This window comes from Nonomuraea wenchangensis, assembly GCF_900111685.1.
Classification (GTDB): domain Bacteria; phylum Actinomycetota; class Actinomycetes; order Streptosporangiales; family Streptosporangiaceae; genus Nonomuraea; species Nonomuraea wenchangensis.
Genome location: NZ_FOHX01000012.1, coordinates 170254 through 226092 on the forward strand (window position 1 = coordinate 170254; position 55839 = coordinate 226092).

The window sequence follows — 55839 nt, forward strand, 5'->3', positions numbered from 1 at the left end:
TCGACCAGCTCCCGGCGCAGGGCGACGGCCTGCTCGGAGACCACGACGGCTTCGGCCCACCGCCCCACCTCCGCCAGCCGGAGGAGGTGGTTGTTCAGCGAGGTGGCCAGCTCGGGCAGGTAGGCGTCCCGGTTGAACCTGGCCAATTCCTCGAACAAGGCGACGGCCTGCTCGGAGATCGGTACGGCTTCGGCCCCCCGCTCCACCCCCGCCAGCAGGAGGGCGTGGTTGCTCAGCGACCTCGCCAGCTCGGGCAGGTGAGCGTCCCGGTTGAGTTCGGCCAGCTCCCGGCACACGGCGACGGCCTGCTCGGAGACCACGACGGCTTCCGCCCGCCGCTCCACCTCCGCCAGCCGGAGGGCGTGATTGTTCAGCGAAGTGGCCAGCTCGGACAGAAAGGCGTCCCGGTTGAGCCCGGCCAACTCCCCGTACAGGGCGACGGCCTGCTCGGAGACCACGACGGCTTCCGCCCACCGCCCCGTCTCCGCCAGCCGCGTCGCGTGATTGGCCAGCGAGGTGGCCAGGTCGGGCAGAAAGGCGTCCCGGTTGAGTTCGACCAGCTCCCGGCACAGGGCGACGGCCTGCTCGGAGATCGGTACGGCTTCGGCCTGCCGCTCCACCCTCGCCAGCAGGAGGGCGTGGTTGCTCAGCGACATCGCGAGGTCGCGCAGAAAGGCGTCGCGGTTGAGCTCGGTCAGCTCCCGGCACAGGGCGACGGCCTCCTCGGAGACTTCGACGGCTTCCGCCCACCGCCGCATCTCCATCAGCCGGTTTGCGTGATTGCTCAGCGACATCGCGAGGTCGCGCAGAAAGGCGTCCCGGTTGAGCCCCGCCAGCTCTCGGTGCAGGGCGACGGCCTCCTCGGAGACTTCGACGGCTTCCGCCCGCCGTCCCACCTTCGCCAGCCAGATGGCGTGGTTGTTCAGCGACATCGCCAGGTCGGGCAGAAAGGCGTCCCTGTTGAGGTCGGCCAACTGGCGGCGCAGGGGGACGGCCTGCTCGGACACCCCGATGGCTTCGGCCCGCCGCCCCATCTCCGCCAGCCGGAGGGCGTGGTTGTGCAGTGACATCACCAGGTCGGGCAGGTAGGCGTGCCGGTTGCGCTCGGCCAGTTCCCCATACAGGGCGACGGCCTGCTCGGACATCTCGACGGCTTCGGCCCGCCGCCCCATCTCCGCCAACCGGGTCGCGTGGTTGTTCAGGGCGGTGGTCAGGTTGGGCAGGTGGGCGTCGCGGTCAAGCCCGGCCAGCTCCCTGTGCAGGGCGACGGCCTGCTCGGACACCTCGATGGCTTCGGCCCGCCGCCCCATCTCCGCCAGCAGGAGGGCGTGATTGGTCAGCGACATCGCCAGGTAGGGCAGGCAAGCGTCACGGTTGAGCCCGGCCAACTCCCGGTACAGGGTGACGGCCTGCCGGCTGGCCTCCAAGGCGGGCCGATGCTGACCCGCGTTTGCCAGGCGCACGGCATGGCCGGAGTGAAGTGCGGCGTGCTCGGCCGGGTCGGTGGTGGTGGCCAGGCGGTGCGCGGTCAACCGGGTGGACAGCGCCGCCGTGCCGATGTCCAGGTCGATGTGCCGGCCGGCCGGCAGGTGGGCTTCGATGTGCTGCAACAGGGTGGGTTCGATGCCGGGCAGGCCGGCCAGACGGGCCAGGGTCGCGCCGCCGGCGTACCGCATCAGCTCGGGCCGGGTGGCGAGCAGCGGGTACAGCTGTGTGGCGGCCACATGCGGCCATCGGCGAGCGGTCTCGATCAGCATGGTCAGGGCCGGGCGGATCCACGGCGGCACCTGCCCCTGGCCGGCTTGCCCGGCCGGGTCGGAGAGCAAGCCGGACAAGGCGTGACCTGCCCAGTCATCACCGGCGAGCCCGCCCACGGCGGGGTCGGGAATCGCCAGGGCGGCGAAGTCCTCCGCGAGCCGGTCCGGATACAGCGGCTCCAGCACGGTGCCCGCCTGGGCCGGCGGATAGCAGTACGCGTGGTCGTCGAGCAGGGTGTTCGCCCGCTCGACAGTCTCGGCCAGATCGGCGTGCCGCAACGCCCGGCGGGCGTCGGGGCGCGCCAGCGGCCGGGTGAACGTGGCGGTGAAGACCGCCCGGCCCATGGTGACCGGGTCACTGACCAGCGGCTCAGGCAGGCGGCGGTGCAGCTCGGCCCAGTGCTCGCGCTCGCGGCGCAGCAGATAGGCCGAGGCGCGGGCCGGGTCGCCGGGTTCCTCCTCACCGTGGCGGTGAGCGTCGACCGCGGCCAGCGCCGCGATGTGCACGGTCAGCACCTGGGCGTACTCGGCGTCGTCGGCCAGGCCGGCGGGCGTCGCGATCGTCGCCGCCCGCTCGGCCGGCAGGGCGAGCGCGGCGGCGAAGTGATCGCGTGCTTCGGCGAACAGCCGCTGCCGCATCGCCGGCTCGGCGACCAGCGGCGGCAACGCCTGGGCGTCGGCGTCGAGGTCCAGCACCCGCTCGGCCCAGGCGGCGATGCTGTCCCACCACACCCCGGCCGGGCGGGCCAGCAGCAGCACCCGCACCCGGCCCGCCCGCAGGACCGGCTCCTGCAGCAGCTCGTACAGGGCCGGCACCGGCCAGCGCTCGGCATAGTCCACCACCAGCAGCAGCCCCGCCCCGCGCGCATCCGCCCCGGCGACGGCACTGGCCCGCACCGCGCCCGGCGGGTTGGTGCCGGCCTGCCACACCCGCCACCCGGCCTGACGCGACAGCTCGGCGAACCGGGCGGCCAGCCGGGTCTTGCCCTGCCCGCCCGGCCCGTGCAACAGCCGCACCCCCAACCCGGGCGCCGCCTCATCGTCTCGCCAGCCGGTCAGCTTCCGCAGATCCTCCTGCCGGCCGGTGAAGGGCACCACCTGAGATCCGGCCCTCAACAGCAGGGACGGCTGCGCCCGTACCCGGGCCGGCCGCACCGGCCGCGGTTCCGCGGGAAAGTCCTCGATCCGGTAGGCGGGCTTCCACTGGTGGACGTTCAGCACGCCGTCCTGTACCGCGTTGACCACCCCGCCCGCACCCGGCGCATTCACCTGCACCTTGCCCTGGGGCACGGCGCCCGCGAGTGACGGCGGCTCGGTCACGACGACGGCTCCTGCCCGCCACCGCCCGGCCGGCCGCCGGGGGCGGCGGGATTGTGGATGTTCAGGGTGCCGCCCTGGACCGCGTTCACCGTCCCGCCCGCGGCCGGCATGTTCAGCTGCGTCTGCGTGCCCGGTGGCGGGTGAAGCCGCACCGGCGGCTCGGTACCCGAGGCGCTCTCGGCCGTGATCCGCCTGCGATCGGATCGCAGCTGCAGCAGCAGCGCGGCGACCGCGATCACCAACCCGGCCGCCCCGATGAACATGCTCACCACGCTGGCCCGCTGGTCGAGGACCTGCAGGACCTCCGGCGGCAGTCGCAGCGGGTCGGCGAAGAAGCCCACCAGCCCGACCACCAGCAAGGCGGCCGTCACCACCAGGGCCGTGACGACCGCCCCGCGCCGCACCCGCGACCTCGACCCGCGTCCGGAATCCGCGCCCGTCTTGGACATGCCTCCAGAGTGCTCCCGGACCGGCGCGAGTGACAGACCCACCGCGCAGCCACCCGCTACGGCTGTCCGCCGAGCGGATCACCTCCCCTAGCGGCGACAGCGGGGCCCTCGCGGGCGGGCGCCGGCTCAGGCGGCGCACTCGAGGCAGACCTGCTGACCGCCCGGCCCCGAGGCGCGCTGGCTACGGTGCATCACCAGGAAGCAGTGCGAGCAGGTGAACTCGTCCGCCCGAGGCGGGATCACCCGCACCGCCAGCTCCTCGCCCGACAGATCCGCGCCGGGCAGTTCGAGCGACTCGGCCAGCTCGGTCTCGTCGACGTCGATGCCGCCGGACGACAGGTCGGGGCGGCGGGTCAGAGTGTCCGTGAAGCCCTCCTGTCCGGAGTCGTCGATCTTGCGCGGGCTGTCGTAGTCGGTCACCATGGCGTTCATCTGTCTCCTCATGTCGTGCCTGCTGGCCGGTGGCCGCCGCTCTTGTGCCCAAATATGGGGAAATAGTCCCCTCCGGGCGAGAGAAAATCGGATCCTTCGCGGGACGGCCGAAGAAGTATGATCCGGGTATGAGCGACGTCAAGAAGCGCATCACCATCACCGTGGACCCCCACCTGGCCGGATACGCCGAGCAACTCGTGCAGGCGGGCAAGGCGGAGTCGGTGTCGGCCGCCTTCAACGAGGCCATGGCGATCAAGCGGCAGCGTGACCAGCACGCCCTGGCCAAGCTCCGCGAACGCGCGGCCCAAGCCGACCCCGCGCGGGTGGAGCGCATGAGAAGGCACATCGACGCCCAGAGCCGCGAGGCGGGCTTCGAGGTGGCCGCGGGTGAGTGACCACGTGCCGGCGCCGTACATCCTCGACGCCGGCGTCCTGGCGGAGATCGCGCGAGGCGACGCCGACCTCATCGGGCTCGTCCTGGACTACGACCGGATCGGCCAGCCCCTGGTCATCTCGGCGCTGACGGCCGCCGGGGCGCTGCTGGACGCCCCCGGGGAGGAGGCGAGCGCGCTGCTGTCCGGTCTGACCGCGTTCGAGCACGTCCAGGTGGCGGCGCTCGACGGCGTGGAACAGGCGGCCCTGCTCGCCCAGATGATCCAGCGGACGGGCGTCGACCCGTGGGACGCGCATGTCGCGGCGCTGGCCCTCATGGCGACCTGCCCGATCCTCACGCTCGACCGCTCCCGCTGGGAGCGGACCGCCGCAGGACTGGACGATCCGCTCTACTTCATCGAGATCGCCGACCCCGGCGAGTGAGGCCGGGAGGCGACGGTTCAGACGGGGGACGGGATCCTGGCCGGCCCGGTCAACGGAGGGTAGCTCTCGGCGCCCGTACGTTCGGCCGCGTCGATGTAGTCGGCGAGCGCCTCGCGGGAGCGGGCGAGCCTGTCCAGCTGATCGTCCAGCCGCCGCAGCCGTGACCGCATCGCGGCCAGCAGCTCGGGACAACCGAGCAGCTCCGGGGCCTCTCCGACGGCACAGGGCAGCAGGTACGCGATGTCCTCCGACGACAGGCCGGCGCCGAGCAGGTGCCGGATCTGCCTCACCCGGAGCACGGCGCTCTCGTCGTACTCGCGGTAACCGTTCGCGCCGCGTTCCGGCTGCAGCAGGCCCTGCGCCTCGTAGTAGCGCAGCTGGTGGGTGTTCACGCCTGTTCTACGACTCAATTCGCCGATCAGCATCCAAGCCTCGCTTGACCTTCATACCGGTATCAACGATGACGATGCTGCCATGAACCGCACAACCGAAACATCTGTGACCGTCATCGGGCTCGGGCTGATGGGCCGGGCGCTCGCCGCCGCGTTCCTGAAGGCCGGGCATGCCACGACCGTGTGGAACCGTACGAGCTCCAAGGCCGGCCCGCTGGTGGCCGAGGGCGCGCGACTGGCGCCGACGGTCGGCGACGCCGTCAAGGCAAGCCCCCTGACGATCATCTGCCTCACCGACTACCCGGCCGTGCGCGAACTGCTCGAACTGCTCGACGCGAGCGAACTGGCCGGCACGACGCTGATCAACCTCACCTCGGGCGACTCCGCGCAGGCCCGCGACACCGCCCGATGGGCCGGGCAGCGCGGCGCCCGCTACCTGGACGGCGCCATCATGGCCGTCCCCCCGGCCATCGGGACCGCCGAGGCGGTGATCCTGCACAGCGGGCCGCGGCCGGACTTCGACGCGCACAAGCCGGTGCTCGACGCGCTCGGCACCGCCACCTACCTCGGCGAGGACCCCGGGCTGGCGTCCCTGTACGACGTGGCCGGCCTCGCCATGATGTGGAGCGTGCTGAACGCCTGGCTCCAGGGCACGGCCCTGGTCGCGACGGCCGGGGTCGACGCCGCGACGTACGCGCCGTTCGCCCGGCAGCTCGCCGCCGGGGTGGCCGAGTGGCTGCCCGGGTACGCCGAGCAGATCGACCGCGGCTCCTTCCCCGCCGAGGTGTCGGCCCTGGAGACCGACGCGCGGGCGATGGAGCACCTGATCGCGGAGAGCGAGGCGGCAGGGGTCAACGCCGAGCTGCCGAAGCTGTTCAAGGCGATGGCCGACCGCGCGATCGCCGCCGGACACGGCGGGGAGCAGTACCCGGTGCTGATCGAGGAGTTCAGCAGGCCCGGCGGCGACTGACCGACGGGGCGCCCGCCGGGCACACGTTCCGCGCCTGGAGCCTGAGCCCGGCGAGTTCGTCATTCAGGATCGCGACGAGTTCGTCCAGGTCAGGGAGACCGGCGGGATCGGCGATGACGGTGACGGCGACCGTGCCGGCGTAGGACAGGATCTCGAAGCTGACCGTCACGTTGCCGTTGTCCGCGACCGCCACCGGGATGATCTCCCGGACGGCCGCGCCCGCGACGGTCAGCGGCCGGTCACGCCGACGGCGTGGGCTGGAGACGTAAGGCTCCGCTGGAAGGGAGGCCGCCATGGACTTGTGCCCGTCCTACTCAGGCGGGGTCCGAGATCTCGATGACGTGCAGCGGCTCGTCGAAGGCGCGGACGGCCGGCGCCCAGTGAGCGCCTTCGAGGGTAAGGACGGGGCAGACCGCGGTGTCGGCCAGTGCGGCGACATGGGCGTCGCCCCAGTCGAGGTGAGTCCGGTTGAGCACCGACGCCAGGATGACGCCGTGGTCGGGCTCGCGAAGACCGGCCACGGTCAGCTGGTCCATGGTGGCCGGTGTCGAGGATGAGCGGCGGCAGCGTCATTGAGCCTCGCCGCTCAGCGCGGCGAGCTGACGGGCGACATGGTCCATCCGGCGCTCCACGAGGCCGTGGTCGGCCCCGGCATGAGCGCGGTCGCAGTGGGCCTGGAGGATCGCTCTGCGGCGCCGGTCCTCGCGGACCTTCGCGGCCAGGGCCTCGTTGACGTAGGCGGACAGTGAGCCGGGCTGGGTCCTGGCGTATTCGACAAGCTCCTGGTCACCGCCATACTCACTGGCCTGGTGGCCGTTCGCTCGCCGCCCAGTCTGGCATCGGACGTGAAGCAACTACCGATGGGCTCGCTCCCTGAACATCGGTCTCGCACGGCCGTCAAAAAAGTGATATCACTTAGATAGCAGAGTGAAAGTCACTGGGAGGGACGGACGATGGCGAACACATCGAGCGGGGCCACACTTGAGGCCGCTGTCGTGGACATGCCCGCACCGCGCACGGGTGAGCACCCGGTGCGGGCGGCCAACGGGTTCGTGATGCTGGGAGTGGCGACGGCGCTCACCCTGGGCGGGATCGCGCTGCTCGTCGTGGGGATCGCCATGCTCGCCTCGGGGGCCGGGCAGGGCGGCATCTGGGTGGGCGTCGCGAGCATCCTGATGATCCTGCTCGGGTTCTTCCTGTACTTCGGCCTCACCGCGGTGGCGCCGGGCGAGGCCAGGGTGGTGCAGCTGCTCGGCCGGTACGTCGGCACTCTGCGCACCCCCGGCTTCCAGTGGGTCAACCCGATCACGGTGCGCCGCCGGGTGTCCACGAGGATCCGCAACCACGAGACGGACGTGACGAAGGTCAACGACGCGGACGGCAACCCGATCCAGATCGCGACCGTGGTCGTCTGGCAGGTGCAGGACACCGCGCAGGCGGTCTTCGAGGTGGACGACTTCGTGGAGTTCGTGGCCATCCAGGCGGAGACGGCCGTACGGCACATCGCGGGCAGCTACCCCTACGACGCGCACGGCGAGCCCAGGCTGTCCCTGCGGGACAACGCCGACGAGATCAACGAGCGGCTGTCCACGGAGATCTCGGCCAGGGTGGCGTCCGCCGGGGTCAAGGTCATCGAGTCCCGCATCATCCACCTGGCGTACGCGCCCGAGATCGCCCACGCCATGCTGCGCCGCCAGCAGGCCGGCGCGGTGGTGGCGGCCCGGCAGCGGATCGTCGACGGGGCGGTCGGCATGGTGGAGATGGCCCTGGCCAAGCTCGCCGAGCACAACGTGGTCGAGCTGGACGAGGAGCGCAAGGCGGCCATGGTGAGCAACCTGCTCGTGGTGCTGGTCGGTGACCGCGACACCCAGCCCGTGGTCAACACGGGCACGCTCTACCAGTAATCACGTGGAGCGGAAGAAGATCCTGCTGCGGCTTGACCCGGTGGTACACGACGCGCTGGCCAGGTGGGCGTCCGACGAGCTGCGCAGCACGAACTCCCAGATCGAGTTCCTGCTGCGCAGGGCCCTTTCCGAGGCCGGGCGCCTGCCTGACGGGGTGGGGCGGATGCGCCCGCGCGGCCGGCCGAGGAAAGTGCCGGAGGACGACGCAGCGGACGACACAGCGGACGACACAGGCCAGGAAGAGGAACGGGAGCGGGCGGATGGAGACGCGAGTGAAGCAGGGTGAGTCACTGACCCGGTCGGCCTTCCTGCTGGCCTTCGACCTGCGCAAGGACAGGCTGACCCAGCGGGGCGAGCTGGGCTACCTGCTGCGCGCCGCCGCCCTCGCCGAGTTGCTGCTGGCGGGCAACCTGGCGGACGAGTCGGGCAAGGCGCGCGCTCTCACCGCCCCGGCCGCCGAGCCGGGTTCCCTGCCGGCCCTGGTCTGGGAGCAGATCGCCGGCTCACCGCCCCGCTCGTGGCGGCGATGGGTGCAGAAGGACCACGGCAAGGCGGTCGGCGTCGTACGCGACGAGCTGGCCGCCGCCCGGTTGATCAGCGTGGAGCGGCGCCGGATCCTGCTGTTCAGGGTCGAACGGATCACGCCGCGCAAGGCGTACCTGTCGCGCAGGCTGGCCGAGCGCGTCGGCGCGGCGGTCCGCGGCGGCCGGCCGGTCGGCCGCCTGGATGACGACGTCCGCGTCCTGGCGGCGCTGGCCGCGGCGGCCCGGCTCAGCACGGTGGTCGCGTCCCGGCGGGAGACGCATCTGCGCCGGGACCGGATCCAGCAGCTGTCCGCGCCCGTCGAGCCGATCGCGACCGCGCTGCGCAAGAGCATCGAGGCGGCCAGGTCGGCGAGCTCGGCCGGCTGACGCGCCTACTAAGACGTCGGGGCCGAGCACAGCGGGCGTCCATGGCGAGCGACCCGTACGATGACCGCGCAGACCCTGGCACCTCGGCCCCCACCAGGCCGTCAGAGCCTGCGAGGGTGTTCCTCGGGGATCCGTCAGGAGGCGGCTGCCGGGTGCGGGTCGCCGAGGTACGGGAATCGGTCCAGGGTGTCGGTGTGCGGCTGCAGGCCGGTGGGCGGAGCCTCGTTCTTGGTGAGGAACGCGACGCGGATGTCGATGACGTCTTCGGTGAACGTCCGGCCGTTGGGGTAGGCGGCCGGTTTGGACGGGTCGAAGCGCAGCACGTCCGGCAGGAGGCCGTGCTCGTCGATCGCGGCGATGGCCTCCTCCTGCGAGTAGCCACCGGTGTGGCCCAGCAGGTGAACGAACTGATCCGTCCACTTGTCGCGGTCGTCGACCGGCTCGCCGGCGTTGTAGTCCTCCTTGGTGTCGTCGGTGTTGAAGAAGCTGCTCATGGACGGGTGTCCGGCCCGGTCGGCGTGGACGAGCTCGCCGTCGCGCAGGACGCTGCACCGGCCCCAGATGTGCAGCGCGGACTTGGGTGCCAGCTCTGCGGTCGGCAGTTCGACGGCCATGGAGAAGACGTTGGCCGTGAGGTTGGAGTCGACGCCGGTCCAGGGGGACTTCCCGCCCAGGTGCGGTGCGGTGAAGTTCCGTTTGCCGCTGGTGTCGAACAGGTTCTTGATGCCGTCGAAGTCGAAGAAGAAGGCGTCACTGCGGCTGCCGGCGGCCACCTTGTAGTCGCCGCTGCCGACCACGTTGGCCTGAGGGCCGAAGGAGACGGCGGCGTCCGACACGATTTCGGTGCCGGCCGCCTCCGGTTTGCGGGCCTCCGCTCCGGTCGCCATGAACACGCTGTAGGTCTGGGAGCCGTCGGACGCCGGTGGGCTGAAGACCCAGCTGAAGGCGACGTCGGTCAGGTAGTCGCCGTCGCTGTCGATGTTCAGCCGGTAGACGGCGTCGGGGTGCAGCGCATCGGCGTTGGGATTGGCGTTGAGAATGAGAACGGTCCTGCTCGGATCCCCGGGTGCCGTGAAGGCGTACAGGTCGCACAGATCGAGGCGCTGGTCCCCGAGTGGTGGCCCGAGGCTGAGGCCGGTGAAGTGGTTGGACATGTCAGGCCCTTTCCCTGCTCGCTCACCGGACAGCCGCCGGAACGCTCCATCTGCGGGTTAAGCACCTTCCGCCGACATCAAGGAGAGGTATTGATGGGCGGGGAGTCGCTCCGCTCGTCCATGCCTTCATCGCCTCGCAGTACGACGTACCAGCGTCTGGTGACCAGCAGCACCGCCGTGCCCCCGTCCGGATGGCGAGGTCGGACCGCAAGAGCACGGACCTCGAAAGGAGTTCCGTGCTCTTGCGCGTTCGCGGCCGTGGGCTGCTCGGCAGGCTTCACGGGCGCAGGTCCGCCGTGACGACCAGTTCGTCCTCTCCTCCGCTGCTTTCCACGGCGACGTTGACAGCGTCGAGGGTGACGAAGGCGTCCGCCTCGGTCGGCGCCGCCTTGGGCAGTGGCACCCTGCGAGGGAGCGCGAAGGGCAACGGCAGGCGCTGCCCTTTCAGGAGGGGCGAGACGATCGCGCTGAGCAACTGCCCCACGTTGGCCAGCCCGATCAGCCCGGCCAGGATCGGCCCGACGATCGGGATGGCCGATACGGCGGCGACGAGAACCGCGACGGCCTTCCGCGTGCCGGCGCCGAAGGCGATGTTCGGGGTGCCCTGGATGGTCGCCACGATTTCCCAGCTGTCGTTGACGAGGTGCGCGTCGACAGTGAGGTCCGCCGTCGCGGTCGCTGTGTCGCTCACCGAGATCGGCCCGATGACGAGATCGGGCACCAGGGGGAGGTCGGCGGAGAGGGTGAGCCGGGCCGACCAATGAACCTGGAAATCGGCGATCCGGATCCGGTCGGGGGTTCTGAGGTCGACGGATCCGCCGCTCATGGTCGCGGAAGCGGAGTATCCGACCTTGAAGGGGCCGAGCTGCGCCGTATCGCTGGCGGTGATCGGCCGCATCCGGGATTCGGCGAAGGCGACGAGCGCCGTCGCGCCGGACTCGTCCACCGCGGTGGTGATCTCTGGCATGGTGGTCATCCTCATGTGACGTTGGCGTAGATCTTGATCTGGTCATCCGCGATGACGGGAGCCCCCGCCAACCGGAGCGGGACGGACGGGGGAAGCAGGTTCCGCAGGGGAATCTGCACCTGGGCGAGGAAGCCGCCGAGCAACGCCTTGATGACTTCCTCGAGCAGCGATTCCAGGCTGTCCGGCGTGATGTCGACCAGTTCCAGCGCGTCCAGCCTGAACGTGAGGACGTCGCCGATCGCCTCGGGGTGGGCGGTGGCGACCACGGCCAGATTGATGTCCTTGGGGCCGGCCGGAAGCTGGACCTTGAGATCCAGGGACGAGGTGAGGTGTACGTCCCCCTGTCCCAGCTCGACGTGGACGTCGGTGAACGACACCTCCCAGTCCACCCCGCCGATCCCGGGCAACTGGATGGGCTGCATGGTCGCCGAGCTGAACGTGACGTAGGCGGGGCGCGCTGCGATCAGAGCTTGGAGCACGTCGTTGAGCGCGTTCTCGTGGACGGCCCCGTACACGGTGGCCTTTTGGGTAAGACTCATGCTCTCACCGTCCGTGATCTGCCCCTGAGACCGCTTCGGGGCAATCCCTAGGGTCGATGTCACTGGGGGCACATCGAGTAGACGGTGAAGGTGCCGTCGAAGCGCTCCGGGCCACGTGTCGCGAACCAGCCATGGCCGCCCAGTCCCTTCAGGGTCACCACTGGCGTGACGCGGCGGGTCTGGGCGTCGTAGTTCGCCGAGACCGAGGACAGCGAACGCCAGAAGGTGTTGCCGCCGAAGCCGAAGTCGTATCCGGAGGGCCAGGCGATGGTGTATTTGAGGTTGTCGTCGTTGATGTCCGAGACCTCGAAACTGCCGCCGCCGCGCGAGGCGTCGATCTCGCAGTCCGCCCCCAGCTCGATCGCCTGCAGATCGAAGTCGCTCTTCGTCTGTCCGCTCTCTCCGCCGCCGCCCGGCCATTGGCCTCTGATGGGGACGCTCTGCAGGCGCGGCGTGTTGGCGTACGGGGTGACGTTGACGACTCCGTGCCAGCTGTCGCTGCCGCCGCCGACGACGATGTCGGTCTGGAAGGAGCCTGCGGTCTTGTACACGTAGCCGGGGAAGGTGACCTTCATGCGCTCACCGGCTCCGAGGCTGTCGATGCTCAGGTCCTGCACCGGGTCATTCGGTCCAGGCGTCCAGCGGACGACGAACCGGGCAGTGTCGGAACCCCCCTGGTTGACCAGGTCGACCACGGCGCGCACGAGGTCGACTCGAGCACGGGCGGCCGACGGCTGGACGGCAACGTCGAGGATCTTCAGCTGAGCCGGCTTGATGAGCGTCACGGAGATCGCGTTCGGATCGGGCTGGTCCGGCCACCGCAGGACGTAACGGGCGCCGGGTGCGATCTGGCTGAAGTCCTCGCTGCCGAAGTTCAGGTTCAGCTGATACTGGGTGACGTAGGAGACCGAGACCTTCGAGTCCCTCAGTTTGTTGCCGGTCCTGTCCTGGAGCTCCACGGCCGGGACCGCGTCGCTGCGGAAGTTGTAGCCGTAGACGCCGACGACTTTGTCCGTGGGCAGGCTCATCGACCAGCCTTCGTTCAGGCCGGTGGTGCGCAGCTCCACGTTGTCGGGGGTGATCTGACAGACGCTGTGCGGCGGCCGAGGGGGCCGATTGTGGTGCTGCTGCCAGAACTTGAGCCGCTCGACGAGCGTGGTCAGGTCCGCGGACACGCGCGAACGCGCGAAGTCGATGTTGCAGCGGGCCTCGGTGCCGAACTTGGCGGTCAGCTGTTCGGCAGTGAGCCCGGCAAGCGTGACGGTCTCCTGGGCGAGGGAGCGAACGTCATTGGACGTGTCGGCCAGGATCTGTTTCGCGTCCGCCGTCAACTTGCCCTGCTGCTGCTCGATGAGGGAGTTCAGGCGCAACTGCAGCTGGGGAAGCTCGTTGCGCCAGGCCGACGACTCCCGTTGGATCACTTTCTGGGTGAGCTCGATCTGGCTGACGGCATCGGTGATCGCGTCGGTCGCTCCGCAGGAGGTGAGCGGCAGGATCAGCAGAGCGAGTGCTGTCCCGATGCGGCGCATCGTGAACACTGCGGTGAGCGCCTTGTTCCGCGCGCGCTCATCAACGGCCCCGTGGACGGTGGCCTGCTGCTTGAGTCTCATGGCTGCACGGTCCGCATTGCCGGGCAGCTTCCGCTACGGGGAAATCCCCAGGGTGAGGTGCCGGCGCGCCATGGATGGCAGTGCGTCAAGGGGCCGCGTACGGGAAATGCGAGGCACCGCATCCATGGCGAGGGCATTGCGGCCGCGGCGCGTGAGGTCGTCACCTCACGAGAAGCTCATCTCCGCCAGGCCCTTCTCCAGCGTCACGTCAGGCGAGTAGCCCAGCTCCTTCCTCGCGGCGGTGATGTCGTAGGAACGGTCACGGCCGGTGAAGCTGACGAGCCAGTTCGTCAGCGGCGGCGCCGTCTTCCGGCGAAGCAGGCGTGCCGTGCGGTCCATCATCGCCGCCATGGGCGCCGCCATCGCCAGAGGGACGCTGCGGCTCTTGGACAGATCCACGCCGCGGGTCGCCAGCAAGGGGGTGAGGAAGTCTCGGATGGGCATCGGCGTGCCGTCCGTCACGTGGTAGACCCCCGTGTGGCGGCCCCGCGTGAGCGCGAGGATCGCGGCACTGGCCAGGTTCTCGACGTGTACGAAGTCGACGATGTGCTTGCCGTCGTCGATCCAGGCGAACCGTCCGGCCTCGGCGACCTTGACCATCTCGTTGATCGTCGTCATTCCGCGGCCCCAGATGAACGGCGGGCGGAGCACCACCAGCTCGGTCTTCCCGCTGCGGGCTTTCAGGAGTGCGCGCTCGGTGGCCAGCTTGACCCGGCTGTAGGCGATGTTCGGCCGGCCCTCCGGCGTCGACTCGTCGACGACGGGACGGCGTTGACTGCCCGTGGAGACGGACGCGGCGCTGGTGAGCACGAAGCGTCGCACCCCGGCCGCGACACTCGCGGCGTGCAGGGCGGCCGTCGGCACGTGATTGGCCTGTTCGAAGAGCGAGTCGGGGCCCCAGAACTCCATGTACGCCGCGACGTGCACGACCGCGTCGGCCTCGCGCAGCTTGTCGAGCCAGTCCGGCGCAGGGGAGCCGGCCCGGCCGAGCTCGGCGAGATCGCCGGACACGGGTTCGGCGCCGGCCTCACGTACCCGCTGGATGCTCGAGCCCGATCTGGCCAGTGCCATGACCTCATGTCCCTCGGCGACGAGGCGGTGCACGAGAGTGCCGCCGACGAAACCGCTGCCGCCCGTGACGAAGATCTTCACCTGTTCACTCCTTGTGATTGAGCACGGATCCTCAGATGTATCGGCACCAAATAGTTCGATGCCAATGTATCGACGTCTATGTAACCTCCCGTACGATGGAGGCGTCAAGTGGGAGGTGGGCGATGCCACGCGCGAACGAGGGCGTGACCGCAGCACAGGTCGCCGACGAGTTCAGCCGTACGGCGAAGGTTCTCGTACGTCACTTCAACGAGCGTCTGGGCGAGCACGGGGTGTCGACACCGAGATCCCGCCTGGTGGTGGAGGTGGCGCGTTCGCAGCCGGTTCGTCTCACCGAGCTCGCTCTCGCGGTCGGCATCGCGCAGGGGACCGCCTCCACGCTGGTCGACGCGCTCGTCCGCGACGGACTGCTCGAACGCCAGACCAGCGCGGACGACCGCCGGTCCGTACTCCTTCGAGTGACGGCGCAAGGGGCCGCACTGGCCCAGGAGTGGACAGCCGGCTATGAGCTGGCGGCGGAAGAGCTGTTCAGGCCACTCGCCCCCGAGCAGCTGTCGACACTGGTCGACATCTTGCGGACGCTCAGCGCCGGCGAGGCGTCGGCCGCCGGCGACTGAAGAAGTCCTTGCCGGCGCGTGGATCGCCGGAGCGCCTCGCCACCGATGATCTGCGATCGCGAAGTCGCACAGCGAAGTCGGGCGCCCCGGTCAGCCGAGCCGCAGCATGTGGCCGGCCGATGGGGTGCCCCGGGCGGTCAGAGCGAAGAGCAGGTAGTAGCCGGGGATGCCGATGTACGGGTCGGGAGGGGTGATCACGGTGAGCTCCCGCTGGGTGCGGCCGGCTATCTCGAGCTCGATCAGGCGCTGGTCAGAGCTGTAGGCGTGGGTGACCGACGCGCACCGCAGGAGCGTCACCCGTTCGATCGACCGCGCATGGGGGGAGGTCAGCTTCAGCGGCCGGCCGTACCCGGCGTGATCGGCTTCGACCGTGATCTCCGGACGCGCCGCCGGCCGCGGTTTCCCGTCCGGGCCCACACCGTCGAACAGATAAGGCGGCGAGTACAGCTCCATGCGCAGCTCGCGGGCGTCGCCGTGGTGCGGATGGTCCGCGCGGACGCCGCCCCGGTTGCGCTGGCTGTCGTGGTTGGACCCGGCGATCCACACGCGCCCGCTGGCCAGGAGCAGCGCCACGGAGTGGTACATGCGGGGAATGGGGGTGTAGTCGCCGGGCTTCGAGCCGCGCTCCCAGCGGTCCTCGTCGGGCAGATATCTCTCCGGAACCGGGTTGGCGTCCTTGTCGTCGCCGCCCACCTCTGCCGTGGGCCAGTACCAGCGCAGCAGCTTCTCGCTGCTGCCGCCGTTGATCAGCAGCACGGAACCGTCCGGCAGCAGGACCGCGGTCGCGTACGCCCGCAGAGAGTAATCGCGTTTCTGCCCCGCCTGCCGCCAACCGGAGCGCGGCGTGCCGGCGTCGAACACCCAGGCGCGCTGACCACCGGCGATCAGTACGCGCTCCTCGTAATGCGGTGGGCGTAACGGCAGCAGGACGGAGGTGAAGGCGGCCCGTGCGTAGACGTCGGGCGGCCACCACACCCGCATGCCAGGAGGCGCGGGGCCCAGGGTGTCCAGGGCACCCGAGCGCAGACTGAGCCGGCGGGTACGGCGATCGCCGCCGCGCTCCTGATGAGCGGTCGCGCAGAACACCGTGCCGTCACGCAGCGCGTGCAAACGGGGGTAGTAGATCATGGGATACCGCGAGCCGAACAGCCAGAACCGGCCGGTGTCCTCCAGCTCGGGGATCATGGCGCCATGGCGCTGCCAGCGGCCGGCAGCCGGATCGAAGATCTCGTTGTGCAGCACCTCGTGCCCCGGCTGCAGCGGGCCGCCATGGCCGCTCATCGTCAGCACGGTGCCGTCGGCGAGGGTGACGCAGGTCGGGTACCACCGGGGCCAGGCCATGTCCTCCGCGCGTGACCATCGCTCCGTCCGCCAGTGGAAGACATGGCAGTCGGTGACGCCGGTGAAGTGGTAGGGCGCGTGCGGGTTGTCCGGCTCGCGGTCGTAGTTGGCCGTGCCGCCGGCGACGAACACGTCGCCGTCGGCCAGCATGCTGTGGCCGGCGCAGAAGAGGTCCACATGTGGCGCGTCCAGCTTGGTCACCTGGGTCGGACGGTCGGGATCCCACAGGCCCGAGGCGAAGCCGTGCTCGTGAAGGTGCATCTCGTCGTGCTCGGAGCCGGAGAAGAAGACGACCTTGCCCGACGGCAGGAGCGCCGCGTGGACGGGCAGGACGGGGCAGAGCAGTGGCTCGCCGTCCGCGTCTGTGACGCGCTCCCACATGTCCGGCATGGTGGCTCCTTCGGGGCTCGATCACTCGGCGGCGAGCTGGGGGAAGCGGAAGGCGAGCTCAGTGCGGGTGTGGACGCTGAGCTTGCGGTAGACGTTGCCCAGGTGATACTCGATCGTCTTGGCGCTGAGGAACAGCGCGGAGGCCGCCTCCCGGTTGGTGGCGCCGCGCACGACCGCGTGGGCGACCTGATACTCCTGGGGGGTCAGCGTCGCCAACGGGGAGCGCGCGATCGGGGGGTGCAAGGTCTCGCCCGTGGCGGCCAGTTCCTTGCGCGCCCGGCCGGACCACACCCGCGCCTCGATCTGGTCGAACAGATGCAGTGCCGGGCGCAGTTGCTCGCGCGCCGCCACGCGTCGTCCCATCCGGCGCAGGCGTTCGCCGTAGGCGAGCCGGGTGCGCGCGGTCTCGAACGGGCAGAGCACCTCGGCGTGCAGTTTCAGCGCGGTGTCGAAGCAGGTCGTGACGTCGGGTTCGGCGGCCACCAGCCCCTTGAGACGCCAGGCGACGGCCGCGTCCAGCGAGAATCCGCTGTCACCGGCCAGCTCGTCGATCATCGTCGACATCGTGCCGGTGAGGGCCAGGCCGCTGCGTATGTGGGCCTCCATGCGATCACGGTTGCCCTCGACGAGGCTCGTCGGCGGCTCGGCGGTCTGCGTGGTCCGTGCGCCGTAGTCGTACCAGGCGATGGCCTCGCGGTAGCGGCCCCGGCTCATCTCGAGCAGGGCGAGGGCCTCGGTCGGGTCACGCGGGTAGTCGGTGTCCGGCCCCTGCAGCTCGAGGGCCATGCGGGCGTGCTCCCGGCAGCGCTCGTCGTCTCCGCGGATCGCCTCGATGTACGCCAGCGCCGCCAGGCACAGGTAGCGCCACATCTCGTCGCCGGTCAGCTCGGCGAGTTCGAGACCCTCCGATGCCGTGGCGCGCGCCGCCGCCATGTGCCCGCTGCGTGCTTCGGCCAGGCCCAGGGCGTACAAGGCGAACGGCAGCAGCCCGAGCGCGCCGTCGGCGCGCAGCCGGCTCAGGATCGGCCGCACCATCTTCCCGCCCGTCTCGTGCTGGCCGATCCACGTCATGGCGGCGCAGCCGAGAATGACGTACTCTTCGGCCGGCCCGCCCGGTTCGGCGAGCCGCGTGCAGCCGGCCAGTTGCAGCGCCCCTTCGCGGTGCCGGCCGAGATGCATGAGGGTGATGCCCTGCACCAGCTTGATGACCAGGGCCACGGTCCCGTTCGGATCAGGCGCGAGCCGGGCCGCCTCGGCGGCCTCGCCGACCGCCGCGATCGCGTCGCCGGCCAGCAGCGCCGCCATGGCCGAGTCGGTCAGCAGCTCGGCCCGCCGCGACGGGTCGCCGTCCGCGACGAACTCAGCGGCCTCTTGCAGGATGCGGTGCGCCAGCCTCGGATGGCCGGTGAACGCCTCCACCCTGCTGCGGCCGGTCGCCACCTTGATCCGTAACTCCTTGTCCATGGCCAGCCCGTCGGCCGCGATGAGCATCTGCCTGGCACGCGCGTTCTGCCCGGCCAGTTGCGCGTCGGCGGCTGCGGCGTAGAGCCGCCGGGCGCGGGCGGCATCGTCCTCGCTGAGCGCCGCCGCTCGCTCCAAGGCCATGACGGCCGCGGCGTAGCCGCTGCGGGCCCGGGCTGCTGTCGCCATCGCCTCCAGGGCTGCGGCCACCCGCTCGTCGGTGCCGAGCGTCGCCTCGGCCAGATGAAGGGCCCGCTCGTCGGCTCGGCCAGGGTCGATGAGGACGGCGGCCAGCACCCGGTGAGCCGCGCGGCATTGGGCGGGCCGGGCGTTGGCCAGTGCGGCGGTGGCCACCAGTGGATGGGTGAATCGGAACGTTCCCGGGGCGAGCTCCACCAGTCCGCTGCTCTCCAGCTCGTCGAACGCGCTCTCCGTGATCTGCATGATCTCCGCGGCCTGCATGACCGATCCGAGCCGGGGTGAGAAACTCGCAGCCAGCAGCAGGAGCGCCGTCTGCGCGGCCGGGCCGAGTGCTTCCACGCGGCGGGCGAACAGGCTGCCGGCTGTCGCCTCCGCCGGCACGAAATCGGGCACCGGCCGCTGGCCGCGTAACTGGCCGGGGGTGAGGTGGTCCAGGGTTTCCCGCAGGGCCATGGGGTTGCCGCCGGTGCCGGCCACCAGGCGCCGTACGACGTTGCGATGCGGTTGTACGCCGCTGTGACTGACGATGAGCTCGCCGGCGGCCGCCTCGTTCAGGCCGGTGAGCACGATCGACGGCAGATACCCGACGGCGTCCTGCGCCGGCTCCTGCGATCGGCTGGCGACCAGGAGCGCGATGCCCTCCGCCGCCAGGCGGCGGGCGGCGAAGGCGATCGCCTCCACGGAAGGGATGTCCAGCACGTGAGCGTCGTCGACCGTGAGCAGCAGCGGGAGATCCTCGGCCAGCTGGGCCAGCAGGCTGAACGTGGCGGCGTACACGGTGAACCGGTCGGCCTGCTCCGGCGGGCCGAGGGCGACCGCGCCGCGCAGCGCGCGTGCTTGCGCCGGGGGCAGTTCGTGGAGGAGGTTCCGGGCGGGAGTGACCAGCTGGGCCAGTCCGGCGAAGGTGAGGTTTCGCTCAGGCTCGGAACCTCGGACGGACAACACTCGCATGCCGGTCGCCGCGGCACGCGCGTAATCCAGCATCGTGGTCTTGCCGATGCCGGCCTCGCCACGAAGGACCAGCACCCCACTGCGCCCTCGCCGGGCATCCTGAAGCACCGTGTCGATGCGATGGATCTCCGCCTGCCGCCCGCAGAGCATGGCCTAGTTTACCCCTGGGCGACCTGCCTGAGGAGTCCGGACTACGGGGTCACCTTGCACGCGCCGCGTTCGAGGGCGACGAACGCGTGACCTGCCTTGAGGTCCGCCTCGCAGACCCCCGTCGCGAGGCCCGCGGCGACCCAGATCCGCCAGCGTCCGGGGCGCAGGTCCGAGAACTGGTGCGACATGGTGCACCGGTCCCCTACGGCCGTCCACTCGGTCGCTGTTTCGGTGTCAGCGACCGGTGTCGTCGTGCCGGATCCTTCCCCGAGGGAGATCGGGGTGGCTCCCCACTGGATACCGGAGTGCGTGCACTTCGGTCCTCCCAGTGAGGAGAACCACGTCGTCGCGGTGACCGTGGCACTGGCCGGTGGCGGCTGTGGCGGGCCTCCTCCGGGTGAGAACAGGCTGCACGCTCCCGTGCCGGTCATCGCCGCCGTGACGACGATCGGCGCGACGACTCCTCGCACCATCCGGTGGGACCTTCTTCTGACGGTCATGGCTCCTCCTCCTCCTCGAACGCGTGGCGCCTGGTCGGACACAGCGTGACGCGCCAGGTCACGAGCCGCCTCCGGGAGAACCCCGGGCTTCGGCGCGCTCATCGCGGACCCTGGGGAAATCCCGGTGGCCAACGCGGCGGAAAGCGGCTCACCATGAAGCCATGACGGGCCTTTTCGGACTCGCGGACACCCACGTCCACTTCCGCGCCGACCTCGGTTTCGGCGGCTACGGCATCTTCGGGCAGCCGTTCTCGCCCGACGGCGACGGTCTGGCGGGTGCCGTGCCGCACTGCACGGGGGCACATGGACCGGGCGGCCTCATGCCCACGCTCGACGGCATCGGCCACCTGGTAGGCGGATGGCCGCAGTTCGACGGCTGGCCCCGGCACACCACACAAGCCCACCAGCAGGCCTGCTTGGAGTGGATCCGCCGAGCCGTCGACGGCGGGCTACGGCTGGCGGTGTGCCTGGCCGTCAACAACGAGCTGCTCGCCCGGCGGGCGTCCGCGTTGTTCGGACACCGGCTGGATGCCGATGACACGTCGGCGATCGGCCGGCAACTGGCGGGCATGTCCGCCATGGTGCGCTTCGTCGACGAACAGTGCGGCGGCCCCGGTCAGGGATGGCTGGAGATCGCCAGGACCCCCGCCGACGCGCGACGCATCGTCGCCGGAGGGCGACTCGCCCTGGTCCCCGGCGTGGAGGTGGACGCGCTCGGCGGCTGGCACACCCCGCAGGAACTGACGCTGGAAGCCGCCAGGAAGGGGAGGTCGCCGCGCGAGCTGATCGCCGCGCTGGTGAAGAAGCTCCACGACGCGGGCGTACGGCATGTCTTCCCCGTGCACGCGACCGACAACGCCTTCGGAGGCGCCGCGATCTTCAACCGCGGTTACGACCCCGTCAACCAGGTGCTGACCGGCGAGAGCTTCGTCGTCGAACAGGCACCGGCCGCACTCGGCATCTCCTACCGCCTGGACGAGGACGCCTTCGACGGCGGCGGACTGGCCGAGCGGTTCGCCTACCACGGCCTGCCTGGTCTGTGGCGCCACGCGGGACCCCCTCGGCCCACCAACTGGGCCACCACACCGGGTGGCCACATCAACGCTCGCGGACTGACCGACTACGGCGCGATCCTCATCGAGGAGCTGATGAAACGCGGCATGATGATCGACGTCGATCACATGTCGCACCACACGTTCGCCGTGGTGCTCGACCTGTGCGAGGCGCGCGGCTACCCCGTGGTGTCCGGCCACACGAGCATGCGCGCGCTGCGCCACGGTTGGCGGCCGGCCATGGCGGCGCCGGATCGGGAGGCCACGTTCTCCCGTACCGGCGACACCGCGGCTTTCGGCACGGCGAACCCGCGCATGCTCTCCACCGAGAACAACAAGTCGCCGGAGCAGCTCGCGCGCATCCGCCGCACGGGCGGTCTGGTGTCCGTGTTCTGCTATCAGCGCGACATCCGCGCGGCCGACGGCGCGGTGCAGAACGACTGCGCGGGATCGGCTCGCTCCTTCGCCCAGGCTCTGACCTACCTGAGCGAGGCGATGGGTGGCCGGCGCATCGCCCTGGGCACCGATGTGAACGGGGTGGGCCAACTGCCGGGCCCCCGGTTCGGCCCCTGCGCGGCGGCCGGCATGCGGACCGAGGCCGACCAGCCGCGGCACCGCGCCTCGCGACGGGAGCAGGTGTTCGCTCAACGCGGCGGCGTCCGGTACGACGGCCCCGTCACGGACTACCGCGCCCATCGCTTCTCCGACGGCGGTTTCGGCGCCCCCTTCACCGCGGACGAGCTGCAGTTCTGGGAGGCGATCGCGATCTGGCGGTCCGGCACTTCCCCGGACCGTGCGGACCGGCCGCCCTGGTGGCGCCGCGCCCCCTGGACCGACAGCCGGATCCTCAACCTGAGTCTGGGACTCGCCGCCGGCTCCCGGGACGAGATCCCCCAGCGGATGCCGTTGCGATGGTGCCGGCCATGGCCGCTGTATCGCACCGACCGTGCCCTACAGCTGGCCGCGTACCTAGCGAGGACGGAATCGCTCCCGCGAGCCGGCGACCCGCCCGCCACCCGCGATCTGGTGCCGGTGCTGACCGCGGTGTGGCGGCACTGGCGAGGCATGGAACGCGGGATCGCGGACCAGGGCACCGAGTCCTGGATCCGTCGCCGGTTCGGGCCGACCGGATCCGCGCTCTACACCGAGGACGGCGCCCTGAGCCGTTCCCGCGCCGGGCGCCGGGACTTCGATGTCAACCTCGACGGCATGGCCCATTACGGTCTGCTACCCGATTTCCTGCAGGACGTCCGGAACATCGGCGTCTCGGCCGGCGTTCTCGACACCTTGTACGACGGTGCGGAGCAGTACATCCAGGTCTGGGAGCGATGCCTGGAACAGGCCCCGCAATCGGACTGCCGATGAGCCGTCCCGGCTCGCGGCGGCCCGGTCAGGGGGTGTCCTCGACGGGCGTGCAGGGCTTCACCGGGGTGCCCGCCTGGGCCAGCCAGGCGCCGAGCCGCCAGGGCACGTTCGAGTTTCGGTTGTCGCGGAACTCCACTACGAGTGTTTCGCCCGGCTTGATGTATTCCGGGGAGATCTGGATCGTGCGGATGGACGTCACCTGGGTGGCCTGGAACGAGCGCGACCCCTCCACGACCGAACGCAGCTCGCTCACGTCCGCGGCCGGCGCACCATCGTAGGCCCGGTCCACGCTGACGAACCGGGGGGCCGCGCACCGCGTGTCCTGGCCCAGGAAGGTCACGTCGGCCTTGACGCCCGCCTCCGCCAGCTTGGCCTCCAGCCCCGAGGGGTCGCGCAGCTCGTTGACGGTGACCTTGACCGTGCCGTCCGGGCTCTTGGCCACCGCGTAGGCGGAGGTCCCGGCGCCGCTGATCAACGGGGTGACGACGAGCCCCGCCGCGACACCGGCCGCGACCAGCAGCCGTGGCCCGGTGACGACCCTTCGCCGGGGACGCATCCCGCGCAGCAGCCGCTGCCGCGCGCCGGCGAGCTCCTCCGGGGAGGCCGGGGGGATGGCCTGCCACATGGCCTTCAGCTCGTTCATGGTCGATCTCCTTGTCGGCTCAGGGCTTGACGGATCCGGTGACGGGCCCGGTTGAGTCGCGAGGCGACCGTTCCCGGCGGGATGGCCAGCGCGTCGGCCACCTCCTGGTAGCTGAGTTCGGCCCAGGCGACGAGCAGCAGCACATCGCGGTCGGCCGGGGTGAGCTCCATCAGGGCCAGCGCCAGCGGCCGGTTGACGGCCAGGGTGTTGACGCCGTCCTCGACCTGGAACCCGGACAGCTCCGCCGGGTGCACGCCGCTGCGGACGTAGGCGCGGTAGAGGCTCATCTCGGTACGCCGCCGGCGGCCGATCAGGTTGGAGGCGATGCCGTACAGCCACGGCCGGGCGTCGGAGCGACGGCGGTCATAGCCGCCGCGCTGCTGGAAAGCGGCCAGAAAGGTGTCGGCCACGACGTCCTCCGCCTCGCTGGGCCCGAGGCGCCTGGTCACGTAGCGGTGCAGGAGCGGTGCGTGCCGGTCGAACAGCGTGGCGAAGATCTCGGGATCGTTCAGCGACCTCTCGATGAGGATCGCGTCGTCGACCTCGACAGCTTCGCGAGGGATTGTCATGCATGCCGACCTTTCCTGGCGTATGCGGTCATCGGTACTTGCCACGCCAGGCCGAAATTCTTCACGGGAGTGTGCGCAGTCCTTCGTCGAGGGCGGCGAGCACGGCGTCGTCCAGCAGCTCGGCGTGCCCGCCGACGAGATAACGCTCCACGATCTCGAACACCACCGTCTCGCTCTCGGCGACCCTTTCCACCAGATGATCCAGGTCCGTCCTGGCGGGCGCGTCGCTGCGCAGATAGGTGAGGTCGGCGAAGTACGGCAGCACCCACGGCAGCGAGTTACGCGTGAACGAGTCGCCGATCAGCAGCGTCCGGGGCCGGTAGAGCGGCGCCCGGTCCGACCGGTGGACGGTGCGGAACGACACGGGCAGGTCGCGGTCGTCCTGCCGGACCGGCCGCACGCCGTCGCGGACCAGCCGCCACCGCTCGACGCGCTCCTCGACAGGTATGCCGAGCAGCCCGCCCAGGTCGCCGTTCCGTGGCGTCTGCCCGGTCTTGACCAGCCGGGTGTCCCGGGACAGGCCGGGCTGGAGTGCCTGGGCGAGCTCCGCGCCGTACAGGCCGGCGGAGTGCTCGGTCCAGTGGCTGTCGGTCCGCCAGTACGCGGGCGTGCCGGACTCTCGCTGTGCCCGCTCCAGCCGGTCCCGGAGCTCGACGAAACCGGGCAGATCGGCGGCCCGGAGCGCGGCCCAGAACTCCTGCTTGCGGTTGCGGAGGCAGGTCTGGCCGGGGAAGCGTTCCGGCAACCGGTCCGGGGCGATCGTGGTCTTGTCGGGAGCCACGGTGAACAGGAACCGCCTTCCGGATTTTCGTACGATCTCGGCCAGGCGGCGTACCCGCCACAAGGTCTCGGTGATGGACCAGCGCGGCCGGCACGCCTCGGTCACGTCGTCACCGAAGTAGAGCCAGCCGTCCCGCCCCTCGATCACGCGGGGATAGCCGGGGGCGCCCGCCGTGCCGTACGACGGCGCCTCCTTGAACAACAGCTCCGACAGGGCGGCGTGGGCGCGGACGGCGTGCTGCCGCAACGGCAGGTGAGCCGACGCCCAAGCCTCCACCTCCGGCACGACCGCCCAGCCGCGCGACAACGCCGGGAACTGCGGCAGCCTGCGGTTCTCGATCTCCACCGCCCGCTCGCCCGCGGCGAAGGCCAGCGCGGGGCCGCAGAAGAACAGCACCGCCGCGAGCGCCCGGGATCGGCGGCCCCAGGCCGCGCGGGTCCGTACGAAGGTCATCGGTGATCCCGTCAGAACTGGTAGTAGAGGAAAGGGCTGAACGTGCCGGCGGCGACCAGCAGCGCCGCGTAGGGGGCGGCCACCCACGTCACCGCGGCGCGCGCCAGCCGCACCGCCGGCCCCCGGCCCGACTGGATCAGCGGGCCGAGCGCCCGCGAGGCCGGCAGCGCCACCACGGCCAGCGCTGCCAGCACGAAGACGGTCATCCGCTGGTGGTTGGCCGCCCATGCGACGAACTCATCGAGCTCCCCCGGCCGCCAGGTGAACATCGCCCGCAGCATGCTCCACGCCTCGGTCATGCTCGCCGCGCGGAAGAACACCCAGCCGACGACGACCAGCAGAAGGGTCACGGCGCGGCGCAGCGCCAAGGTCCAGACGGTGCGCGGCGGACGATCCCAGCCGAGCAGCCGTTCGGCCACCAGCAGGGCGCCGTGGTACAGGCCCCACACCAGGAAGGTCCAGTCAGCGCCGTGCCAGAAGCCGCAGAGCACGAAGATGATCAGCAGGTTGCGGTAGGTCTTCGGCGCGCCACCCCGGTTGCCGCCCAGTGGGATGTAGACGTAGTCACGGAACCAGCGCGACAACGACAGGTGCCAGCGCCGCCAGAAGTCGGTGACGGAGTACGCCGCGTACGGCCGGTCGAAGTTCTCCGGCAACCGGAACCCGAACATCAGGCCCAGCCCGACGGCCATGTCGGAGTAGCCGGAGAAGTCGAAGTAGATCTGCAGGGCGAAGGCCGACGCCCCCAGCCACGCCGTCGGCGTGTTGACCGGCCCGCCGGCCCGCGCGAACGCGGCGTCCGCGACGGAGGCGAGCGAGTCGGCGACGATCACCTTCTTGGCCAGGCCCAGGGCGAAGCGGGGAAAGCCGGCGGCCAGGTCGCCGAGGCGGTCCCTGCGGAGGTCGCCCAGTTGCTCGGCGATCTCGTGGTAGCGGACGATCGGTCCCGCTATGAGCTGCGGGAACATCGCGATGTAGGTGATGAACCGGACGGGGCTTCGCTGGGCGGGCGTGTTGCCGCGGTAGACGTCCACCACGTACGACAGGTGGTGGAAGGTGAAGAACGAGATCCCGATCGGCAGCGCCAGGGCCACGACCGGGCTGTGACCCAGACCCAGCGCGCCCGTCAGGGCGTCGAGCTGCTCGGTGGCGAAACCGGCGTACTTCCAGACCGCGAGCATCGCGACGTTCCAGCCGACGGCCGCCAGGAGCACGCCGCGGCGGGCCCGGGGCCGCTCCCGTAACCGCGCCGAGTCCAGCGCCAGGCCGGCGCCGTAGTTGACGGCGATGGCCGACAGCAGCAGCGGGGTGTGCGGCCCGGCGCCCCAGGCGTAGAAGAGCAGGCTGGCCGCGGCGACTACCGCGTTGCGGTGACGGCTCGGGAGCGCCCAGAAGGTCAGCAGCGTGGCCGGCATGAAGAACCACAGGAACAACGGGGAGGCGAACGACATCGGTGTCCAGACCAGTTCCGGCTCGTGCTCGGACGCCCGTCAACCTCTGGCACGCCGTCGCGGGCCGGCGCGTCGGCCGTCCCGATGAGCGGCCGCTCTCCGGCGGCTGGTCGCGTACTGGTCGGACAGCGTGTTCATGTGAGCCTCTCCTGGCCGTGTGCGGTCACCGGTCATTGCCGCGCCAGGCCGAAATCCTTCATGGCGATCTTTACGGCCGGGCGGCCACCGGGGCGGTTTACTCGCGCTCGCACCGGAGACGTTCCAGGTCGGAGCGGGTGCCTGCCGGCGGGGGAAACTCTTGTCCGCTCCCTGCGCGCTCATCCTCGACGGATCGGCGACCAGTCCGCTCAGGGAGTTTCGATGACTGACTCGACGACGAACCGGTCCGGACCGCGCGCCGGCTGGATCGGGACCGGTCGCATGGGAACCGCCATGGCCGCGCGGCTAGCCGACGCCGGCGTGGACGTGACCGCATGGAACCGCACCCTCGCCAAGGCGGAGCCGCTCAAGGAGCATGGCGCGTCGGTCGCGGAGTCGCTCGGCGCGCTGCGTGACCGGGACGTGGTGTTCACCACGCTCTCCACTGCGTCCGCCCTCGAACAGGTGTTGCTCGGCGACGACGGGCTGCTCACGGGTGACGCGGTGCCGGGGGTCGTGATCGACTCCTCGACCGTGTCCGTGGAGTCGTCGGCCGAGGTGCGGCAGGCGTGTGAGGCGCGGGGCGTCGCCTACCTGGCCGCGCCGGTCAGCGGAAACCCGAAGGTGGCACGGACCGGCCGGCTCAGCCTGGTGGTGTCCGGCCCGCGGGAGACCTACGACCGGGTCGCCCACCTGCTGCGGCATCTCGGCAGGTCGGTCACCTACGTGGGAGAGGGCGACACCGCCCGCCTGGTGAAGATCGCGCACAACCTGATGCTGGGCGTGGTCACCCAGACTCTGGCCGAGATCACCGTGCTGGCCGAGAAGGGCGGCGTCCCGCGGCACGCCTTCCTGGAGTTCCTCAACGACAGCGTCATGGGCTCGGCGTTCACCCGCTACAAGTCGCCGGCGTTCGTGCACCTGGACTACACACCGACGTTCACGCCGACGCTGTTGCGCAAGGACTTCGACCTGGGGCTGGCCGCCGCCCGCGCGCTGGACGTGCCGATGCCGGTCACCGCCCTCACCGCCCAGCTCGTCCAGGCCGGCGTCAGCACGGGCCGGGTGGACGAGGACTTCGCCATTCTGCTGGATCTGCAGGCGAAGTCCTCGGGACTCGACCTTGAGCCGGAGGACGTCGCGGTGGACGACGGCCTCGGCGAGGGTCCCTGATCTGTCCGTACTCACCGGCCGGGCCGGTGGCCTGGATTGTCGGCGAGCACGCAGGCGACGGGCGGGTCGAGTTCGAGGGTCTCGACCCGGAGGTGGGCGAAGCCGACCCGGGTGAGCAGGTCCTGGAGCTCCTGGGCGGCCCGGGCCGTGGTGTCCCGGGTGGCGCCGGGGCAGCGGGGCTGGCTGACGAGCGCGATGCGGCCCGCCGGGCGGAGCAGGCAGCGCAGCTCGCCGAGCCGCTCCACAGGGTCCGGCCAGAACCCCACGGAGTTGACGGCGAGGACGGCGTCGAGCGGACCGCCGAAGCTCGGCAACCGCTCCACGGAGGCGTGCGTGAGGTGCACGCGGCGGGCGCGTACGGCGGCGGCGTTACGGCGGGCGGCCCGCCGGACCATGGCCCGCGAGTGGTCGACGCCGAAGACCTGGCCCTGGGTGGCGCGGGCGGCGAACTCGGCGATGGCGACGCCGGGGCCGAAGCCGATCTCCAGCACCCGGTCGGTGGGCCGTACGTCCAGCAGCGACACCGCCCAGATGTTGCGCTTCCGGTTGGAGGGGCGATGGGCGAACATCCAGCCGTTCGCCCACCCGACGACGCCCCGGGGGTGATGGGCCTGGCTCACCAGGTATCGGATCGCGCGCTGCCTGAGAGAGGTGCCTGCTGTCTGCATGATCGCCAGTCAACGGCTTCAAGTACGCTTGAAGTCAATGAGCGAGCAGTTGACGATCGGCGAGCTGGCGAACCGCACCGGCGTCGCCACCTCCGCCCTGCGCTACTGGGAGACTCTCGGCCTGCTACCGCCGCCGGCCCGGGCCTCCGGCCAGCGGCGCTATCCGCCGTCGGCGGTCGGGCTGGTCGGCGTGGTGCTGTTGCTGCGCGATGCCGGTTTCACGTTGCGGGAGGTCAAGGCGTTCCTCGCCGCTCGTACGGCGGCCGGCGACGACTGGCGGGAGCTGTACCAGCGCAAGCTCGCCGAGCTGGACCAGCGGATCGCTCAGGCGCAGGCGGCCCGCACCGCCGTCGCCCATGGCCTGGCCTGCCCGCACGAGGACATCTTCGAGTGCCCCAACTTCGCCGGCGGGGTGTCGGCGCTCCTGGCGGGATGTTCTCTCGAAGAGGCTCACGCACGGGTCCACGCGCACTGACCTCGCCGCGCTGATCGGGCCAGAGCCGCGTACGCCCGCAAAGCCGTCGAAACGGGCCGCCGGGGGCGGCGTGGCCGGTGACCCGAGCCCTCTCGCTCGACGCGGCGGGCGGCGAGCCCCGGCTCGGACACCCGAAGGCGCAGGGCACGGGCCGGGATCTACGATCATGCACTGACATACCCGACTCCGGCGAAAGGCCGCCCGATGTTCCGTCTCCTGGCCATGCTGGCGGCCGTGGCCCCGGCCGTCTTATCGGTGCTGATCCCCGGCGAGAGCTGCGGGTGGTTCGCCTATACGCCGCTCTCCGAGGCGTTGCCCGGGCCGGGTGCTCTGCCGACGGTCGTGTGGACGCTCGGCGAGTGGAGCGCGGAGCTCCTGCCGGTGGCGCTCGCGCTGCTCGCCCTGTGGCTGCCGCGCCGCTTCGCGGTGCTCGGCGCATCCTTGTCGGCCGCCGTGCTGGTGCTGGGCGCGCTGACCGTCGTCATCCCGTACCTCACGCCCTGCGGGCCGCAGCGCGGCGAGTGGCTGTTGCTGCTCTGCTACGCGGCCGCCCTGACCGCCTGCCTCCTGGATCGCGCGGACCGGCGGCCCCGCCGTCCGGCGAGGCGGGCGACCGCCGCCGCCTGGACGGCGGTCCTGTTCATCGCCGTCGGCCTGGACCTCGCCGCCACCATGCCCGTCTCCTCGACGACCGAGGACCTCGGCTGCTACGCCAATCTGGAGGACACCTGGGCGCTGGTCCAAATGCACCTCTTCACCGCCGAAGCCGCCGGCGTGTGGGTCGGTGTGGCCGCTGTCGGCGCCGTGCTCGCACCCGGTCCGGCCGCGCTGTTCGCCGCCCTCGTGCTCCTCGTGCCCGCCCTGTACGAACCGGTCGCCCAGCTCGCCTCATCGTCGGCAACGTCCAACTGCTCCGGCGGCCTGGAACTGATCAACTGGTCCTACGTGGCCGCCGCGGCGCTGGGAGTGGTGGGCTCGCTCGCGCCTCGAAGTCATACGGCTCCCTGACTCCGGGGCGTGGGCTGCCCGCCAGGCTACAGCTTCCTCAAGGCTCGTCGCCGTCGGTCAACGCCCGCAGCACCTTGGCCTGCTCGACGCCGGTGCCCTCGGCTCGCAGCCGGGCCGCCTCCTCGCCGGTGAAACCCGCCGCACGCCAGTCCGCCACCTCGTCGATCGGCACTCCGGCGCGCCAGAACTCCGTCATGAGGGAGATGGCGTCCTGCCCCGAGGCGAGCACGCGTCCGGCCTCGCGGGCGGACAGGCCGAGCGCCTCGAAGACCTGGGCCTGTCCTGCCTCGATGTCGCGTTCGGCCCACTCCACCCCGGCGGCGCCCGTCCAGCCCGCCTCGACGTAGGCGCGGGCCCTGCCCGCCGGGATGCCGGCACGCAGGAGCTCGCGCATGCTGTGGGAGCGTTCCTCGTCGGCGAACGCGCCGCCCGGCGGCTCGCCCCGGTGCAGCAGCCGCCACAGCAGGCCGCGCGGGTGCGGGCGCTCCCCCGCGAGGTGCCGGTCGGCCGCCTCCTCGGGCGAATAGCCCATCTCGCGCCACCGCACCGCGTCCCGTGGCGTCATGCCGGCCCGCAGCCACAGATCCACGGTGTACGGCGTGGCTCCGGCGGTGCGCCACGATCGCGCGTCGGCCGCGGTGTAGACGCCGGATCCCCGCCACCGCTCCGCGTTGCCGATCGAGAAGCCGTCGTCGATCCACCGCCGGGCCTCGGCGATCGTGAAACCCCGTCGCCGCCACTCGTGCAGCGGCTCCGGGCTCGGCTCGTCGGCGTAGGCCGTCGTCATGTCTCTCCTTTCGCCGGCATCCCCTGCGGGATGCGGGCCACGGACGCCCAGCCGGGCGCATGTCCGCCGTCGCCGATCAGGCAGACCACCACCTGCGCGGGAGGGCGCTGCTCGGGCCACGGTGTCTCGCCGTCGGTCAGCACGACGACCAGGTCGGGCCGGGGCCGCAGGGCCATCGCCGTGGCGATGCCGGCCCGCATGTCGGTGCCGCCGCCGCCGACGAGCTCGATGTCGCTCGCCCTGCGCACCACCTGGACGGGGTGCGGGTGCACGTCGCAGCAGAACGCCCGCAGCCTCCGGCCGGGACCGGCCACGCCGTCGATGATCCCGGTCACCTCGGCGAGCAGCCGGCTCAGCACGTCCTTGGTGACGCTGCCGGAGGTGTCGATCACCAGGACCGTGTCGGGGACCGCGCGTACCATCGACGGCGGCACGATGCCGGCGTAGGCGCCGGCGCGGCGCGACGGGCGGCGGTAGCTGAAGTCGACCTGCCCCGCCACCGTGCTCAGCCCGCGCCGGATCACCGCGCCCAGGCGGGCCCGCCAGTTCACCGACGGGCGCAGGCGCTCCTCGGCCCAGCGGCGCCATCCTGACGGCAGCTCGCCGCGCGCGCTGATCCGGTCCTGGATGCCGGCCGCGATGGAGCGTTCGAGCAGTTCCCGGTCGAGCCGGGTGAGCCCTTCGCCGGGGCCGCCGTCCTCGTACGTGCGCTCCTGCCCGTCCACCCCGCTGCCGCAGTCGATCGCCTCGGCCAGTGCCCGCCCGCCGCGGCCCATCGCGGAGGCGAGCACGTCGAGCATCGGCACGTACTCCTCCGCGGTGCGATGGGCAGGAAGGCCGAGCTCGGCGGGCGACACCACGCCCACCGGGCCGCGCAGCTCCTCGGCCTCCAGGTCGTCGTTGATCTCGGCGTCGGCGGCCTGGTTCCAGCGGTGGGCCTCCTCGTCGCGGACCGCGCCGGCGGCAGGCAGGCGGGCAGTGCTCACCTCGTGGCCCGGCTCCGGCCGTACCGGCGAGCGGGCCGCGTGCCCGCGCACCAGATGACCCACCTGGTGCAGCATCCACCAGCCGGCCTCCTCGACCGGGGTCGCCAGCGCGGTGCCCGGTTCCACGTACAGGTTCCAGCGGGTGTCGGCGGGGAAGGCGCGGAAGCCGGGGTCGGCGACGGGCGCGCCGGTGTCCTCGTCCAGGGCCGGTTCCAGAATGACCGTGTTGAGGGCGAAGACGGCCGAGGCGAGGTACGGCGCCCGGTGCGCCGCCCACAGCCGCGCGGCGGCGATCCTCGCGCGCACCGCGTCCTCGTAGCCGGGAGCGCGGGGGCGGTCGGCGGTCATCGCAGGAGCCCCGCCGAGCGCAGCACCGGAGCGAGTTCGAGCATCGTCTCGGGCAGGGTCGCGCCCTCGGGCCGGGAGCGGGCCAGTGACCGGGCCGCGGTCGCCGCCACGTCCGGTGCCGTACGCGCGACCCGCGCCACCACCGCCCACGCCCGCTCCCACGTGTCGGTCGTGCCGTCCGACCGTACGTACGCCACCACCGCGCCGAGCAGGGCGTGCAGCCGGTCGAGCCGCTCCGGCAGGGGTGCCCGCGGGTCGTTCAGCAGGGTCTGCGGATCGGGCAGGTCGAGGTTGCGGCGCCAGGAGAGCAGCTCGAACCCGGCCGCCTCACCGACCGCGCCGAGCACCAGCTCGGCCAGGACCGGCTCGCCGGCGCCCAGGTGCTCGCACGCGGCGACCGCCCGTGCGGCCATCTCCCAGCTACGCGGGCTGGGCCAGCCGCGGCCCGCCCGGTCCGGGCTGTCGGGCACCGCCAGCACGAGTTCGGGCCGTACCCGCAGGAACGCCCCGACCAGCGCTCGGGCATCGGCGGTTCCGGCTGGGGCCTTCAGCTGGAACTCGGGCACGGGGAAGCCGCCGGCGAAGCCCTCGGCGACGTCCTCGGCCGAGACCGTCCAGTCCAGGTGGATGAGCCGGTTGGCCAGCGGCGCGGACAGGTCCCAGCCGTCGGCTGCCTGGTCCGGCGGGTTGGCGGCGGCCACGATCCGCACCTCGTCCGGCAGCGTCAGGTCGCCGACCGTGCGCTCCAGCACCACCCGCAGCATGGCGGCCTGCACGGCCGGCGGCGCGGTGGTCAGCTCGTCGAGGAACAGCAGGCCGCCGCCCCCGGCGGCGAGCCGCTCGGCCCATCGCGGCGGCGCGAACCAGGTGCCGCCGTCACGCAGCACCGGCAGGCCGGAGAAGTCGCTGGGCTCGCGGATCGAGCCGACCACCACCTCGACCGGCAGGCCGGCGGCCGCGCCGAGCGCGGTCACCGCGGACGTCTTGCCGGTGCCCGGCGCGCCCCACAGGATGACCGGCAGGTTGGCCGTCACCGCGACGGCGAGGGCGTCCCGTGTCACTGATGGCGGCGCCATCATCGTCCTCCTCGCCGGGCGCCCGGGCCGCTCGCGGGCAGCACGCGTCGGGACGTCGAGCCTTGACTACCGCTGACGTTCGTCCGGGTTCGGTTGTGGGCGTTCACCGCCGCGATGAGGTCGGCCTTCATGGCGTCATCTTAGGTTGACGATCGAGCGTGCGTCAACCAAAGATGACGCAGCGGCCTACGGCCGGTCTCCGGCCTTGTCGACGACCTTGGCCGTCGGGCAGCGCCCGGAACAACGCGGCCCGCACGTCGGCGACCAGCGGCTGCTCGCCCAGTTGTCCCCGATGGGACGCATCGAGTTCTCGACGACCGCGAGCGCCGGGATGGCGCTGGAGTCAGGGAGCGGTGCTGATGGGGGCGACGCGAGGGGCGGCCAGCCGTAGGTAGTCGTCGGTGGCCAGGGCGATCGAGCGGTCCAGGCGGGCGGCGTTGAAGAACACCTCCGGGACCCGCAGCAGCGCCGGGTCGGCGATCACCTCCAACTTGGGGTGGTAGCTGAAGGGCAGCACGGTGCCACTGACGCTGCCGGCCAGCTCCTCGGCCTTCTCGCGGTCGGCGAAGGCGGCGTAGGTGCCCTCCAGCAGGGCTTTCACCGCCTGCAGATCCAGGCGGGCGTCACCGGGCACCACCGCCAGCACGTACCGGGTCCGCTTCTTGCCGATCTTGACCATGACGACCAGGCACTTGGCGGCCTGTGCGACGTCGTGTCCACGCAGAGCACTGACCTCGTCGGTGCGTCCCTCGGGCGGGTGGTCGATCAGCCGATAGCGCGCCCCGGCTGCTTCCAGATCGGCGATCAACCGCTCGTAGAGCCCCGCGTCCAGACCCTCGGGTGCTGCGACACCACCGCCACCCAGCTCACCACTCACCGCTCAGCAACTCCTTCGCCTCGGAAATGCGGTCCTCGTCGCGTTGGTAGAACACCCACTGCTTGATCTTCTTGCCGCGCAACAGCCCGGCCTGCGCGAGCACCTTCAGATGCTCGCCGCAGGTCGGCTGGCTCACTCCCAGCTTCTGGGCGATGAACAAGGAGCAGACCCCGTCGCGCACCAGATCGCCGTCACGCTGCGGCGGGAAATGGCGTTCAGGGTCACGCAGCCACTCCAGGATCAGCAATCGCTTGTCGTTGGCCAGTGCCTTCACCAGATCGACGTCCAACACAAAGGGATTATGGCAATTAGCTAATTGCCTGTCCAGGTCGGCGAGATCGACAAAATATGGAAGGACGTACTATTCTCCTTCTTCATCATGAAGGACGTAACTACCTACGAGAGCGACCCTGACGGCCTCCTCTACGACCCTCGGGTCAGGGCCGCGATGGCCCAGTTCGCCGACGACGACGAAACCCTGCTCACCTTCGAGGCGGGCGCCGCCGTCCGCACCGCCAACCAGGCCGTCGAGCGCATGCGCGCCCACGGCGCCCAGGGACGAGGAGTCAGCGCGGGCGCGCTCGACCTGCTGGTACGCCTCAACAACAGCGAGCACGGCATCAGCATCGGCGAGCTGGCCCGCACCTCCGGGGTCAGCTCCCGCAACGCCACCGGCCTGGTGGACACGCTGGAGCACAACGGACTGGTCCGCCGGGTCCCCGACCCGAAGGATCGACGTTCCGTTCTGGCCGAGATCACCCCTGCCGGGCGAGCGTGGATGGAGGCGTTCCGCAAGCCGTCGCAGCTCGCCATGCGGGCGATGTTCCACGGGTTCACCCCCGAAGAACTGGTCCTGCTGCGCGACCTGTGCCTGCGGCTGGCCGCCAACCAGCATCGCCTCGCCGAGCACCTGCGCCGGATCGGACAACAGCCATGACCACGACAGCTTCCGCTTCCGGAGCCGCGATCCCTGTCCGGGAGGAGTGCCCGGCGTCATGACCTCCATCCGCCACGAGATCGTCATCGACGCGTCCCCCGCGCACATCTGGGAGGTGCTGCGCGACGTCGGAGCCGTGCACGAGCGCCTGCTGCCGGGCCGTGTCGTCGACACCCGGCTTGAGGGCGATCAGCGATTCCTGACCTTTCCCGACGGGCACGTCGTCCGCGAGTTGATCGTCGCGATCGACGACGATGCCCGCTACCTGGCCTATTCCGTCGTCGAAGGCGCGAGACCCGCGCTCGACCACCACCACGCCTCGTTCGAGGTTCGCCCGGAGGGCGACACGGCGGGCAGGCTGATCTGGACCACCAACGTGCTGCCGCACACGCGAGCCGCCGAGATCCGCATCCGCGTCGAGCACGGCGCGCGGGAGATGAAGCAGGCGATCGAGGGTGGCGGGCGTGGTCCGAGGCATCCGCCCAGGCAGGGAGCGCCTGGGCGGGCGTGAGTGACAGGGAGCCTGGCCGGTGCCGAACGTCGCCCATGCCGGCCTTGCCGAACTATGCCGGGATGAGTCCCAAGCCGCCGCCCACCAGTCGCCGGCCGCTTCCACCGAACGGAGGCAACGCGCAGGCCGAGACGCATGCCAGCGCCTCCGTTGTCACGGCTGCGAACCTCGTCCAGCTGCGCAAAGGAGTTCGAAGATCAGTTCCTGGTCAGCGTTCGGCGCGGATCGCCACGCCGGAAACTTCCCGGCTCGTCCTGATCAGGGGAAAGCCCTCATACTTGGATGAACACCCTTCGTCTCCCAAACGCCGGAGATCTCGTAAGCGACCGTGGTAGTAAAGCTGACACAGGGCGATCAATAGATGAGGATAGGTCTGGGAAGGGAGGACAGCGATGACGACGAGCATGGTCGACGACTACCGCTACGTGACTCCTCTCTACACCAAGGGCCAAGCAGCTGACCTCATCGGCGTCCCTCGGCAGACCTTTCGCAACTGGGCTGTCGGTTACGCCTACAAGCGGGTGGACGGGGTCAGCGTGGCAGCTGAGCCGCTCGTCACCACAGCGGGATCACCAAGACAGCATTCGCCGACCGTACCGTTCGTCGGGCTCGCCGAGGGATTCATGCTGGCCGCATTCCGTAGCGCAGGCGTCCCCATGACGCGGATCCGGCCGGCGATTCAGTGGCTGGAGCGCAATATCGGCCTCGCTCAGGCACTCGCGAGTCAACGGCTTGCCACAGACGGCGCCGAAGTGCTGTGGGACTTCAAGCACCACACGAACGTTCCCGCAGAACGGGAAGCGGTGGACGGCCTGGTCGTCGTTCGTAAGGGTGGCCAGCAGGTATTTCGCCCGGTGATCCGCGACTATCTTCAGCGCGTGAGCTATCAGGACGGCTGGGTCCGCGTGATCCGGCTGCCCAGCTATCGAAGCGTCGAGGTCACGGTGGATCCGTGGATAAATGGCGGACAGCCCACGCTGGCAAGCCGCGGCATACGGATCGCGGATGTTCTCGGCAGGCTCCGGGCAGGCGAGGACGCGCTGGACATCGCCGGCGATTACCAACTCTCCCTGAGTGAGGTAGAGCTCCTGGCAGCGCAGGCCGCGTGAGTCCATGGCCGGGGAAGCGCATGATTCTGGACTGACGTTCTTCCTTGACCGCGGCCTGGGATCGGTCATCGTGCCTACTGCGTTACGAGAGGCCGGCTGGATCGTCGAGACCATGGATGAGCGGTACGGCAAGGACCGATCTCAACATATCCCTGACCAGCAGTGGATCGAGGAAGCCACCATCCGGGGCGACGTGCTGCTGTGCAAGGACATAGAGATCGCCAGCAACCCGCTCGAGGCCCAAGCGCTCTATGTCAGCGGTGCCCGGGCATTTGCCTTGGCCAACGCTGCATTGCCAGGACAGGAGATGTTCAGGCGATTTCTCCTCCATGAGACCAGCATCGTCAACCATGCGAAGCGCATCACCGTGCCGTTCATCTTCGCGGTTCACGAGGACCGCCTTCGCCGCAAGTCGATCAGGTACCCGCTCAAGCGGTGACGCGGGTTCTTCGGCCCGGTGAAGTTACAGCCGCCATGTCGCGGCGTTTCTCGGCGGGCGTGACACGCCCTTCATCGAGGTCAGCCAGCGGTCTTTGTCGTGCAGCAGGGTCAGGGCTGCTCAAGGCGGTTGGCAGCCGGCGATTGACCGCAGGGCAGGAAGACTGGACCACGAGCTGGACGACCTCCAGGCTGCCGTCCAGGATCACGAAGGCATCTCGCCCTCTGACGGGCCCGATGCCTTCGTGTTCACGTGCTTCGGCTGGGTGTGGCCTCAGGCGTCCCAGCGCTGGTTGGCGCCGCCCCAGCAGGTGTACTGCTGGAGGCGGGCGCTGTTCGCCGTCGACTGGCCGGACACGTCGAGGCACTTGCCCGAGTGCCGGGCGACGATCTCGACGTAGTTCGTGCCGGACACGGCGCGGAGTTGCCACTGCTGGTTGGTGCCGCTGCCGCACGTGTACTGGATGACGGCCGCGTTGTCGGCGGTGGAGGCGTTGTTCACGTCGAGGCACTTGCCGGAGTGCTGCGCCACGAGGTTGTGGTAGCCGTTGCCCAGATCGCGCAGTTGCCACTGCTGGTTGGCGGCTCCGCTGCAGGTGTACTGGATGATCTCGGCGGCGTTCGCGGTCGAGCCCTGCAGGACGTCGACGCACTTGCCGGAGTTCTGGTTGACGATCTGGGTCGTCGTGGCGCCACCGCCGCCGTCGACGGCGTCGCCCCAGCCGTAGCGCAGGCGGGTCGCGCCGGACTGGTTGCGGATCGTGAGGTCGAGGTTGGTGCCGCTGCCGCTCTTGGCGTACATCGAGTACCAGTCGTAGCCGATGTCGCCGGGCTTGCCGCCGATGGCGGGCCAGTAGGTGCCGCCCATGGCGTTGTCCCGCATCACCTGGGTGACGGCGCGGATGTGGCGGACGAAGTTGTCCGTGCTGTTCGCGTCGGCGTAGTTCAGGCCGTTGTTCATCGGAGCGCCGAACTCGGTCACGACCGCCCGCGAGGCGCAGTTGCCGAGGCGCGTCTGGACGTGGGACCGCCAGCCGTCGTACGTGTTCGCGGAGTAGAAGAACGCATAGTGGTGGAACGAGAACAGCGTGCCGGCGAACCGCGAGTCGTTGCACAGGTCACGCAGGTCCTGGCTGTAGCCGGTGCCGCCGACGAGCACCCGGTTCGGCGGGGCCGAGTAGTGGTTGTTCAGCCAGTCGGCGGCGAGGTTGCGCCACTCGGCCGAGCTGTAGCCGTGGGGCTCGTTCATCGGCTCGAAGTACACGAGACTGTTCGAGCCGTACTGGGAGGTCACGGTCGACCACATCGAGTTCCACGCCGACAGGTTGGTGATGCGGCCCCCGGAGGCCGCGCCGTCCTCCCAGTAGGCGAGGATGACCTTCCAGCCGCGCGCCGTGGCGGCGTCGATGGCGCCGCGGTAGGCGTTCCACCAGGTGGTGCCGACGGTGTGGGTGTTGATCGGCAGCCGGACGGTGTTCACGCCGAGTGTCGACTGCATGTCGTCGTACAGCGCGTTGGCCTTGGCCTGCACGGTGGCGTAGCTGTCGGAGCCGCTCAGCCCGTCGACGACGAGCGGGGCGGTGCTGAAGTTGTCGCCCAGCACCGCCCAGTTCATGCCGCGGAACTGACTGGTCGCGGCCGCCGCGGGCGCCGTCCATAAGCTCACCATGGTGATCGGCAGCAGCAGCAGGGCCGCCAGCGCGGCGAGCAGCCGCCTGCCTCGGGATGTGTCGCGACGGGAGGGGGCGCCTGTCATGGTTCTCTCCTTAGGGCATGCGCTTATCGCGCGATCGTTGACGCCCGCCCGGAGACAAATCCGTTTGCCAAGCCCAAGTTAGCGCTAACACATGCCCGAGGAAAGATCCCGGCAGGAAAGTGGCGGCGGCGGTCAGCCGTTCTGGACCTCCAGGACGAGACGGGCGAGCTCCAGCCGGTCCACGTTGGGGCCGTAGGCGCCCGCGTTGCCGAGGACGAGCGCGCCGTCCTGGGTGGTGAGGGTGAGCGGCGTGGCCTGGGGCCAGAAGTTGTCCCAGGCGTAGTTGTGCCGGAACACGCCGCGGGTCGTCGCGCCGCCGGTCTCGGTGATGTCGAGGAAGCGGCTGATGACGTCGGTGTTGTACGGATGCCCGGTGTTACGGTCGGCGTTGGCGTAGTGCGTGAGCAGGACGTACTCACCGGCGCCGAAGCCGACCGGGCGGGCGAGGGTCAGGGTGTTGCCCGCGCCGTTGCCGAGGTCGCCCACGTAGACGCCGCCGGAGGCGTTGGACGCGCTCGTGGCGGGGACGGTGACCGCCCTCGCCGTGCCGGCGAGCCGCGCCCGCTCAGCCTCGACCCGATGGATCGCGGTGTCGGCCTGCGCCGCCCTGACCGTGGTGAGCCCGCGCAGCTCCAGCCCGGCCGGGCCGCTCACCTCGACCTTGGAGACGCCGGCCGGCAGGTAGACGCGGGCGCGCGAGGCGGCCTCGCCGGGGCGGGTGGCCCGCAGGCCGCGCACCTCGCGGCCGTCGAGGCGGACCCCCAGGTCGCCGGCGGCGCTCGCCTTGTAGGAGAGGGTCAGGTCGTAGTAGCCGTCCTGGCCGGCGGCGAGGAAGAAGGTGGCGCGGGCGGCGCCGCCGAGGGCGATCGCCGGGCCCTTTCCCTCGCGGGTGATCCGCGCCCCGCCCGACAGCCGGGCCTCGTCGGCCGGGTACGCCGCCCGCTCCGCCCCGGTGATCTCGGTGAGGTCGAACCTGTCGAGCGTGATGTCGCTGCCGGGCAGCCGGGTGGCGCCGTCGGCGCTGGTGCGCATGGACAGCTGGTGGGTGCCGGCGGCCAGCGTCAGCTCCACGTCGGTGCGCCCGCGGTAGGTCCAGCCCAGGTTGGCCGAGTACTGCACGATCTGGTCGAGCCGGCCGTCCACGAAGAGCGCGTGCCTGCCGGGGATCTTGTTGGCGCCCTGGAGGATGCCGAGGCGGTAGCGGCCGTCGCGGGGCACGGTGACGGAGAACGTCACGGCCGAGCCGGTCTGGTTCATGGCGCCGACGTCGCGCCTGCCGGAGGTGGCGTAGAGCTGCGGGTCCGCCGTGGTGTCCTGGTCGAACGCCTGGGCGGCGGTGAGGGTGGCCGACTCGGCCTCCACCGACGTGCTCCACGGCGCGTCCGTGGCGGGCGCGGCCCCGGTGGCGGGCACGATCGTGACCCGGTAGGCGGCCATCACGTCGCCGCCGGGCAGGTCCACCTGGATGCGCCCGTCCTGTACGGCGGCCCGCCGCGCGGCCACGACCGGCGGCTGGAGCGCGTCGCCCTCGTAGCCGCTCCACGTCGTCCGCGAGACCAGGACGTCGACCTGCCGGCCGAAGACGGCGTCCGCGAGGCCGGAGACGTCGAGGCGGACGGGCTGCGAGCCGCCGCCGACCAGGACGGTGCCGCGCCGGGCGGGCTCGTCGATGGCGGCGACGGCCTGCACGGTGTCGGCCACATTGAGCTGCGGCGGGGTGGTCCTGACCGTCTGCCCGGTCAGGTCGGCGTACCACTTGAGCAGCCACCAGCCGCCGTTGGCCTGGCGGGTGCGTACGGCGTGGTCGTCGAGGTTGCCGGCGTAGGTCCAGTAGGCCATGTCGGCGTCGACCTTGGTGTCCTCGAACAGGGAGATCCACTGGATCATCTGGCCGGGGACGGACATGTCGCGGCGGTTGCCGTACTCGTCGATGTTGATGGGCAGCGGGCCGATGCCGAGCTCGCGCTCCATCCGGCGGTAGTCCTCGTAGTGGCCGCGGTAGTCGGCGAGCCGGCTGCGCGACAGCTCGTGCCAGGCCATGATGTCGGGCAGGCAGTTACCCTGCTGGTCGCCGGCGCAGGGGGTGGCCTTGGCCCAGGTGAGGAAGTCGCGCAGGCGGCCGGGGTTGTAGTTCGCCTCGTTGGGGCCGACGATGCGGGCGGCGGGGTCGATGGAGCGGATGCGCTCGAAGACCGCCTTCCAGTCGCTGAAGAACTTCTGCTTCGAGGTGTTCCAGTTCTGGTACCAGATGCCGTCGGGCTCGTTGAACGGCACCCAGACGAACTTGCCCTTGTCCTTCGGCCGCTCGCGCACGACCTTGCGCACCATCGTGTCCACCTTGGCGAGGTAGTCGTCGATGCCGCGGTTCTCGTAGGGCCACTGGCTGTAGACGTCCTGCATGTAGACGACGATCTCCGCGCCGCCGGCGGCGAAGAAGCCGTCGGCGACCTTGAGCGCGTCGCCGTTGGGGTGCTGGTCGCCGTCCGGGGCCTTCTGGGCGATCGTGCGCGGCCGGGCGCCGGCGAGGAGGGAGTCGCCGGGCACGCCGGGGTCCGACAGGCCGTACAGCATGCCGGTCGCGCCGCCGTGCACGGCGCCGGTGCGCTGGGCGAAGTCCACGGCGACGACGTCGGGGGCGGCGTCGGGGGCGGCGGCGTGGGCCGGAGGGACGGCTGTCAGTGAGGCGAGAACCACGGCGGCGGCGGTGGTGGCCGCGCGTGATCGGGGCTGGGGTCGGGGCATGACGTCCTCTCTCAGGATGGGGGGAGGGCTACTTGACGGCGCCGCCGGTGATGCCGGAGATGATCTTGCGCTGGGCGACGGCGAGGACGACCAGCAGCGGCAGGCTCATGAGGATGATGTAGGCGAAGATCAGGTGCCAGTTGTTGAGATAGAGGCCGGCGTTGGCGACCTGGAACAGGTTCAGCGGCAGCGTGTCGAGCCGGCCGCCGATGACGAAGAAGGCGTAGAAGACGTCGTTCCAGACGTACAGGCAGATGAGGATGGTCGCGGTGGCCAGCACCGGGCGCAGCAGCGGCAGGATGACGGAGAAGAACACCCGCACAGGACCGGCGCCGTCCATGCGGGCGGCCTCCTCCAGCGACAGCGGCACGGTACGGACGAACCCGGTGACGAAGAAGATCACCGTGGACAGGTAGATGCCGACGTAGACGCCGATCATGCCAACCGGGCTGCCGGCCAGGCCGAGCTGGCGCAGCAGCAGCACGATGGTGACGACGGCGGGCGGCAGCACGATGCCGCTGATGGCGAGGGCGTACAGCACGGCGTTGAGCCGGGTGGCGCGGCGGGCCAGGATCCAGGAGGCCATGGAGCCGAACGCCAGCACCAGCGCGACCGACGGCGCGACCACGAGCACGCTGCCGAGGAACGCCTTGGGCACCTCGCCCTGCTCCCAGACCTGGGCCAGGTTGTCCCAGAGCTGCCAGCGCGAGGGCAGGGACAGGTCCGGCGACAGCGCCTCGCCCTGCGACTTGCCGGCGGTGACCACGACCAGCCACAGCGGCACGCCCATGACCAGGACGACGAGCGCGACGACGACGGCGGGCCGCAGCCGCGCGGCCCAGCCGCGGGCGACCGGCGGGCGGGCGACGCGGCGGCGCGGCGCGCCGTGGACGGGAGCGGTCACAGGATGTCCTCCCTCTTGCGCAGGACGCGGATGACCGGGAAGGCCAGCAGCGCGACCATGAGGAACAGCACCAGGCTCATGGTGGTGGCCTGGGCGAACAGACCCTGGCCGAAGGTGCGGTAGATGAAGATGTTGAGGATCTCGGTGCTGCGGGCCGGGCCGCCGCCGGTGAGCGCCTGCACGATGTCGAAGCCGTTCATGGAGCCGAGCAGGGCGGTGGCCACGTTGAAGGTGATCGCGGGGGCCAGCAGCGGGAAGCGCACCGCCCAGAACGCCTGCCATCCGGTGGCGCCGTCGATGCGGGCGGCCTCGGTGACGTCCTCGGGCACCGTCTTGAGCCCGGCCAGGTAGATGAGCATGGACAGGCCCATCCACTTCCAGGCGTGGATGGCCGCGGCCAGCACGAGGGTCCAGGTGGTGCTGCCCAGCCAGGCGATCTCCACCTGCTGCCCGGTCAGGGCCGACAGCAGGTCGTTGAGGCTGCCGTCGGGCTTGAGCAGGGCCTGGAAGAGGTAGCCGACGGCCAGCGCGGACATCAGCACCGGGATGACGAAGACCAGGCGGGCGGCCCGGTTGAGCCAGGTGTCCTTCTCCAGCAGCACCGCCAGGCCGAAGCCGAACAGGTTCTGCAACAGCGCGACCAGGGCGGCGTAGACCACGGTGATGCGCAGGGCGCTGAACAGGGTGCCGTCCGACAGCAGGGCGGTGACGTTGTCGAAGCCGACCGGGCGGATGTCGCTCTTGAAGCTGGACCAGTCGGTGAAGGCGTAGATGAAGTTGAACAGGGTCGGCAGGAAGAAGAACACGAACAGGATCACGAACGCCGGGACGAGGAACCACATCGGGTGGGTGCGGTCGCGCGCGATCCCGCGTGGCGCCGGCCGGGCGGCCGGGACGCGGCGTGCTGGGCGGGTGAGCGTCTGCCGGCCGGTCGGCACCATCGGCTCCTTGGTGGGGTGTGGGGGGAGGGGCGGGAGGCCGGGGCCGCCTCCCGCCGGTGCGGTCAGAAGCCGGTGGCGACGGCGGCCTTGGCGAGCTGGGCGAACTGCTTCTGGGTGGCGGCGGCCACCTGCTCAGGCGTCAGGCTGCCGGTGATCATGTCGGCCAGGTTGAGATACAGGTCCGGGTTGGCCACGGCCAGCGACTGCATGGAGCCGACCGACCGGCCGAGCGAGGCGTGCACGTCCCGCAGCGCCTGCGGCACGCCGTCGGGCGTGGGCACGTCCGGGCGCAGCGAGACGGTCTTGCGGTCGGCGACGAAGGCGGCGTAGCCGGGCCCCATCCAGTACGCCAGCAGCTGCCGGGCCGCGGCCTCCCGCCCCGTGTCGCCGGTGCGGAAGGCGACCAGCGCGTTGGACTGGTCGGGGATGGAGGTGCCGACGTTGCCGCTGGGCGAGATCGGGAAGAAGCCGATCTTCTCGTCCAGCTCGGCGGTGTCGGCCTTGGCCTGGAGCTGGCCGAAGAACGAGTTGACCTGGATCGCCATGGCGGCCTTGCCGGACAGCAGCGCCTCGCCCTGGTCCTCGAACTTCGCGGTCTTGATGTCGGCGTTGAACAGGCCCTCGTCGATGAGCGCCTTGTACGTCTTGACGGCGTCGAGGATGGTCGTGTCCTCGAAGGTCTCCTTGCCGGTGTTGACCCGCTCCCACAGGCCGCTCTTGGCGGCGTCGGCGAGCTGGACCTGCACCCACCACTGGGTGGCCCACTTGTCGCCGGCCATCTCGAAGAACGGGGTGACGCCCTTGCCCTTGAGCGTGCGGGCGACCTGCAGCATCTCGTCGAAGTTCTTGGGCGTCTCCTTGACGCCGTTCGCGGCGAAGACCTGCTTGTTGTAGTAGACGCCCTCGACGGCGGGGCTGGTGACGAGCGCGGCGTAGCGGGTCTCGTCCAGCAGGCCGGTGATGTCGCGCAGCTCCGGCGACAGCGCCTCGACCCAGGGGGCGCCGTCGAGGGGCTGCAGGTTGGCGCGGGCGTTGAGCGCGGTGAGCATGGACGCGGTCGGCTGCCAGAAGGCCAGGTCGGGCTTGTCGCCGGTGGCGACCTTGGTCTGCACGCCCTGCTCGTACGGGTCGGGGATGGTGACGACCTCGACCTTGGCGCCGGTGGCCTGGGTGAAGGCGTCGGTGACGGCCTTGGGCACGGTGTTGCTGTTCTGGGCGGCCCAGATGGTCAACGTGACCCCGTCCAGCCGGGCGGTGGGCGACGGCCAGGCGGCCGGGGAGCCGCCGGCGGCCGGCGCGGCGGGCCCGGCGGAGGGATCGCTGCAGGCCGTGACGGCCAGGGCGAGGGTCGCCGCGGCGGCGACACGCTGTACGAGCTTCACGGTTCGGCTTCCTTTATCCATGTTCGACCGCCTATGGCATCGAACATCCCTTTGGGGAGATTAGTAGGGACGAAGGTGCAGAATTCGGGCGGTGGGCGCGGGGACCGTCGCGGTGACGGTCAGCTCCGCGGTCCGCGGGTTCCAGGCGGCGGACCAGCCCTCCTGCGTGGCCGGGTAGGCGGCCTGCGCGCGCAGGTCCCGCCCGGACAGGTGCGGCAGGCGCAGCACGGTGGTCTCGTCGGCTCCTGGCCTGCGCCAGATCCCCAGGTGGGTGACGTGCTCCGTACGCAGGCCGAGGGCCAGCCACGGATCGTCCCAGCCGGGCAGGCCGAGCGGCCAGCACGGCGTGGCGCGCAGCAGGTCCGGGCGCAGGCTCTGATGGAGCCGTACGCCGTCCCGGACCAGGGCGAGCTGCTCCGGCGTCATCCGGTGCAGGTTGCCCGACAAGTAGAGACGGCCCAGGATGCCGGTGCACATCGTGAAGGCGATCTCCTCGTCCGTCATCCCGGGCTGGGGGTAGGCCCAGTTGGCGGCCTGCTCGGGCAGCACGGACAGCGGGGCCGCGACCGCGATCGGCGGGTAGCGGAGGAAGTCCTGCTGGTCGCTGGTCGACTGGAGCTGCAGCCGCGAGAGCATCGCGTAGTCCATGCGCATCGCGCCCGACCCGCAGTTCTCCAGCACCAGGTGCGGATGGCGGTCCAGCACGCCCTCCAGCCAGGCCAGGTGCGCCCGGTTGTGGGCGAGCAGCCCCGCGCCGACGCTCGTGGCGCCGACGTCGGTGCCCGCGCCGGGGTTGACGTTGTAGTCCAGCTTGAAATAGCCGACGCCCAGCTCCTCCACCAGCCGGTCCACCACCTGGTCCAGGTGCGCGACGGCCGCCGGATGGCGCAGGTCCAGGTGGTGGCGGCCGTGCTCGGCCAGGCGGACGCCGCCGCGCTGGAGGAACGCCTCGGCGGGCAGCTTGTCGGCCATCGGGCTGCGTACGCCGATCACCTCCGGCTCCAGCCACAGCCCGGCCGTCATCCCGTGCCCGGCGATCCTGGCCAGCACCTCCTCCAGGCCGCGCGGGAAGCGGGTCTGGGACGGCAGCCACTCCCCCACGCTGTCCCACCAGTCGCCGCCGTCGTCGTACCAGCCGGCGTCCACGCAGAAGACCTCCGCCCCGGCCGCGGCGGCGGCGTCGATGAGCGGCAGCAGCTTGTCCGTCGTCGGATCGCCCATCACCGTGTTCATGTAGTCGTTGAACACGACCGGCAGCGCCGGCCGGTCCGGATGGGGACGCAGCAGCGCGCGGCGGTACGCGGTCAGCGCCGCCGCCGCGCCCTCCACGCCGTCGTCGGAGACGGCGACCGAGACGGGCACGGTGACGAACGACTCGCCGGGCGCCAGCAGCTCGCTCCACTGGTGGTCGGGATCGGTGGGGCCGGACAGTGCCACGTACGCGCCGTCCAGCCGGTCGCCGGCCTCCCACCGCCACGCGCCGTTGTGCTCGATCTGCCACAACCAGGTCCGGCCGGTACGCCGTTCGCTCAGCCCGCCCATCGGCACGTGCCTGCCGCTCGACCAGGTGCCGGTGCTGGTCAGCGTGAAGACGCCCTTGCCGTGCTGGCCGTGCCCGGCCAGGCCGAGGTCGGGCACGTGGTCGGCGAGCGGCCTGCTGGTCCAGCGGTTCTCGCCCAGCCAGTCGCTGTCGCCGTACAGGACGTCCAGCTCGGCGGCCGGCAGGCCGAGGAAGCCCGCGGCGAAGGAGGTGACGGCCAGCAGGAGCACGGGCTCCTCGCCGTGGTTCGTCACCCGTACCGACGCCTGCACGGCCGGCACGCCCTCGGGCGAGCGCAGGGTCAGCTCCGCGGCCAGCCCGGACACCTCGTCCCGCATCCGCACCCGCAGCTCGTGCCAGCCGTCCGCGCGGGACTGCTCGGACCCGGCGTAACGCAGCCGGCAGCCCACCGCCGTCTCCGAGAGCCGCTGCGAGGCCCGCGCCCGGCCCTCGCCGGGCACCAGCACCTCCACCACCGGCTGGGAGACCCGCGCCCGCACGGTGACCGGCCCGGCGGTCAGCTCGCGCAGCGCCACCGGGCGATCCGGGTGGACCTCCAGTACGGCGGCGAGGCCGGAGTGGCCCCAGCGCAGGATCTCGACGACGTCAGCAGGCATCAAGGAACTCTCTTTCGTACTGTCACGGTGTGACCGGTCACAAGGGCAGTGTGAGCGGTCACACCGACATGAGGGAAGACCTGTTTGCGGGATCGTTACGCGCAGGTTTCTAGAAGCCCCGTGGGCTGCCGGTGGACTCGCGCACCACCAGGCTGGGCGCCACCAGGGCGGGCTCCGGCTGCTCCTGGCCGGTCAGCTCCGCCACGGCCGCGTGGAAACAGGCCCGCCCCAGCCCGGCGAAGTCCATCCGGACCGTGGTCAACGCGGGCGTCCAGTACGCCGAGCCCGGGATGTCGTCGAAGCCGACGATGCTCACGTCGCCGGGCACCGCCTTGCCCGCGTCGTACAACGCCCGGCGCACCCCCTGGGCGATGTCGTCGTTGCCGCACAGGATGGCGGTCACGTCCGGGTCGGCGGCCAGCCGCCGCCCGGCGGCGTAGGCCGAGGCGATGTCCCAGCCGCAGTCGAGCACGGCGGGGATCGGCGCGCCCGACTCGCCCAGCGCGTCGCGCCAGCCGGCCAGCCGGCCGCCCGCCCCTCCCTCGGACGGGATCGCCACGTGGTGCACGGTCCGGTGGCCCAGCGCCAGCAGGTGCCGGGTGGCGTCGGCCGCGGCGCGGCGCTCGTCCAGCGCGATCGACACCCGGCCCCGGTCGGGCGCGGCCGGCTCGGCGGCGGCCACCGCCGGGACGTGCCGGGGCAGCGCCTCCAGCACCGCCACGCCGCTCGGGTCGAACGCGATCACCACCACGCCGCCCGCGCTGGCGTCGCTGACGTCGTCGACGGTCTGCTTCACCTCGGCGGGCTCGGCCGACTCCACCACCCGGATCCCCACGGCCAGCCCGGCCGCGCGCGCGGCCTCCTCGATGCCCTGCAAGGTGGCGGCGTAGCCGTACAGGACCGTGTTGGACGTCACCACGGTGATGGCGCGGGCCCGGCCCAGGCTGAGCGCGCGGGCGGCGCGGCTCGGCCGGAAGCCGAGCCGGTCGATGGCCGCCAGCACCGCGGCACGGGTCTCGGCGCGCACCTTGGGCGAGTCGTTGAGCACCCGCGAGACCGTCTGGTAGGACACCCCGGCGGCGGCCGCGACGTCCCGGATGCTGGGCACGGCGACGGCACTCCTGGACGCGCGGCGGGGTGTCGAGGTCACGCTCACATGGTAGGCCCGGCCCCCGGAACCGGCCGCCGGGGAGCTCGATCTTGAAGGCGTCGGTGTGGAGCGAAGCGCCCAACTTCGGCGGTCCGGGCGTCGTCCAAGAGCCTGCTGACGAATGACTCTGGTGAATGCTCGGGTCAGGACAGGATCGAGGTGTGGTCATCATGGGGCTGCTGACCGGAGAACGGGAGCGCGCTCCCGGTAGCTGAGGTGTTGACTAAGCAGCTCAGCGGCCAGAAGCCCGTGGTTGTCTGACTACACGCCCGCGGCCGTGAACGCCGGCGGTTGCGCCTCCCCGGGGTGCGGATGTCGCGGCCGGAAACCGGCATATCCTTCGGATCTGACCGATGCCGAGTGGTCGGTGCTGGACGGGATCGGCTATGTGACCCGGTAGGGGATCGAGTGGCGGGCCCTACCGGTCGACTCTCCGCCACATGAAGCGGTGTACGCGTTCTTCCTGCGCTGGTCGCGGCGGTGGTCTGCCAGAACGGCTGGCCGGAGTGAGCTGCCGACGGCCGACGGCATCGACTCCCAGACCGTCCGCGGACGTTCGGGCGGTGACCACCGGCCTCAACCATTCCGCCTGGCATTCTTCCTTCGTCCTCATCCTCGTGCACACCGTGTCCGAAAGGGCGAGAGCATGCATACCGCCCAGATCGCGAGGCCAGCTCAGCGAGGGCGCAGGGCGTACAGGTTGCCGCCGACACCCGTGTAGATCAGGCCGTCCGCAGGGACGGAGGCCGTCACGTACGTGCCGCCGCCGCTGACTAGCGGCCGGTCCGCACCGGTGGCGGCGTCCAATGCGTGGAGGGTGCCGTCGACGGTGCCCGCGTACACAGTGCCCGCGTGCAGGGCGAGGCCGGACCTGAGTGCCGCACCTGTCGGGGTGCGCCACAGCACCGTTCCAGAGGTGGCGTCCAGGGCGTGGATCGCGCCGTCGGCGGCCTCCACGTAGACGCGGCGCCGGTCGGCGGCCAGGGTAGTGCCCGCGTGGCGGACGCCGGTCGGGAAGATCCAGCGCTGCCTGCCGGTACGGGCATCGAGCGCATGCAGAACGCCGTCCGTGCCGCGCACGTAAACGGCGTCGCCGACGTGCAGCGGAGCGGTGACCGGGGCGGCGCCGAGCGGGACGTTCCACCGTTCCTTGCCGGTCGCGGTGTCCAGGGCGTGGAGGCGTTCGCCGGCGCCACCCATGTAGACGACCTTTCCGGCCGGGGCGGCCACCGTGTCGTCCCCCGTCTCCACGTGCCATCGCGGGTGTCCGGTGGCTGCGTCCAGTGCGTAGCCGGCGACGTAGACCAGGCCGCCCGCCGCGACGGGAGCGTCGGTGTGGGACGAGCGCCACAGTTCCCGGCCGGAAGCCGCGTCGAGGGCGACGGTACGGCTCCAGGAGCCGTAGAAGACGTGGCCCTCAGCCACGGTGAAGTCCAGCAGCCGCTTCGCCCGCCGCTGCCAGCGCGGCCGGCCCGTTCGGGCGTCCAAGGCGTAGAGGTTGGCCCCGTCCGCGACGTACACCAGGCCGCCAGCGACCACGAGTGTACGGCCGAGGTACCCGCCGAGCGCCCGGCTCCACCGCAGGCGGCCGGAGGAGGCGTCCACGGCGTAGACCTGGCTGCCGTCGGCGGTGTAAACGATACCGCCGCGGACCACGGGGTCGGTGTTCACGGATGCGTCGGCGGGGAAGCTCCAACGCACCTGCGGCAGCGCAGCGGGAGCGCGCCGGGGCAGGTGGTAGCGGGCCAGCAGCTTGTCGCGTACCTGCGGGGTGAGGGCGCGGAGCGTCTGCCGCGAGGAGGAGGTGAGGCGGACGATGACCGGGCCCACGTTCACGACGGCCTCGGGCGCGCTGCCGGTGCCGGTGGCGGTGGGCCGGAGGTAGTCGAGCACGTACGGATCCTCCGTCACCGGATCGTGGAACCACTCCCTCTTGATGGGGGCGGTCTCGACGGCGTATAGGCGGCGCGCGTCGGCGGAGACCCACTCCACCGACAAGGAGACGACGGGCTCGTCGTCCGTCGGCGGTATCCGGTCGCACTGGACGGGCTTCGGCAGCTTCCGCCCGAAGAGGGCCTGGGTGGCGGGCCTGGTGATGTAGCCGCCCTCGGCAGGGCGGGGCAGCAGGTCACACGCGTCCGGCCAGGCGTCCGCCGAAACCCCGCTGAGCAGTTCCCGCCCGTCCGGCACCCCGTAGCCGAGGGTATAGGCGACGACGCTGCCGGCGTCGAGCCGCACGAAGGCCAGGCCGGGAGCCGTACCCACGAGAACGGTGCCGGTGGAGGGCGCGGAGATCGGCAGTGCGCGCAGTCGTCCGGTGACGGTGTCGAGCGAGGTCAGGAACGCAGGCAGCGGCCACTTTGCCGGGCTCGCCCTCAGGGCGCCGTCGTGGTCGATCTCGGGGACGCCGCCGATGAACATCGGCTCGCTCCACCGGCCGCCCCGCCCGGGACGCAGCGCCTCCTCCGCGCTGGACAGGCGGCGGCCGTCGGGCGCGTAGAAGGTCGTGGTGTCGCCGCTCGTGACCTGGGCGTACCCGTCGCCACTTATCGTGATGCCAAACCAGGGCGGCCGCGCGTCCGAGACCCGGGGCCCAGGCGAGGGCAGCGTACGCGTCCAGCCGGTACGCAGCGTGGCGGGGTCTGCGGCGGAGAGGCGTACCCGGCCGTCCGCGCAGTGGTCGAGCAGCAGAATCGAGCGGGTGGCGGCGGCGGCCGTCATGTCGCAGCGCCACTCGTGCACGGTTCTGGCCGCGACGGTGCCCTTATGTAGGTTCAGGGAGACGAAGGCGAAGGGTTCCGACTCCCGTTCAGGGAGCACGAGACCGCGCTCGGTCACCATGACCGGCGGCCCCTGGTAACGTCCAGCCCCCGCCTTGACGTCCTGCCGCGACAGGGTGACCTGGCGCCGCCACAACAGCGTGCCCGTGTCCGCGTCGTACGCCTGGAGCCGCTGGTCGCCACCTTGCGAGTCCGCGGTGAGCACAACGACCGTGCCGGCCGCGACCCACGTCCCGGCGATAGGGGCGGCGAAGCCGGACAGGGTGTGGGCGAGCCTGCCGGTGCGGGCCTCGTGCACGCGTACCGTGTTGTCGGCGGTCGCCATGGCCAGGGCCTGCGTGGAGGCACCGTGGAGCGGGACGTTGAGGTCCCAATTCCAGAGCTCGCCGTCGGCGGGCGCCGTCCACGCCAGACGCCACCGGACCGGCGCGAGTGTGTCGGTGGCCGCGTCGGCGGCCGTGCCCAGCAGCAACAGCGCCGCCAGTACGGCGGCGGCCCTCAGCACTTGTCCGCCGTCGTGCAGGCCTGGTCAGGGGGCATCGGTGTCCAGCCACCGTTGCTCGCCTTGCGGTACGCCTTGCGGTAGGAGCTGGCCCGGCCCGTCAGCCGGAACGGTCCGCTTCCGGGCCCCTTGATGACGATCTGCTCCGACCGCTCCCCTGCCAGCACAGTTGCCACGAGGTCGAACTCGTAGTAGGCGCCCTCGCCAACGACCGACAGGTCGAGCGTGACCCGTTCTCCCCGTTGGAGGTCGATCTGTTTCTTCCGGAAGTACGGGACGTCCGGCTCCTTCTTCATGGCGAAGCGAAGGGGACGCCGATCGAGGTCGGCGACCAGCTCGACCGTGCCGGTCTCACCCGCGGTCTCCTCGACAAGGTAGACGGCGTCCGAACGCGGCGCGCGGAGGAGGATTCGCGGCTCGATGTCGATAACGCGTACGCTGCTGCGGTTTCCGACCAAAACAACGGTGGCAGTCAGGTCGTCGATCGTGGCGACGTGGTGGCGGGAAAGCATTGCGGCCAGCTCCGCGTCGCTCACGGCCTTGCCCAGCAAGGCTGCCCGGTCCTCGGGGTCGGTCACCGGCTCCCTGAGGGCGAGGTCACGCTCGTCGTACTTGACCTCCACGTGACCGACCGTGAGCGGGGGCTCGCCGCCGATGCGGTCGATGGTGTCGGAGCCGCTCGCGGTGTACCAGGCGGTGAACACCACGCCGATCGCCGCGATGAGCACGGCACTGACAATCCCGGCGATCCAGGTGCGCGCGGCCTTCCATGCCTTGCCCTCACCCTTGTCGTCGGGGCCGTCATCGGGGTTGTCGTCGCGTTTCCTGCTCCGGCGTGCTCTGGCCATGGGTGTCCCCCGGGAGGCGCGGACAGTGACCGTGCGCTACCAAGTATGCCCTGTCCGTCAGTGGGTGGCGGGATTTTACGCGCAGCGCCCGGAGGGTCACGCCTGCTGGCTGTCGTAGTGCTTCCGAGAGCCTGCTGACGAATGTCTCTGGCGAAGGCTCGAGTCAGGACAGGGTCGAGGTGTGGTCGTCATGGGGTTGTTGACCGGTGAACGGGCGCGGGCTCCCGGTAGCTGAGGTGTTGTCTAAGCAGCTCAGCGGGCCGAGGTAGGTGTGCACCTCTGGCGAGGCAAGCAGCTCGATGAACGTTGTACGGTCCCCCGCTTCGCGCTCACGGAGCACGAGCCGCTCGGTCCGGATCAGCTCAGGCGGCCAAGCCACCTGTCCTAGATCTGACATGCGCGCAGGCTAACAATCCTGCAGGACGACGTTGAACGAGGACATGATCCCGTAGCTCACTGGCGGAGCCATGGGCGCGACCGGGGAACATTCCCGGCTGGGTCTCGACGAGGATGGCGCGGAGGTTCTGGGTGTCGCGCGGGATCCTCGTCGGCGAGAGAGATGAGGTCTGGCGGCTGATCCGCACCCTGCTCGATCGCCTCGCTGAGTCGCGCAGACGCGGTCGTGAGAGTGTCCGAACCCCACTCTCACGACGAGTTCCTCGATCGGAGCAGGCGGACGCCCTCGGCCAGTTCGGCCGGACTGGCCGCCGCCGCGAAGCTGAGCCGCAGACAGGCGCCGGCGGGCTCCGCGGGGAAGAAGCGGTGTCCGGCGTCGACGGTGACACCGCGGGCGCGGGCCGCCTCGGCGACCACGGCGTCGTCGGATCCCGGGGGCAGGCGAACCCACAGGTGCAGGCCGCCGGCCGGGAGCCGGGTGAGGTGCCATTCGGGGAGGTCCCTGGCGAGGCTGCCGGCCAGCAGGGCACATCGTTCGTACAGGGAGGTCGAGAGGGCCTGCAGGTGACGGTTCCACGCAGGGGCGCTCAGCAGTTCGACGGCGGCTTCCTGGAGGGGGCGGGCGATGAAGAAGTCGTCCACGTAGCGCATGCCCTGCAGCCTGCGCATCACCGGCCCGCGGGCGGCGACGGCGCCGATGCGCAGGCTGGGCGAGGCGGGTTTGGTGAGCGAGGTGAGGTGGATCACCGTGCCGTGGCGGTCTTCGGCGATCAGCGGTGGGGGCACGGGGCGGCCGTGACCGAGGTGACGGGCGAAATCGTCCTCGATGAGGAAGGCGCCCGCCGCGTGAGCGACGTCGTTGATCTGGGCGCGTCGTTCGGGCGCCAGAACCGTCCCGGTGGGGTTGTGGAAGGTGGGCTGGCAGTACAGCAGCCGGGCGCCGGTCATGGCGAAGGCGTCGGCGAGCAGGTCGAGGCGGACGCCTTGGTCGTCCATGGGGACCGGGACCGGCCGCAGCCCGGCGGCCCGGGCCGCGGTCAGGGCGCCTGGGTAGGTGGGTGACTCCATCAGGACGGGGCTGCCGGGCGCGACGATCGCCCGGAACAGCATGGACAGCGCGCTCTGGCCACCACCGGTGATCAGCACGTCCTGCGGGGTGAGGCCGGTGCCGATCTGCCGGGCGAAGATCGTCCTCAGGGATTCCAGACCGGCGCTCGGCGCGCGATGCCAGGCATCGGGCCGCCGGGCCGCCCGGGCCAGGGCGGCGCTCAGGGCTCGTACGGGCTGGAGGGATTCGTGCAGGTAGCCGCCCGACATGGCGATCCCTTGAGCCGGGAGGTACTGCGCGGCTTCGAGGGCGTTGGCCGTGTCGTAGTCCCGTCCGGCCAGCGCGACCGCCTGCCAGGAGGTGTCGGCGGCCTCGTCGCCGGGCCCGCGGCGGCGCGGCGCGACGAAGGTGCCGGAGCCGGGTCTGGTCACCACCAGCCCTTCGGTGGCCAGCGTCGCGATGGCGCGCGAGACCGTCCCGGGACCGACACGGTGTCTCTCGGTCAGCTCGCGGCTGCTGGGCAGCCGATCGCCGGGAGCCAGCTCAGCCACCAGCATTCGCAGGCTCGCCGCCAATTCGCCAGAAGTGCTACCCTCGTTCATGAGAGGCAACGGTAGCACTTCTGTCCTGAGTCGAGAATCACTACTGGCCCTGCGGGCCGACACGCCGGGCGTCGCGAACGTCGTGCACTTCAACAACGCCGGCTGCGGCCTCGCGCCGGCACCCGTGCTGACCGCGATGCTCGACCACCTGCGGCTGGAAGCGCAGATCGGTGGTTACGAGGCGGCGGCCGCCCGGGCCGACCAGGTGCGGGGCTTCTACGACGAACTGGCCGCCCTGATCAACTGCGGCCCCGGCAACATCGCCTTCGCCAGCAGCGCCACCCACGCCTACACCACGGCGCTGTCGGCGATCCCCTTCCAGCGGGGCGACGTGGTTCTGACCACCCGCAACGACTTCATCTCCAACCAGATCGCCTTCCTGTCACTGCGCAAGCGATTCGGCGTGCGCGTGGTCCACGCGCCCGACACCCCGGAGGGCGGAGTGGACGTGGACGCCATGGCCGCGCTCATGCGCGAGCACCGGCCCCGACTGGTCGCCGCCACCCACATCCCCACCAACTCAGGGCTCGTCCAGCCGGTCGCCGAGATCGGCCGGCACTGCCGCGAGCTCGACCTGCTCTACCTTGTCGACGCCTGCCAGTCGCTCGGCCAGTACCCGATCGACGTCGACGAGATCGGCTGCGACCTGCTCACCTCCACCTGCCGCAAGTTCCTGCGCGGCCCACGCGGCACGGGCTTCCTCTACGTCGCCGACCGCGTCCTGCGCGCCGGATACGAGCCGCTGTTCATCGACATGTACGGCGCACGCTGGGTGGCGCAGGACCGCTACCAGCCGGTGGAGACGGCCGCGCGCTTCGAGGACTGGGAGTTCCCCTACGCCGCGCTGCTCGGATGCGCCGAGGCCGCGCGCTACGCCCGGAGCGTCGGCCTCGACGCCATCGCCGACCGCGCCCCCGCGCTGGCCGCACGGCTGCGCCGGTCGCTGGCCGAGGTGCCCGGGGTGCGCGTGCTCGACCGAGGCACCGAGCTGGGCGCTCTGGTGACGTTCGCCATCGACGGCTGGGAGGCCCAGCCGTTCAAGGCCGCCATGGACGCCCGGAAGATCAACTCGGCGCTCAGCTTCCGCGAGTTCGCCCAGTACGACTTTGGCGACAAGGATGTGGACTGGTGCCTGCGCCTGTCGCCGCACTACTACAACACCGAGGACGAGGTCGACGAGGTCGCCGCCGCCGTGGCGGAGCTCTCGAAGGCGCGGTGACCACTGGCCGAGCAGCGCCATGCGCGTCGCGGCGTCCTGCAAGCCGACCCGCCCGGCCTACTTGCCGTGCGGGTCGGCGGCGTTGAGCGTGCTGACCACCTGGTCGTAGTCGCCGCGGGCCTCGCCGTAGCGCAGGAACTTCACCCGTTCGACCAGGATCTCCTTCGCGTCCGGCTGAGCCTCGATCAGCCCGACCGCCTCCGCCACGTACGCGTCGAGCGGCATGGCGTGTTCGTTGTCCTCGTGCCCCGGCAGCAGCGCGGTGCGGACGGACGGCGGCACGAGCTCCACGACCTTCACCGACGTGCCCGCGAACTGCAGCCGGATCGACTCGCTGAGCATGTGGATCGCCGCCTTCGAGGCGTTGTAGCTCGGCGTGGCCTTGAGCGGCGCGAACGCCAGGCCCGAGGAGACCGTCATGATCGTGGCGTCCGGCCGCTCGCGCAGGTGCTCGACGAACGCGGCGATGAGCCTGATCGGGCCGAGCACGTTCGTGATGACCGTCTCCTCGGCGGAGTCGAGGAACGACGCGGGATCACGCCAGTCCTCGACGCGCATCACGCCGGCCATCGTCACCAGGACGTTGAGGTCCGGATGCGCGGCGAGCACCCGCTTGGCGGCGTCC

The 55839-nt window shown here is 71.0% G+C and carries 52 protein-coding genes (1 of these 52 only partly in view); 16 read left to right on the top strand and 36 right to left on the bottom strand.

All coding sequences use genetic code 11. The features are described from left to right. The 3 genes from BMW85_RS31650 to BMW85_RS31655 form a co-directional block, all read right to left on the bottom strand. Positions 1-3077, bottom strand: a 3077-nt coding sequence (locus BMW85_RS31650; protein WP_177240981.1) for a tetratricopeptide repeat protein, incomplete at its 3' end; no start/stop codon positions are given. After that, positions 3074-3526 (bottom strand): hypothetical protein, encoded by a 453-nt coding sequence (locus BMW85_RS49860; protein ID WP_177240982.1) that lies wholly within the window; start codon positions 3524-3526, stop codon positions 3074-3076. The genes BMW85_RS31650 and BMW85_RS49860, both read right to left, overlap by 4 nt. A 126-nt stretch (positions 3527-3652) precedes the next feature. After that, complete coding sequence (locus BMW85_RS31655) at positions 3653-3949, bottom strand: DUF4193 domain-containing protein (protein WP_091089018.1); 297 nt, start codon at positions 3947-3949, stop codon at positions 3653-3655. A gap of 137 nt (positions 3950-4086) precedes the next feature. On the opposite strand from BMW85_RS31655, the gene BMW85_RS31660 reads away from it, so the two are divergent. Then, a complete protein-coding gene (locus tag BMW85_RS31660) occupies positions 4087-4353 on the top strand; it encodes a hypothetical protein (RefSeq protein WP_091088759.1) in 267 nt (88 codons plus the stop codon). Then, the gene (locus tag BMW85_RS31665; RefSeq protein ID WP_143082465.1) at positions 4346-4774 is read left to right on the top strand and encodes a PIN domain-containing protein; all 429 of its coding nucleotides are present in this window, start codon (positions 4346-4348) and stop codon (positions 4772-4774) included. Before BMW85_RS31660 ends, BMW85_RS31665 begins: the two co-directional genes overlap by 8 nt. A gap of 17 nt (positions 4775-4791) precedes the next feature. Here BMW85_RS31665 and BMW85_RS31670 read toward each other — a convergent pair whose 3' ends face one another. Beyond that, complete coding sequence (locus tag BMW85_RS31670) at positions 4792-5199, bottom strand: MerR family transcriptional regulator (protein ID WP_091088764.1); 408 nt, start codon at positions 5197-5199, stop codon at positions 4792-4794. A gap of 49 nt (positions 5200-5248) precedes the next feature. Between BMW85_RS31670 and BMW85_RS31675 the strand changes: the two genes are divergently transcribed. Beyond that, positions 5249-6136: an NAD(P)-dependent oxidoreductase gene (locus BMW85_RS31675; RefSeq protein WP_091088766.1), complete on the top strand. Its 888-nt coding sequence runs from the start codon at positions 5249-5251 to the stop codon at positions 6134-6136. Here the strand turns inward: BMW85_RS31675 and BMW85_RS31680 are convergent. The 3 genes from BMW85_RS31680 to BMW85_RS31690 are packed head-to-tail and all read right to left on the bottom strand — an operon-like array spanning position 6114 to position 6990. Beyond that, a complete protein-coding gene (locus tag BMW85_RS31680) occupies positions 6114-6431 on the bottom strand; it encodes a WS/DGAT domain-containing protein (RefSeq protein ID WP_091088769.1) in 318 nt (105 codons plus the stop codon). The genes BMW85_RS31675 and BMW85_RS31680 overlap by 23 nt on opposite strands. A gap of 19 nt (positions 6432-6450) precedes the next feature. After that, entirely contained in the window at positions 6451-6672 is a 222-nt protein-coding gene (locus BMW85_RS31685) for a hypothetical protein (RefSeq protein WP_091088771.1), read from the bottom strand. A 33-nt stretch (positions 6673-6705) separates the two neighbouring features. Then, positions 6706-6990, bottom strand: a complete 285-nt coding sequence (locus BMW85_RS31690; protein WP_091088774.1) for a hypothetical protein — start codon at positions 6988-6990, stop codon at positions 6706-6708. A gap of 99 nt (positions 6991-7089) precedes the next feature. Here BMW85_RS31690 and BMW85_RS31695 point away from each other — a divergent pair, with 99 nt between their 5' ends. From BMW85_RS31695 to BMW85_RS31705, 3 genes are read left to right on the top strand one after another with little or no spacing between them, the layout of a single operon-like run. Next, complete coding sequence (locus BMW85_RS31695; RefSeq protein ID WP_091088776.1) at positions 7090-8040, top strand: SPFH domain-containing protein; 951 nt, start codon at positions 7090-7092, stop codon at positions 8038-8040. A gap of 4 nt (positions 8041-8044) precedes the next feature. Beyond that, positions 8045-8326 (top strand): type II toxin-antitoxin system antitoxin, encoded by a 282-nt coding sequence (locus BMW85_RS31700; RefSeq protein WP_091088778.1) that lies wholly within the window; start codon positions 8045-8047, stop codon positions 8324-8326. Then, positions 8313-8951: a GPP34 family phosphoprotein gene (locus BMW85_RS31705; RefSeq protein WP_218156004.1), complete on the top strand. Its 639-nt coding sequence runs from the start codon at positions 8313-8315 to the stop codon at positions 8949-8951. Before BMW85_RS31700 ends, BMW85_RS31705 begins: the two co-directional genes overlap by 14 nt. A 134-nt stretch (positions 8952-9085) precedes the next feature. On the opposite strand, the gene BMW85_RS31710 is transcribed toward BMW85_RS31705, so the two are convergent. The 5 genes from BMW85_RS31710 to BMW85_RS31730 form a co-directional block, all read right to left on the bottom strand. Beyond that, positions 9086-10105, bottom strand: coding sequence for a DUF4331 family protein (locus BMW85_RS31710; protein WP_091088783.1), 1020 nt, complete (start codon positions 10103-10105; stop codon positions 9086-9088). A 277-nt stretch (positions 10106-10382) separates the two neighbouring features. Next, positions 10383-11072: a hypothetical protein gene (locus BMW85_RS31715; RefSeq protein ID WP_143082466.1), complete on the bottom strand. Its 690-nt coding sequence runs from the start codon at positions 11070-11072 to the stop codon at positions 10383-10385. 11 nt (positions 11073-11083) lie between these two features. Continuing rightward, positions 11084-11611, bottom strand: coding sequence for a DUF1439 domain-containing protein (locus BMW85_RS31720; RefSeq protein ID WP_143082467.1), 528 nt, complete (start codon positions 11609-11611; stop codon positions 11084-11086). 59 nt (positions 11612-11670) lie between these two features. Beyond that, the gene (locus BMW85_RS31725) at positions 11671-13221 is read right to left on the bottom strand and encodes an OmpH/Skp family outer membrane protein (RefSeq protein WP_091088789.1); all 1551 of its coding nucleotides are present in this window, start codon (positions 13219-13221) and stop codon (positions 11671-11673) included. A 165-nt stretch (positions 13222-13386) separates the two neighbouring features. Continuing rightward, entirely contained in the window at positions 13387-14373 is a 987-nt protein-coding gene (locus BMW85_RS31730) for an NAD-dependent epimerase/dehydratase family protein (RefSeq protein ID WP_091088793.1), read from the bottom strand. A 122-nt stretch (positions 14374-14495) separates the two neighbouring features. Here BMW85_RS31730 and BMW85_RS31735 point away from each other — a divergent pair, with 122 nt between their 5' ends. Further along, positions 14496-14948: a MarR family winged helix-turn-helix transcriptional regulator gene (locus tag BMW85_RS31735; protein ID WP_091088794.1), complete on the top strand. Its 453-nt coding sequence runs from the start codon at positions 14496-14498 to the stop codon at positions 14946-14948. Between the two features lie 90 nt (positions 14949-15038). Here the strand turns inward: BMW85_RS31735 and BMW85_RS31740 are convergent, their stop codons facing one another. Genes BMW85_RS31740 through BMW85_RS49865 form a run of 3 tightly spaced genes read right to left on the bottom strand, consistent with a single transcriptional unit; the run spans position 15039 to position 19630 of the window. Further along, positions 15039-16679 carry a galactose oxidase early set domain-containing protein gene (locus BMW85_RS31740; protein ID WP_091088797.1) on the bottom strand — a complete coding sequence of 547 codons (1641 nt, stop codon included), beginning with the start codon at positions 16677-16679 and terminating at the stop codon, positions 15039-15041. A gap of 21 nt (positions 16680-16700) precedes the next feature. Beyond that, entirely contained in the window at positions 16701-19442 is a 2742-nt protein-coding gene (locus BMW85_RS31745) for an AAA family ATPase (RefSeq protein WP_091088800.1), read from the bottom strand. A gap of 41 nt (positions 19443-19483) precedes the next feature. Next, a complete protein-coding gene (locus BMW85_RS49865; protein WP_177240984.1) occupies positions 19484-19630 on the bottom strand; it encodes a hypothetical protein in 147 nt (48 codons plus the stop codon). Between the two features lie 473 nt (positions 19631-20103). Here BMW85_RS49865 and BMW85_RS31750 point away from each other — a divergent pair, with 473 nt between their 5' ends. Continuing rightward, positions 20104-22359, top strand: coding sequence for a membrane dipeptidase (locus BMW85_RS31750; protein ID WP_091088803.1), 2256 nt, complete (start codon positions 20104-20106; stop codon positions 22357-22359). Positions 22360-22384: 25 nt separating this feature from the next. On the opposite strand, the gene BMW85_RS31755 is transcribed toward BMW85_RS31750, so the two are convergent. From BMW85_RS31755 to BMW85_RS31770, 4 genes are all read right to left on the bottom strand, one after another. Beyond that, positions 22385-23002: a hypothetical protein gene (locus BMW85_RS31755; protein ID WP_091088805.1), complete on the bottom strand. Its 618-nt coding sequence runs from the start codon at positions 23000-23002 to the stop codon at positions 22385-22387. Continuing rightward, a complete protein-coding gene (locus BMW85_RS31760) occupies positions 22999-23571 on the bottom strand; it encodes an RNA polymerase sigma factor (protein WP_091088808.1) in 573 nt (190 codons plus the stop codon). The genes BMW85_RS31755 and BMW85_RS31760 overlap by 4 nt, the downstream gene beginning before the upstream one ends. A gap of 61 nt (positions 23572-23632) precedes the next feature. Next, positions 23633-24805 carry an alginate O-acetyltransferase AlgX-related protein gene (locus tag BMW85_RS31765; RefSeq protein WP_091088810.1) on the bottom strand — a complete coding sequence of 391 codons (1173 nt, stop codon included), beginning with the start codon at positions 24803-24805 and terminating at the stop codon, positions 23633-23635. A gap of 11 nt (positions 24806-24816) precedes the next feature. Continuing rightward, positions 24817-26256, bottom strand: coding sequence for an MBOAT family O-acyltransferase (locus BMW85_RS31770; protein WP_091088812.1), 1440 nt, complete (start codon positions 26254-26256; stop codon positions 24817-24819). Positions 26257-26616: 360 nt separating this feature from the next. Between BMW85_RS31770 and BMW85_RS31775 the strand changes: the two genes are divergently transcribed. After that, positions 26617-27567 (top strand): NAD(P)-dependent oxidoreductase, encoded by a 951-nt coding sequence (locus BMW85_RS31775; protein WP_091088814.1) that lies wholly within the window; start codon positions 26617-26619, stop codon positions 27565-27567. 11 nt (positions 27568-27578) lie between these two features. Here the strand turns inward: BMW85_RS31775 and BMW85_RS31780 are convergent, their stop codons facing one another. Beyond that, positions 27579-28235: a class I SAM-dependent methyltransferase gene (locus tag BMW85_RS31780; RefSeq protein ID WP_091088817.1), complete on the bottom strand. Its 657-nt coding sequence runs from the start codon at positions 28233-28235 to the stop codon at positions 27579-27581. A 37-nt stretch (positions 28236-28272) separates the two neighbouring features. Here BMW85_RS31780 and BMW85_RS31785 point away from each other — a divergent pair, with 37 nt between their 5' ends. Then, entirely contained in the window at positions 28273-28710 is a 438-nt protein-coding gene (locus BMW85_RS31785) for a MerR family transcriptional regulator (protein WP_177240985.1), read from the top strand. 204 nt (positions 28711-28914) lie between these two features. Then, complete coding sequence (locus BMW85_RS31790; RefSeq protein WP_091088822.1) at positions 28915-29718, top strand: hypothetical protein; 804 nt, start codon at positions 28915-28917, stop codon at positions 29716-29718. Positions 29719-29755: 37 nt separating this feature from the next. Here BMW85_RS31790 and BMW85_RS31795 read toward each other — a convergent pair whose 3' ends face one another. The 5 genes from BMW85_RS31795 to BMW85_RS31820 form a co-directional block, all read right to left on the bottom strand. Then, complete coding sequence (locus BMW85_RS31795; RefSeq protein ID WP_091088825.1) at positions 29756-30505, bottom strand: hypothetical protein; 750 nt, start codon at positions 30503-30505, stop codon at positions 29756-29758. Then, on the bottom strand, positions 30502-31839 hold the full coding sequence (locus BMW85_RS31800) for a vWA domain-containing protein (RefSeq protein ID WP_091088826.1): 1338 nt from the start codon (positions 31837-31839) through the stop codon (positions 30502-30504). Before BMW85_RS31800 ends, BMW85_RS31795 begins: the two co-directional genes overlap by 4 nt. Beyond that, on the bottom strand, positions 31836-32900 hold the full coding sequence (locus tag BMW85_RS31805) for an AAA family ATPase (RefSeq protein WP_245775184.1): 1065 nt from the start codon (positions 32898-32900) through the stop codon (positions 31836-31838). Before BMW85_RS31805 ends, BMW85_RS31800 begins: the two co-directional genes overlap by 4 nt. Before the next feature lie 358 nt (positions 32901-33258). Beyond that, complete coding sequence (locus BMW85_RS31815) at positions 33259-33792, bottom strand: YbaK/prolyl-tRNA synthetase associated domain-containing protein (RefSeq protein WP_091088831.1); 534 nt, start codon at positions 33790-33792, stop codon at positions 33259-33261. After that, a complete protein-coding gene (locus BMW85_RS31820) occupies positions 33782-34084 on the bottom strand; it encodes an ArsR/SmtB family transcription factor (RefSeq protein ID WP_091088834.1) in 303 nt (100 codons plus the stop codon). The genes BMW85_RS31815 and BMW85_RS31820 overlap by 11 nt, the downstream gene beginning before the upstream one ends. 87 nt (positions 34085-34171) lie before the next feature. On the opposite strand from BMW85_RS31820, the gene BMW85_RS31825 reads away from it, so the two are divergent. The 4 genes from BMW85_RS31825 (at position 34172) to BMW85_RS31840 (ending at position 36788) form a co-directional block, all read left to right on the top strand. Beyond that, positions 34172-34729: a MarR family winged helix-turn-helix transcriptional regulator gene (locus tag BMW85_RS31825; protein ID WP_091088837.1), complete on the top strand. Its 558-nt coding sequence runs from the start codon at positions 34172-34174 to the stop codon at positions 34727-34729. A gap of 58 nt (positions 34730-34787) precedes the next feature. After that, complete coding sequence (locus tag BMW85_RS31830; RefSeq protein WP_091088839.1) at positions 34788-35240, top strand: SRPBCC family protein; 453 nt, start codon at positions 34788-34790, stop codon at positions 35238-35240. 392 nt (positions 35241-35632) lie between these two features. Continuing rightward, entirely contained in the window at positions 35633-36349 is a 717-nt protein-coding gene (locus BMW85_RS31835) for a DUF433 domain-containing protein (protein WP_091088842.1), read from the top strand. A gap of 4 nt (positions 36350-36353) precedes the next feature. After that, on the top strand, positions 36354-36788 hold the full coding sequence (locus BMW85_RS31840) for a PIN-like domain-containing protein (protein ID WP_091088844.1): 435 nt from the start codon (positions 36354-36356) through the stop codon (positions 36786-36788). Between the two features lie 273 nt (positions 36789-37061). Here the strand turns inward: BMW85_RS31840 and BMW85_RS31845 are convergent, their stop codons facing one another. From BMW85_RS31845 to BMW85_RS31895, 10 genes are all read right to left on the bottom strand, one after another. After that, on the bottom strand, positions 37062-38543 hold the full coding sequence (locus BMW85_RS31845) for a ricin-type beta-trefoil lectin domain protein (protein WP_091088846.1): 1482 nt from the start codon (positions 38541-38543) through the stop codon (positions 37062-37064). A gap of 132 nt (positions 38544-38675) precedes the next feature. Then, the gene (locus tag BMW85_RS31850; protein WP_091088849.1) at positions 38676-41285 is read right to left on the bottom strand and encodes a carbohydrate-binding protein; all 2610 of its coding nucleotides are present in this window, start codon (positions 41283-41285) and stop codon (positions 38676-38678) included. Positions 41286-41313: 28 nt separating this feature from the next. Beyond that, a complete protein-coding gene (locus BMW85_RS31855; protein ID WP_218156005.1) occupies positions 41314-42189 on the bottom strand; it encodes a carbohydrate ABC transporter permease in 876 nt (291 codons plus the stop codon). After that, on the bottom strand, positions 42186-43130 hold the full coding sequence (locus BMW85_RS31860) for a carbohydrate ABC transporter permease (protein WP_177240986.1): 945 nt from the start codon (positions 43128-43130) through the stop codon (positions 42186-42188). Before BMW85_RS31860 ends, BMW85_RS31855 begins: the two co-directional genes overlap by 4 nt. Before the next feature lie 62 nt (positions 43131-43192). Continuing rightward, entirely contained in the window at positions 43193-44512 is a 1320-nt protein-coding gene (locus tag BMW85_RS31865) for an ABC transporter substrate-binding protein (RefSeq protein WP_218156006.1), read from the bottom strand. 60 nt (positions 44513-44572) lie between these two features. Then, positions 44573-46669, bottom strand: a complete 2097-nt coding sequence (locus BMW85_RS31870) for an alpha-galactosidase (RefSeq protein WP_091088854.1) — start codon at positions 46667-46669, stop codon at positions 44573-44575. A gap of 109 nt (positions 46670-46778) precedes the next feature. Next, the gene (locus BMW85_RS31875; protein ID WP_091088857.1) at positions 46779-47819 is read right to left on the bottom strand and encodes a LacI family DNA-binding transcriptional regulator; all 1041 of its coding nucleotides are present in this window, start codon (positions 47817-47819) and stop codon (positions 46779-46781) included. 675 nt (positions 47820-48494) lie between these two features. Next, on the bottom strand, positions 48495-51104 hold the full coding sequence (locus BMW85_RS31880) for an outer membrane protein assembly factor BamB family protein (RefSeq protein ID WP_091088859.1): 2610 nt from the start codon (positions 51102-51104) through the stop codon (positions 48495-48497). Continuing rightward, a complete protein-coding gene (locus BMW85_RS31885) occupies positions 51098-51829 on the bottom strand; it encodes a hypothetical protein (RefSeq protein WP_143082468.1) in 732 nt (243 codons plus the stop codon). Before BMW85_RS31885 ends, BMW85_RS31880 begins: the two co-directional genes overlap by 7 nt. 765 nt (positions 51830-52594) lie before the next feature. Continuing rightward, positions 52595-53950 (bottom strand): aminotransferase-like domain-containing protein, encoded by a 1356-nt coding sequence (locus BMW85_RS31895; RefSeq protein WP_245775185.1) that lies wholly within the window; start codon positions 53948-53950, stop codon positions 52595-52597. 43 nt (positions 53951-53993) lie between these two features. On the opposite strand from BMW85_RS31895, the gene BMW85_RS31900 reads away from it, so the two are divergent. Continuing rightward, positions 53994-55214: an aminotransferase class V-fold PLP-dependent enzyme gene (locus tag BMW85_RS31900; protein WP_091088867.1), complete on the top strand. Its 1221-nt coding sequence runs from the start codon at positions 53994-53996 to the stop codon at positions 55212-55214. Between the two features lie 57 nt (positions 55215-55271). Here BMW85_RS31900 and BMW85_RS31905 read toward each other — a convergent pair whose 3' ends face one another. Continuing rightward, positions 55272-55839, bottom strand: the 3' portion of a protein-coding gene (locus BMW85_RS31905) for an SDR family oxidoreductase (RefSeq protein WP_091088869.1). It continues 197 nt past the right edge of the window; only the last 568 of its 765 coding nucleotides appear in the window; its start codon lies beyond the right edge, outside the window; the stop codon is at positions 55272-55274.

Coding starts and splice junctions, on each gene's coding strand:
- BMW85_RS49860 (WP_177240982.1), bottom strand. CDS start 3,526: ATGTCCAAGACGGGCGCGGATTCCGGACGCGGGTCGAGGTCGCGGGTG.
- BMW85_RS31785 (WP_177240985.1), top strand. CDS start 28,273: ATGAGCGAGCAGTTGACGATCGGCGAGCTGGCGAACCGCACCGGCGTC.
- BMW85_RS31795 (WP_091088825.1), bottom strand. CDS start 30,505: ATGACGACGGCCTACGCCGACGAGCCGAGCCCGGAGCCGCTGCACGAG.
- BMW85_RS31780 (WP_091088817.1), bottom strand. CDS start 28,235: ATGCAGACAGCAGGCACCTCTCTCAGGCAGCGCGCGATCCGATACCTG.
- BMW85_RS31870 (WP_091088854.1), bottom strand. CDS start 46,669: ATGCCTGCTGACGTCGTCGAGATCCTGCGCTGGGGCCACTCCGGCCTC.
- BMW85_RS31835 (WP_091088842.1), top strand. CDS start 35,633: ATGACGACGAGCATGGTCGACGACTACCGCTACGTGACTCCTCTCTAC.
- BMW85_RS31675 (WP_091088766.1), top strand. CDS start 5,249: ATGAACCGCACAACCGAAACATCTGTGACCGTCATCGGGCTCGGGCTG.
- BMW85_RS31850 (WP_091088849.1), bottom strand. CDS start 41,285: ATGCCCCGACCCCAGCCCCGATCACGCGCGGCCACCACCGCCGCCGCC.
- BMW85_RS31735 (WP_091088794.1), top strand. CDS start 14,496: ATGCCACGCGCGAACGAGGGCGTGACCGCAGCACAGGTCGCCGACGAG.
- BMW85_RS31900 (WP_091088867.1), top strand. CDS start 53,994: ATGAGAGGCAACGGTAGCACTTCTGTCCTGAGTCGAGAATCACTACTG.
- BMW85_RS31800 (WP_091088826.1), bottom strand. CDS start 31,839: ATGACCGCCGACCGCCCCCGCGCTCCCGGCTACGAGGACGCGGTGCGC.
- BMW85_RS31755 (WP_091088805.1), bottom strand. CDS start 23,002: ATGAACGAGCTGAAGGCCATGTGGCAGGCCATCCCCCCGGCCTCCCCG.
- BMW85_RS31725 (WP_091088789.1), bottom strand. CDS start 13,221: ATGAGACTCAAGCAGCAGGCCACCGTCCACGGGGCCGTTGATGAGCGC.
- BMW85_RS49865 (WP_177240984.1), bottom strand. CDS start 19,630: ATGTCGCACCAGTTCTCGGACCTGCGCCCCGGACGCTGGCGGATCTGG.
- BMW85_RS31685 (WP_091088771.1), bottom strand. CDS start 6,672: ATGGACCAGCTGACCGTGGCCGGTCTTCGCGAGCCCGACCACGGCGTC.
- BMW85_RS31695 (WP_091088776.1), top strand. CDS start 7,090: ATGGCGAACACATCGAGCGGGGCCACACTTGAGGCCGCTGTCGTGGAC.
- BMW85_RS31680 (WP_091088769.1), bottom strand. CDS start 6,431: ATGGCGGCCTCCCTTCCAGCGGAGCCTTACGTCTCCAGCCCACGCCGT.
- BMW85_RS31660 (WP_091088759.1), top strand. CDS start 4,087: ATGAGCGACGTCAAGAAGCGCATCACCATCACCGTGGACCCCCACCTG.
- BMW85_RS31715 (WP_143082466.1), bottom strand. CDS start 11,072: ATGCCAGAGATCACCACCGCGGTGGACGAGTCCGGCGCGACGGCGCTC.
- BMW85_RS31710 (WP_091088783.1), bottom strand. CDS start 10,105: ATGTCCAACCACTTCACCGGCCTCAGCCTCGGGCCACCACTCGGGGAC.
- BMW85_RS31655 (WP_091089018.1), bottom strand. CDS start 3,949: ATGGTGACCGACTACGACAGCCCGCGCAAGATCGACGACTCCGGACAG.
- BMW85_RS31670 (WP_091088764.1), bottom strand. CDS start 5,199: ATGCTGATCGGCGAATTGAGTCGTAGAACAGGCGTGAACACCCACCAG.
- BMW85_RS31845 (WP_091088846.1), bottom strand. CDS start 38,543: ATGACAGGCGCCCCCTCCCGTCGCGACACATCCCGAGGCAGGCGGCTG.
- BMW85_RS31860 (WP_177240986.1), bottom strand. CDS start 43,130: ATGGTGCCGACCGGCCGGCAGACGCTCACCCGCCCAGCACGCCGCGTC.
- BMW85_RS31840 (WP_091088844.1), top strand. CDS start 36,354: ATGGCCGGGGAAGCGCATGATTCTGGACTGACGTTCTTCCTTGACCGC.
- BMW85_RS31895 (WP_245775185.1), bottom strand. CDS start 53,950: ATGCTGGTGGCTGAGCTGGCTCCCGGCGATCGGCTGCCCAGCAGCCGC.
- BMW85_RS31740 (WP_091088797.1), bottom strand. CDS start 16,679: ATGCCGGACATGTGGGAGCGCGTCACAGACGCGGACGGCGAGCCACTG.
- BMW85_RS31775 (WP_091088814.1), top strand. CDS start 26,617: ATGACTGACTCGACGACGAACCGGTCCGGACCGCGCGCCGGCTGGATC.
- BMW85_RS31765 (WP_091088810.1), bottom strand. CDS start 24,805: ATGACCTTCGTACGGACCCGCGCGGCCTGGGGCCGCCGATCCCGGGCG.
- BMW85_RS31770 (WP_091088812.1), bottom strand. CDS start 26,256: ATGTCGTTCGCCTCCCCGTTGTTCCTGTGGTTCTTCATGCCGGCCACG.
- BMW85_RS31830 (WP_091088839.1), top strand. CDS start 34,788: ATGACCTCCATCCGCCACGAGATCGTCATCGACGCGTCCCCCGCGCAC.
- BMW85_RS31720 (WP_143082467.1), bottom strand. CDS start 11,611: ATGAGTCTTACCCAAAAGGCCACCGTGTACGGGGCCGTCCACGAGAAC.
- BMW85_RS31825 (WP_091088837.1), top strand. CDS start 34,172: ATGAAGGACGTAACTACCTACGAGAGCGACCCTGACGGCCTCCTCTAC.
- BMW85_RS31750 (WP_091088803.1), top strand. CDS start 20,104: ATGACGGGCCTTTTCGGACTCGCGGACACCCACGTCCACTTCCGCGCC.
- BMW85_RS31790 (WP_091088822.1), top strand. CDS start 28,915: ATGTTCCGTCTCCTGGCCATGCTGGCGGCCGTGGCCCCGGCCGTCTTA.
- BMW85_RS31745 (WP_091088800.1), bottom strand. CDS start 19,442: ATGCTCTGCGGGCGGCAGGCGGAGATCCATCGCATCGACACGGTGCTT.
- BMW85_RS31760 (WP_091088808.1), bottom strand. CDS start 23,571: ATGACAATCCCTCGCGAAGCTGTCGAGGTCGACGACGCGATCCTCATC.